56 protein-coding genes, 1 tRNA gene and 4 pseudogenes (2 of these 61 running past the window's edge) are annotated in these 53,663 nt (G+C 69.1%); 31 read left to right on the top strand and 30 right to left on the bottom strand.

The window, feature by feature from the left end; genetic code table 11:
* The 8 genes and pseudogenes from HNR51_RS20110 to dsbD form a co-directional block, all read right to left on the bottom strand.
* Positions 1-305, bottom strand: the start of a protein-coding gene (locus HNR51_RS20110) for an MBL fold metallo-hydrolase (RefSeq protein WP_108939590.1). It extends 607 nt beyond the left edge of the window; only the first 305 of its 912 coding nucleotides appear in the window; it begins with the start codon at positions 303-305; the stop codon falls past the left edge of the window.
* Positions 306-326: 21 nt separating this feature from the next.
* Positions 327-1,135: pseudogene (locus tag HNR51_RS20105) on the bottom strand (sulfite exporter TauE/SafE family protein).
* A complete protein-coding gene (locus HNR51_RS20100) occupies positions 1,132-1,578 on the bottom strand; it encodes a YeeE/YedE family protein (RefSeq protein ID WP_108939589.1) in 447 nt (148 codons plus the stop codon). Before HNR51_RS20100 ends, HNR51_RS20105 begins: the two are co-directional and overlap by 4 nt.
* Positions 1,579-1,581: 3 nt before the next feature.
* Entirely contained in the window at positions 1,582-2,007 is a 426-nt protein-coding gene (locus tag HNR51_RS20095; protein ID WP_108939588.1) for a YeeE/YedE family protein, read from the bottom strand.
* Between the two features lie 253 nt (positions 2,008-2,260).
* The gene (locus HNR51_RS20090) at positions 2,261-2,722 is read right to left on the bottom strand and encodes a DsrE family protein (protein WP_108939587.1); all 462 of its coding nucleotides are present in this window, start codon (positions 2,720-2,722) and stop codon (positions 2,261-2,263) included.
* Positions 2,709-3,557 (bottom strand): L,D-transpeptidase, encoded by an 849-nt coding sequence (locus tag HNR51_RS20085; protein WP_108939586.1) that lies wholly within the window; start codon positions 3,555-3,557, stop codon positions 2,709-2,711. Before HNR51_RS20085 ends, HNR51_RS20090 begins: the two co-directional genes overlap by 14 nt.
* Positions 3,557-4,192, bottom strand: coding sequence for a DsbA family protein (locus HNR51_RS20080; RefSeq protein WP_108939585.1), 636 nt, complete (start codon positions 4,190-4,192; stop codon positions 3,557-3,559). Before HNR51_RS20080 ends, HNR51_RS20085 begins: the two co-directional genes overlap by 1 nt.
* Before the next feature lie 40 nt (positions 4,193-4,232).
* Complete coding sequence (gene dsbD / locus HNR51_RS20075) at positions 4,233-5,981, bottom strand: protein-disulfide reductase DsbD (RefSeq protein ID WP_108939584.1); 1,749 nt, start codon at positions 5,979-5,981, stop codon at positions 4,233-4,235.
* 102 nt (positions 5,982-6,083) lie between these two features.
* Here dsbD and HNR51_RS20070 point away from each other — a divergent pair, with 102 nt between their 5' ends.
* Both HNR51_RS20070 and HNR51_RS20065 read left to right on the top strand, forming a co-directional pair.
* A complete protein-coding gene (locus HNR51_RS20070; protein ID WP_108939583.1) occupies positions 6,084-6,746 on the top strand; it encodes a response regulator in 663 nt (220 codons plus the stop codon).
* Positions 6,743-8,059 (top strand): ATP-binding protein, encoded by a 1,317-nt coding sequence (locus tag HNR51_RS20065; protein WP_108939582.1) that lies wholly within the window; start codon positions 6,743-6,745, stop codon positions 8,057-8,059. The genes HNR51_RS20070 and HNR51_RS20065 overlap by 4 nt, the downstream gene beginning before the upstream one ends.
* Positions 8,060-8,065: 6 nt before the next feature.
* On the opposite strand, the gene HNR51_RS20060 is transcribed toward HNR51_RS20065, so the two are convergent.
* Positions 8,066-8,389, bottom strand: coding sequence for an ArsR/SmtB family transcription factor (locus HNR51_RS20060; protein WP_108939581.1), 324 nt, complete (start codon positions 8,387-8,389; stop codon positions 8,066-8,068).
* Positions 8,390-9,461: 1,072 nt separating this feature from the next.
* Between HNR51_RS20060 and HNR51_RS20055 the strand changes: the two genes are divergently transcribed.
* Entirely contained in the window at positions 9,462-9,734 is a 273-nt protein-coding gene (locus tag HNR51_RS20055; protein ID WP_162940497.1) for a hypothetical protein, read from the top strand.
* A gap of 150 nt (positions 9,735-9,884) precedes the next feature.
* Here HNR51_RS20055 and HNR51_RS20050 read toward each other — a convergent pair whose 3' ends face one another.
* Together HNR51_RS20050 and HNR51_RS20045 are read right to left on the bottom strand one after the other, a co-directional pair.
* A complete protein-coding gene (locus HNR51_RS20050; protein WP_108939579.1) occupies positions 9,885-10,430 on the bottom strand; it encodes a hypothetical protein in 546 nt (181 codons plus the stop codon).
* 76 nt (positions 10,431-10,506) lie between these two features.
* Entirely contained in the window at positions 10,507-10,938 is a 432-nt protein-coding gene (locus tag HNR51_RS20045; protein WP_162940496.1) for a hypothetical protein, read from the bottom strand.
* A gap of 260 nt (positions 10,939-11,198) precedes the next feature.
* Here HNR51_RS20045 and HNR51_RS20040 point away from each other — a divergent pair, with 260 nt between their 5' ends.
* From HNR51_RS20040 to HNR51_RS19970, 15 genes are all read left to right on the top strand, one after another.
* Positions 11,199-11,408 (top strand): helix-turn-helix domain-containing protein, encoded by a 210-nt coding sequence (locus HNR51_RS20040; protein ID WP_162940495.1) that lies wholly within the window; start codon positions 11,199-11,201, stop codon positions 11,406-11,408.
* On the top strand, positions 11,401-11,586 hold the full coding sequence (locus HNR51_RS20035) for a hypothetical protein (RefSeq protein ID WP_108939577.1): 186 nt from the start codon (positions 11,401-11,403) through the stop codon (positions 11,584-11,586). Before HNR51_RS20040 ends, HNR51_RS20035 begins: the two co-directional genes overlap by 8 nt.
* Positions 11,579-12,019: a hypothetical protein gene (locus tag HNR51_RS20030; protein ID WP_108939576.1), complete on the top strand. Its 441-nt coding sequence runs from the start codon at positions 11,579-11,581 to the stop codon at positions 12,017-12,019. Before HNR51_RS20035 ends, HNR51_RS20030 begins: the two co-directional genes overlap by 8 nt.
* Positions 12,016-12,339 carry a hypothetical protein gene (locus tag HNR51_RS20025; RefSeq protein ID WP_108939575.1) on the top strand — a complete coding sequence of 108 codons (324 nt, stop codon included), beginning with the start codon at positions 12,016-12,018 and terminating at the stop codon, positions 12,337-12,339. The genes HNR51_RS20030 and HNR51_RS20025 overlap by 4 nt, the downstream gene beginning before the upstream one ends.
* Positions 12,336-12,587: a hypothetical protein gene (locus tag HNR51_RS20020; RefSeq protein WP_108939574.1), complete on the top strand. Its 252-nt coding sequence runs from the start codon at positions 12,336-12,338 to the stop codon at positions 12,585-12,587. Before HNR51_RS20025 ends, HNR51_RS20020 begins: the two co-directional genes overlap by 4 nt.
* A gap of 74 nt (positions 12,588-12,661) precedes the next feature.
* Positions 12,662-14,446 (top strand): ParB/RepB/Spo0J family partition protein, encoded by a 1,785-nt coding sequence (locus tag HNR51_RS20015; RefSeq protein ID WP_108939573.1) that lies wholly within the window; start codon positions 12,662-12,664, stop codon positions 14,444-14,446.
* Positions 14,447-14,523: 77 nt separating this feature from the next.
* Positions 14,524-15,402 carry a hypothetical protein gene (locus HNR51_RS20010; RefSeq protein ID WP_108939572.1) on the top strand — a complete coding sequence of 293 codons (879 nt, stop codon included), beginning with the start codon at positions 14,524-14,526 and terminating at the stop codon, positions 15,400-15,402.
* On the top strand, positions 15,402-15,653 hold the full coding sequence (locus HNR51_RS20005; protein ID WP_108939571.1) for a hypothetical protein: 252 nt from the start codon (positions 15,402-15,404) through the stop codon (positions 15,651-15,653). Before HNR51_RS20010 ends, HNR51_RS20005 begins: the two co-directional genes overlap by 1 nt.
* Positions 15,646-16,050 carry a hypothetical protein gene (locus HNR51_RS20000; protein ID WP_108939570.1) on the top strand — a complete coding sequence of 135 codons (405 nt, stop codon included), beginning with the start codon at positions 15,646-15,648 and terminating at the stop codon, positions 16,048-16,050. The genes HNR51_RS20005 and HNR51_RS20000 overlap by 8 nt, the downstream gene beginning before the upstream one ends.
* Positions 16,043-16,249: a hypothetical protein gene (locus HNR51_RS19995; protein WP_108939569.1), complete on the top strand. Its 207-nt coding sequence runs from the start codon at positions 16,043-16,045 to the stop codon at positions 16,247-16,249. The genes HNR51_RS20000 and HNR51_RS19995 overlap by 8 nt, the downstream gene beginning before the upstream one ends.
* A gap of 142 nt (positions 16,250-16,391) precedes the next feature.
* On the top strand, positions 16,392-16,805 hold the full coding sequence (locus HNR51_RS19990; protein ID WP_108939568.1) for a hypothetical protein: 414 nt from the start codon (positions 16,392-16,394) through the stop codon (positions 16,803-16,805).
* A 116-nt stretch (positions 16,806-16,921) separates the two neighbouring features.
* Positions 16,922-17,161: a hypothetical protein gene (locus tag HNR51_RS19985; RefSeq protein ID WP_108939567.1), complete on the top strand. Its 240-nt coding sequence runs from the start codon at positions 16,922-16,924 to the stop codon at positions 17,159-17,161.
* Between the two features lie 220 nt (positions 17,162-17,381).
* Entirely contained in the window at positions 17,382-17,801 is a 420-nt protein-coding gene (locus tag HNR51_RS19980) for a hypothetical protein (protein ID WP_162940494.1), read from the top strand.
* 12 nt (positions 17,802-17,813) lie between these two features.
* Positions 17,814-18,113, top strand: a complete 300-nt coding sequence (locus HNR51_RS19975; RefSeq protein ID WP_108939564.1) for a hypothetical protein — start codon at positions 17,814-17,816, stop codon at positions 18,111-18,113.
* On the top strand, positions 18,113-18,460 hold the full coding sequence (locus HNR51_RS19970) for a hypothetical protein (RefSeq protein WP_182556143.1): 348 nt from the start codon (positions 18,113-18,115) through the stop codon (positions 18,458-18,460). Before HNR51_RS19975 ends, HNR51_RS19970 begins: the two co-directional genes overlap by 1 nt.
* A gap of 58 nt (positions 18,461-18,518) precedes the next feature.
* On the opposite strand, the gene HNR51_RS19965 is transcribed toward HNR51_RS19970, so the two are convergent.
* From HNR51_RS19965 to HNR51_RS19955, 3 genes are all read right to left on the bottom strand, one after another.
* Positions 18,519-19,115 (bottom strand): metallophosphoesterase family protein, encoded by a 597-nt coding sequence (locus tag HNR51_RS19965; RefSeq protein ID WP_108939563.1) that lies wholly within the window; start codon positions 19,113-19,115, stop codon positions 18,519-18,521.
* A 310-nt stretch (positions 19,116-19,425) separates the two neighbouring features.
* The gene (locus HNR51_RS19960) at positions 19,426-19,704 is read right to left on the bottom strand and encodes a hypothetical protein (protein WP_108939562.1); all 279 of its coding nucleotides are present in this window, start codon (positions 19,702-19,704) and stop codon (positions 19,426-19,428) included.
* Between the two features lie 233 nt (positions 19,705-19,937).
* Positions 19,938-21,470, bottom strand: a complete 1,533-nt coding sequence (locus HNR51_RS19955) for a site-specific integrase (RefSeq protein ID WP_108939560.1) — start codon at positions 21,468-21,470, stop codon at positions 19,938-19,940.
* Positions 21,471-21,601: 131 nt separating this feature from the next.
* Here HNR51_RS19955 and HNR51_RS19950 point away from each other — a divergent pair.
* A tRNA-Gly gene (locus HNR51_RS19950) sits at positions 21,602-21,673 on the top strand.
* A 66-nt stretch (positions 21,674-21,739) separates the two neighbouring features.
* Here the strand turns inward: HNR51_RS19950 and HNR51_RS19945 are convergent.
* Positions 21,740-21,964, bottom strand: a complete 225-nt coding sequence (locus HNR51_RS19945; RefSeq protein WP_239681433.1) for a hypothetical protein — start codon at positions 21,962-21,964, stop codon at positions 21,740-21,742.
* Between the two features lie 1,051 nt (positions 21,965-23,015).
* On the opposite strand from HNR51_RS19945, the gene HNR51_RS19940 reads away from it, so the two are divergent.
* The 3 genes from HNR51_RS19940 to HNR51_RS19930 all read left to right on the top strand — a co-directional run bounded on the left by HNR51_RS19940 (position 23,016) and on the right by HNR51_RS19930 (position 24,060).
* Positions 23,016-23,234: a hypothetical protein gene (locus tag HNR51_RS19940; protein ID WP_063987173.1), complete on the top strand. Its 219-nt coding sequence runs from the start codon at positions 23,016-23,018 to the stop codon at positions 23,232-23,234.
* A complete protein-coding gene (locus tag HNR51_RS19935; protein ID WP_012453481.1) occupies positions 23,231-23,554 on the top strand; it encodes a hypothetical protein in 324 nt (107 codons plus the stop codon). The genes HNR51_RS19940 and HNR51_RS19935 overlap by 4 nt, the downstream gene beginning before the upstream one ends.
* Before the next feature lie 206 nt (positions 23,555-23,760).
* Complete coding sequence (locus HNR51_RS19930; protein WP_012453480.1) at positions 23,761-24,060, top strand: phage holin family protein; 300 nt, start codon at positions 23,761-23,763, stop codon at positions 24,058-24,060.
* 171 nt (positions 24,061-24,231) lie between these two features.
* On the opposite strand, the gene HNR51_RS19925 is transcribed toward HNR51_RS19930, so the two are convergent.
* The 3 genes and pseudogenes from HNR51_RS19925 to HNR51_RS26810 all read right to left on the bottom strand — a co-directional run.
* Entirely contained in the window at positions 24,232-25,683 is a 1,452-nt protein-coding gene (locus HNR51_RS19925) for a diguanylate cyclase domain-containing protein (RefSeq protein ID WP_182556142.1), read from the bottom strand.
* Between the two features lie 258 nt (positions 25,684-25,941).
* Positions 25,942-26,535 (bottom strand): phosphatase PAP2 family protein, encoded by a 594-nt coding sequence (locus tag HNR51_RS19920; protein ID WP_239681432.1) that lies wholly within the window; start codon positions 26,533-26,535, stop codon positions 25,942-25,944.
* A 154-nt stretch (positions 26,536-26,689) separates the two neighbouring features.
* A pseudogene (locus tag HNR51_RS26810) lies at positions 26,690-26,914 on the bottom strand (DUF4113 domain-containing protein); the annotation flags it as partial.
* A 192-nt stretch (positions 26,915-27,106) separates the two neighbouring features.
* Between HNR51_RS26810 and HNR51_RS19910 the strand changes: the two are divergent.
* On the top strand, positions 27,107-27,514 hold the full coding sequence (locus tag HNR51_RS19910) for a helix-turn-helix domain-containing protein (RefSeq protein ID WP_182556140.1): 408 nt from the start codon (positions 27,107-27,109) through the stop codon (positions 27,512-27,514).
* 181 nt (positions 27,515-27,695) lie between these two features.
* Here the strand turns inward: HNR51_RS19910 and HNR51_RS19905 are convergent, their stop codons facing one another.
* A complete protein-coding gene (locus HNR51_RS19905; RefSeq protein ID WP_239681431.1) occupies positions 27,696-27,863 on the bottom strand; it encodes a hypothetical protein in 168 nt (55 codons plus the stop codon).
* A gap of 271 nt (positions 27,864-28,134) precedes the next feature.
* The gene (locus HNR51_RS19900; RefSeq protein ID WP_182556139.1) at positions 28,135-28,416 is read right to left on the bottom strand and encodes a hypothetical protein; all 282 of its coding nucleotides are present in this window, start codon (positions 28,414-28,416) and stop codon (positions 28,135-28,137) included.
* Between the two features lie 323 nt (positions 28,417-28,739).
* On the opposite strand from HNR51_RS19900, the gene HNR51_RS19895 reads away from it, so the two are divergent.
* A complete protein-coding gene (locus HNR51_RS19895; RefSeq protein ID WP_182556138.1) occupies positions 28,740-30,224 on the top strand; it encodes a DUF2252 domain-containing protein in 1,485 nt (494 codons plus the stop codon).
* Positions 30,225-30,321: 97 nt separating this feature from the next.
* Positions 30,322-30,489: pseudogene (locus tag HNR51_RS19890) on the top strand (integrase core domain-containing protein); the annotation flags it as partial.
* Positions 30,490-30,823: 334 nt separating this feature from the next.
* Here HNR51_RS19890 and HNR51_RS27025 read toward each other — a convergent pair.
* Positions 30,824-31,036 (bottom strand): annotated as a pseudogene (locus HNR51_RS27025) (IS481 family transposase); the annotation flags it as partial.
* A 419-nt stretch (positions 31,037-31,455) separates the two neighbouring features.
* On the opposite strand from HNR51_RS27025, the gene HNR51_RS19885 reads away from it, so the two are divergent.
* Positions 31,456-33,711, top strand: coding sequence for a putative bifunctional diguanylate cyclase/phosphodiesterase (locus tag HNR51_RS19885; protein WP_239681430.1), 2,256 nt, complete (start codon positions 31,456-31,458; stop codon positions 33,709-33,711).
* Between the two features lie 6 nt (positions 33,712-33,717).
* Here the strand turns inward: HNR51_RS19885 and HNR51_RS19880 are convergent, their stop codons facing one another.
* Entirely contained in the window at positions 33,718-35,526 is a 1,809-nt protein-coding gene (locus HNR51_RS19880) for an acyl-CoA thioesterase (RefSeq protein ID WP_182556136.1), read from the bottom strand.
* Between the two features lie 666 nt (positions 35,527-36,192).
* Here HNR51_RS19880 and HNR51_RS19875 point away from each other — a divergent pair.
* The 3 genes from HNR51_RS19875 to HNR51_RS19865 are packed head-to-tail and all read left to right on the top strand — an operon-like array spanning position 36,193 to position 38,336.
* Positions 36,193-36,849 carry a DUF47 domain-containing protein gene (locus HNR51_RS19875; protein WP_063986925.1) on the top strand — a complete coding sequence of 219 codons (657 nt, stop codon included), beginning with the start codon at positions 36,193-36,195 and terminating at the stop codon, positions 36,847-36,849.
* Between the two features lie 5 nt (positions 36,850-36,854).
* Positions 36,855-37,862, top strand: a complete 1,008-nt coding sequence (locus tag HNR51_RS19870) for an inorganic phosphate transporter (RefSeq protein WP_182556206.1) — start codon at positions 36,855-36,857, stop codon at positions 37,860-37,862.
* A 9-nt stretch (positions 37,863-37,871) separates the two neighbouring features.
* Positions 37,872-38,336 carry an NUDIX hydrolase gene (locus tag HNR51_RS19865; protein WP_182556135.1) on the top strand — a complete coding sequence of 155 codons (465 nt, stop codon included), beginning with the start codon at positions 37,872-37,874 and terminating at the stop codon, positions 38,334-38,336.
* Between the two features lie 69 nt (positions 38,337-38,405).
* Here HNR51_RS19865 and HNR51_RS19860 read toward each other — a convergent pair whose 3' ends face one another.
* A complete protein-coding gene (locus HNR51_RS19860; protein ID WP_182556134.1) occupies positions 38,406-39,116 on the bottom strand; it encodes a L,D-transpeptidase in 711 nt (236 codons plus the stop codon).
* 575 nt (positions 39,117-39,691) lie between these two features.
* Positions 39,692-40,726 carry a GlxA family transcriptional regulator gene (locus HNR51_RS19855; RefSeq protein WP_182556133.1) on the bottom strand — a complete coding sequence of 345 codons (1,035 nt, stop codon included), beginning with the start codon at positions 40,724-40,726 and terminating at the stop codon, positions 39,692-39,694.
* Positions 40,727-40,776: 50 nt separating this feature from the next.
* Here HNR51_RS19855 and HNR51_RS19850 point away from each other — a divergent pair, with 50 nt between their 5' ends.
* Positions 40,777-41,481 (top strand): DJ-1/PfpI family protein, encoded by a 705-nt coding sequence (locus HNR51_RS19850; RefSeq protein WP_182556132.1) that lies wholly within the window; start codon positions 40,777-40,779, stop codon positions 41,479-41,481.
* A gap of 86 nt (positions 41,482-41,567) precedes the next feature.
* On the opposite strand, the gene HNR51_RS19845 is transcribed toward HNR51_RS19850, so the two are convergent.
* The 6 genes from HNR51_RS19845 to HNR51_RS19820 all read right to left on the bottom strand — a co-directional run bounded on the left by HNR51_RS19845 (position 41,568) and on the right by HNR51_RS19820 (position 49,170).
* Positions 41,568-43,136: a sodium:solute symporter family transporter gene (locus tag HNR51_RS19845; RefSeq protein WP_141950985.1), complete on the bottom strand. Its 1,569-nt coding sequence runs from the start codon at positions 43,134-43,136 to the stop codon at positions 41,568-41,570.
* A 10-nt stretch (positions 43,137-43,146) separates the two neighbouring features.
* Positions 43,147-43,443: a DUF485 domain-containing protein gene (locus tag HNR51_RS19840; protein WP_012453475.1), complete on the bottom strand. Its 297-nt coding sequence runs from the start codon at positions 43,441-43,443 to the stop codon at positions 43,147-43,149.
* Between the two features lie 142 nt (positions 43,444-43,585).
* On the bottom strand, positions 43,586-44,668 hold the full coding sequence (locus tag HNR51_RS19835) for a carbon-nitrogen hydrolase family protein (protein ID WP_182556131.1): 1,083 nt from the start codon (positions 44,666-44,668) through the stop codon (positions 43,586-43,588).
* Between the two features lie 103 nt (positions 44,669-44,771).
* Positions 44,772-45,668 (bottom strand): LysR family transcriptional regulator, encoded by an 897-nt coding sequence (locus tag HNR51_RS19830; RefSeq protein ID WP_182556130.1) that lies wholly within the window; start codon positions 45,666-45,668, stop codon positions 44,772-44,774.
* Between the two features lie 720 nt (positions 45,669-46,388).
* Positions 46,389-47,093 (bottom strand): FecR family protein, encoded by a 705-nt coding sequence (locus tag HNR51_RS19825; protein WP_182556129.1) that lies wholly within the window; start codon positions 47,091-47,093, stop codon positions 46,389-46,391.
* Between the two features lie 142 nt (positions 47,094-47,235).
* Entirely contained in the window at positions 47,236-49,170 is a 1,935-nt protein-coding gene (locus HNR51_RS19820; RefSeq protein ID WP_182556128.1) for a glycosyltransferase, read from the bottom strand.
* Positions 49,171-49,797: 627 nt separating this feature from the next.
* On the opposite strand from HNR51_RS19820, the gene HNR51_RS19815 reads away from it, so the two are divergent.
* On the top strand, positions 49,798-53,663 hold the 5' portion of the coding sequence (locus HNR51_RS19815; protein WP_182556127.1) for a beta strand repeat-containing protein. Its footprint extends 3,229 nt past the window's final position; 3,866 of the gene's 7,095 nt are visible here — the first part of the coding sequence; it begins with the start codon at positions 49,798-49,800; its stop codon lies off the right edge, out of view.

Genomic DNA, 53,663 nt, shown 5'->3' with positions numbered 1-53,663 from the left:
ATGGCGGTCGGGACGCCGGTCTTGTCGTGCAGGTAGCCGGCCGCCGAGAAGTGGTCGGCGTGCGGGTGGGTTTCGAGGATCCACTCCAGCTCGTAGCCCTCGCGCTCGATGTGGGCGAGCAAGGCATCGGCGGAGCGGGTCGCGGTCGCGCCGGACTTCGGGTCGAAGTCGAGCACCGGGTCGATGATGGCGCAGCGCTTCGTCCCGGGATCGGCGACGACGTACTGGATGCTGCCGGTCGGCTCGTCATGGAAGCCGGTCACGATGGGATGCCCGCGCAGGGCTTCGATGGTCTGGTTAGACATGAAACGCCTCCTTTTCCGGGTTCAGGTGTTGAATACGAGGAGCGGCAGGGCCCCGCGGGCGACGACGTAGAGGCCGACCAGGATGACGAGGCCGGCGAAGGTGACGGTCAGGGCGCGCTTGCGCCCGGAGAGCCGCTGGCTGAGGCGCGTGCCAGCGAGGCCGCCGAGCACCCCTCCCAGGATGAACAGCCCGGCCAACGGCCAGTCGATCAGGCCGGCGGCGGCGTAGCTCGCCGCGGTCGCCGCCCCGAAGGCGCTGACCGCGACCAGCGAGGTGCCGATGGCCATGGGCAGCGGCATCGACGTCGCCAGCATCAGGCCCGGCACGATGAGGAATCCCCCGCCGATGCCGAAGAAGCCGGAGAACAGGCCGACCGCGAAACCGATGCCGAGCAGCCAGGGCAGGAGCACCGGGGCACTGGCCTTGGTCAGGCGCACCTCGGGGTCGCCATCGCCGCGTCGCTTGCTCAGCATCAGGCCCCCGACCACCAGCATCACGACCCCGAACAGGGCCAGGAGGCTCCGCCCGTCGACCGCCTTCGCGGCGACCGAGCCGGCCAGCGCGCCGAGGACGCCGGCGACCGAGAACGCCGCCGCGCATCGCCATTTCACGTTCCCGACCCGCCATTGCGGGACGAGGTTGCCGGCCGCGCTGACCGACACCGCCAGGGCGCTGGTGCCGATCGCCACGTGTGGCAAGGACACGCCGACGACGTCGGCCAGGAGCGGGACGGCCAGGATTGAGCCCCCCCGCCGACGAAGCTGAGGATCACGCCGACGACCCCGCCCGAGCCGGCCGCAAGGCCGGATGTCAGCAGGCCGGGTGTCATGCGTCGGCTCCCTGGACCGCCGGCTTCGCGGCCGCCGAGGGCACGAGACGGAACAGCAGCATCCCGGCGACCATGGCGACGACGAAGGTCGCCGCTTGCGCCGGTGCGACCGTCAGCAGGGTGAGCGCCGGCCCGGGGCAAAGGCCGGCGAGGCCCCAGCCGATACCGAATACCGCGGCGCCGGCGATCAGGCGCGGGTCGAGGTCGTGCCGGTTCGGGATCTCAAGCCGGGCGGCGAGCAACGGCCGCCCACGGCGCCGCGCCACGAGATAGCCCGTCGTCGAGACCACGATGGCACCCGCCATCACGAAGGCGAGGCTCGGGTCCCAGCGCCCGGTCACGTCGAGGAAGGCGAGGACCTTGGCCGGGTCGGCCATGCCGGAGACGAGGAGGCCGAGGCCGAACAGGAGGCCGACGGCGAAGGCGGAGACGATCTTTGCCATGGCTCAGGCTCCGACGAGATGGCGCACGACGAGGACGGTCAGGATGGCGACGGCCATGAAGGTGCCGGTGGCGACCACAGAGCGGGGCGAGCCGCGGCCGATGCCGCAGACGCCGTGGCCGCTCGTGCAGCCGGCTCCGAGGCGCGATCCGAACCCGACCAGCAGGCCGGCGACGGCAAGCAGCGGGAACGGGGCATCCACCGTCACCGGAGGGAGGCCACCGCCCATGCCGGCGTAGGCGAGCGGCGCCAGGACCAAGCCGGCCAGGAAGGCGATCCGCCAGCCCGTCTCGCGTGAGGGCGGAGCGAGCAGCCCGCCAAGGATGCCGCTGATGCCGGCGATGCGTCCGTTGAGGAGCAGGAACAGGGCCGCGGAGGTGCCGATCAAGGCACCGCCGGCGAGGGCGCTGACAGGCGTGAAGCCGTCCATGGTGGTCGCTCCCAGGCGGTGGTCCGGGCAATGCCCGGCGGGCCGCAAGGGACGTCCTCCCCTGCCGAGCCATTACATTAGATGTCTCTTATTTAGAATCTGCTAATGTAATGGCAAGCGTCAAACCGACGGCCTAATTTGAGAAGCGCTGAGGGGGTGCGGTGGCGCACGGGCGCCTTCGCCTTTTGGCGGACGCCATCGATGGCGTGGCGTCGATGCCGACGGGAGGATTGTCTTCTCCCGTTCGACCAGCTCAGGGATGGATGTAGGCGAACCCCATGCCCTGCAGGCGAGCCAGTTCGGCGACACCGCTCGGCACGATGTCGTCCTTACCGACGCCGTAGAGCGTGTCGCGGTCGATCTTGCGTTCGCGCAGGGTGTTGCCGCAGACCAGGAACCGGACGCCCATTCCCTTGACTGCATCGATGCGAGCGGCGACTTCCTTGTCGTTCGCGGCAGACTGGAAGAGCGCGACCCCGTCGCCGTGGCTCACGACGCGGATCTCGACGTGGGCCTTGCCCACGGCCTCGACGTGATTGCGCAGATTGCCGAGCAGGCGCTTGAAGTAGGCGGCTCCGTCGGGGCCGCCGTCGTTATGGTAGACCACCTTCTGGTCGGCGTAGTACCCGGCCGGCGCCTCCGAGCCGGCATGGGCCGCCCCTAAGCCCAGGGTCGCAAGAACGACCGCGATCATCAGGCTCCTAAAGACCGTCATCGTCCGCCTCCCTCTCGTAGGCCGGAGGCTCGGGTGCTTCCGACGCGCCGCGCGATAGGTTGTCTAACCCCGCATGATCGCGGCCGTCGTCCGGGTTCGGTCCGGAGGATGCGCCGTTCCCGAGGCTGCCCGTCGTCTCCGGCGCTTTTGGCCGTGCGGCGTGGACGGTGCCTCGGGCCCCGAGCACCACCACCTTCGTGCCGGTGGGGACGCGCCGGTGCAGGTCGATCACGTCCTGGTTCAGCATGCGGATGCAACCCGAGGACACCGCCTCGCCGATGCTCGATGGTTCCGTCGTGCCGTGGATACGGTACAGCGTGTCCTTGCCGTCCTTGAACAGGTAGAGCGCCCTGGCGCCGAGCGGGTTCCTGTCGCCGCCCGGCATGCCGCCGGCCCAGCGCCCGTTCCGCTCCGGATCACGCCTGAGCATGTCAGGCGTCGGCGTCCATCGAGGCCAGGACGCCTTGCGGGCGACGGTCGCCTCGCCGGTGAACTCGAAGCCGGCCTTGCCCACCCCGACCGCGTAGCGCATCGCCTTGCCGCCCTCCATGACGAGGTAGAGGAAGCGCTTGTATGGATCGACGACGAGGGTGCCGGGCGGCTCCTTCGATGAGTAGTCGACCAACTGGCGGACGTTGCGAGCCTTGAGGTCGCGCGGGTCGACCGCCTCGACCGGGAAGGGTTCGTCCGTGACGGCAGCGTACCGGCGCAAGACCTCCGGGGCGATCTGCGGCCGGGCTTCCGCGACGGGGGCCGGAGCCCCCTGCGAGGTCGAGCAGGCGCCAAGCGCCGAGGCGAGCGCGATCAACGTCGTAAGGCGGAGGGGCCGCGGCATCACGAGCGGCCCTTGGCGCGCGCCTGCACCACCGCCTGTTTGAAGCCATCGTAATCGAGCGCCGCCGCGACCTTGAGCTGGCCGATCAGGAAGACCGGCGTGCCCTGGAGGCCCAGGGCGTCGGCCTGATCGAGGTTGCGCTGGAGCAGGGCCCCGATCTCGGCCTGGTGCGCCTTCCGATCCTCTTCCAGGCGGGCGACGTCGACGCCCGAGGCGGCCACCGCCTCCAGCATCCGCTCCTTGGGAAGCTTGCGACCTGGGATCGCCATGAGCGCGTGATGCACTTCGTCGTAGCGGCCCTGGTACTTCGCCGCGAGGGCGAGCTGGGCCCCGTAGACGGAGGCGTCGCCGAGGATCGGCCAGTCCTTGTGGACGAGGCGGATGCGCCCGTCCGCCTTCACCAGCCGGAGAAGGTCCGGCTCGGCCTTCTTGCAGAAGGGGCAGTTGTAATCGAGGAAGGCGACGATGGTCAGGTCGCCCTTCGGGTTGCCCGAGACCGGCACCTCCGGGTCGTTGAGGATGGCGTTGGGGTCGACGCCCTGGGCGAAGGCCTCCTCCATGGGGGGCGCCAGCGACAACAGGGCAGGCACGAGCGCGACGGCGGGCAGAAGGGCGAGCAGGGTCCTGCGGTCCATGGTGTTCTCCGTGAAAGTCGGTTTTCCGAAAGGGAGCGGCTCAGGCGCCGACGAGGGCGAGGCGGCGCTTCAGGTCATCGACCGTGAGCTCGCCTTCGGTGCGGGCCTCGCGGACCTCGCGGACCTCGCCGCCGTCGGGGCGCATCAGGATGAGGGTCGGCGGTCCGACGACCTCGAAGCGCTGCATCAGGGCACGGGTGGCATCGTCGTCGCGGGTGACGTCGGCGCGGATGACCGAGACGGCCTTCAGTCTCGCCCGGATGCCGGCATCGGCCAGGACCGTCCTCTCGTTCGTCTTGCAGACGGTGCACCAATCGGCTGCGAACTCGACGAGCACCGGCTTGCCCTCGGTACGGGCCGCCGCGAGGGCTGCCTCGAACGCCGGGACGGAGGAGACCGTTCGGCTCTCCTCGACGTGGACCGCCTGCACCCGGTTGAGGTCGGCGAGCGGCCGGAGCGGATCGGTCCCGCCGCTCGCGGCGCCGACGACGAGGGCGCAGCCGTAGGTCACGGCAACAACGCCGGCACACTTGCCAAGCCGGCCCGCGGCCCCCTTCGCGACGACGTCGAACGCCCCGAGGAATGCGCCGATGCCGATCGCCAGCGCGCCCCAGAGCACGAGGGTGACCTCAGGCGGCAAGAGCCGTGAGACCATGGTGATGGCCAACGCGAGGAAGACCACGCCGAAGGCCTGCTTGGCCGCGACCAGCCAAGGGCCTGACTTCGGCAAAATACCCGCCCCGAACACCCCGAATGCGATCAGCGGCAGGCCCATGCCGAGGCCGAGCGCGAACAGGGCGGCGGCGCCTCGCGCCACGTCGCCGGTCTGGGCGACGTAGAGCAGGGCGGCGGCGAGCGGCGGCGTCACGCAGGGCCCGACGATCAGGGCGGAGGTGAAGCCCATGACGGCGGCGGCGCCGAGCGCGCCGAACCTGCGCCCGCTCAGGCGAGACAGCCGGCCGGAGACGCCGGACGGCAGCGCCAGGTCGAAGACCCCGAACATTGACAGCGCCAGGGCGACGAAGGCCGCGGCGAGGAGCCCGAGCGAGACGGGAGTCTGAAGCGCGACCTGGAGGTTGCGTCCCGACCATGCCGCGGCGACACCGAGCGTCCCGTAGGCCAGCGCCATCGCGAGCACGTAGGTGCCGGAGAGGACGAAACCTCGTCCGGCCGAGAGCCGCTCCCCGGACCGGGCCAGCATGCCGGCCAGCACCGGGACCATCGGGAGCACGCAAGGGGTGAAGGCCAGGAGCAGGCCGAGCCCGAGGAAGGTCGCCAGGACGCCCGCGAGATGGCCCGAGAGCAGGCCCCTCTCGGACTCGGGCTGCGCGTCCGTTGCCGGCGTCGCGGCGGTCGCCTGCGGACCCGGCGCGGGCACCTCGATGACCTTGTTGATCGGCGGGTAGCAGATGCCCTTCTCGGCACAGCCCTGATAGGTGACGCGCACCTCGCGCACCCCCGCGAGAGCCGCGCCCGGCACGATGGCCTCCGTCGCGCCGTGATAGACTTCCGTCGGCCCGAAGTTGGGGTCGTCCTTGGTCTCGCCGGGCTGGGTGCTGACGGGAAGCTCCCGGCCGCTTCCGTCTGCGGCGGCGATCTTGTCGCGGTAGAGGTAGGTCTCAGGGGCGATGGTCCATCGCAGGCGCAGCGAGAGGTCAGGGTCACGGGCCGCATCGACGGTGAACGGCGTCGGCCGTGCACCAGGCTCCCGGCACTGTCCCGGCGACCACAGCGAGGAGCCGGTCCAGACCAGGGCGGCGAGGATGAGGTGGGTGAAAACGTTCGGCATGGGCGGGGTCCGGGCTCGGATCGGCCCGCCGCGGGTCGGAAACGCAGCTTAAGCCAGGCTTAAGCGGGGCCCGGAGGATGGGGGCCGTGAAGGGAGACACGCATGCGCATCCTCGTCGTCGAGGACGACACCATCCTGTCGGACGGGCTCCGGGCTGGCTTGGGCCTGGGCGGGGCGACGGTCGATTGCGTCGCGACCTGCGCCGACGCCGAGGCGGCGCTGGCGACGAGCGCGTTCTCGGCCATCGTGCTCGACCTGATGCTGCCCGACGGCTCCGGCCTCGACGTGCTGCGGGGGCTTCGCCGTCGGAACGACCGGACGCCGGTCGTCCTGCTGACGGCCCGGGACGCCGTGGCCGACCGGATCGCCGGGCTCGACGGTGGCGCCGACGACTACCTCGGCAAGCCCTTCGACCTCGACGAGCTCTCCGCCCGCATCCGCGCCGTTGTCCGGAGGGCCTCGGGTCGGGCAGCGGCGATCCTGGAGCACGGCTGCATCCGGCTCGATCCCGGTAGCCTCGCCGTCACCGTCGACGGTGTGCCGGTCGCCATCTCCCGGCGCGAGGTGATGGTTCTGGCGGCCCTCATGGAACGACCTGACGTGCTTCGGTCCAAAGCCGAGCTGGAGGAGCGGCTCTACGGCTGGCAGGAGGAGGTCGAGAGCAACGCGGTCGAGGTCCATGTGCACAACCTGCGCGCCAAGATCGGCAAGCACGCCATTGAGACGGTCCGAGGCCTCGGATACCGGATGAGGGCACCCGCATGAGGTCGCTCCGCGTCAGGCTTTTCGCCATCCTCGTGCTGGCCACCGGCCTGATCTGGCTCAGCGCGGTCGCCTGGATCTACCTCGGCTCGAAGCGCGAGGTGGAACAGGTCCTCGACAACCGCCTGCAGGAAGCTGCCCGCATGGTCAGCTCCCTGGTGGGCGCGGTCGGCGGCACGGACCCTAACGGGGGGGGCCGAACCTTCCCGGCCCCGACGGCCTACGAGCGGCAGCTTTCCTGCCAGATCTGGTCGCTCGACGGACGCATGGTCGCACGGTCGACCGGGGCCCCGGAGCGGCGTCTGACCGACGCACCGGCGGGCTTCTCGCAACGCGAGGTCGACGGCGAGACCTGGCGGGTGTTCACCGTGGAGGATGCCGAGAGGGGCGTGCGGGTCATGGTCGGTGACCGTCTCGGCCTACGCGAGCGCCTCGTCACCGACCTCATCATGGGCCTGGTCACGCCCGCCATCCTGATGGTGCCGTTGCTCGGCATGCTGATCTGGGCGAGCCTCGGGCGGGGCTTGCGTCCCTTGCGGCTGATGGCGCGGGACCTCGCAGGTCGCGACGCGGACGACATGAGCGCCATCGACGCGAGCCGCGCACCCGCTGAGGTGCGGCCCCTGGCCGACGCTCTCAACGGGCTATTCCTCAAGGTCGAATCCGCACGCCGGCACGAACGGGAGGTGACCGCCTTCGCCGCGCACGAGCTGCGAACACCGCTCGCTGGCCTCAAGGTCCAGGCCCAGGTCGCCATGGTTGCCACCGACCCGGACGTGGCGAAGGCGGCTTTGCGCCAGATCCTGGCAGCCGTCGACCGGACAACGCGCCTCGTCCGCCAGTTGCTCGACGCCGCCCGGCTCGACGCCGCGGGGGAAAGACCCTCCCTAGCGGAGGTCGACGTCGGCGCACTGGTAACGGAGACCGTGGAAGGTATGGGGACGCCCCCCGGGGTTCGAACCCAGATCGACCCGGGCTTGCGCGGCTATATCCTGCGGGCTGACCCGGAGGGCTTGCGCCTCGCCGTCCGGAATTTGCACGAGAACGCCGTGCAGCACATGGAGACCGGCACGGTGGCTTGGGGCGCGCGGCCGGATGGTGGGGGCATCGTCGTTCGCGACGAGGGACCGGGCATTCCGGAGGACGAGTTGCCCCACGTCACGACACGGTTCTTCCGGGGGCGCCACAAGAGCGCGACGGGTAGCGGCCTCGGCCTCGCCATCGCCGAGATGGCGTCCCGCCGAAGTGGCCTCAGCCTTCGCCTGCGCAACCGAACTGATCGCCCGGGGCTTGAGGCTGAGATCGCCGCGGGCTGAGACCGGTCAGCCAAGATCGGGGCAGAAGATGTCCTTGAGGGTCGCCAGCACCCGCGCGGCCCTGGGGTCCTCCAGCCGGTAGTGGATGGTCTGGCTCTCGCGCCGGAAGGCGACCAACCCGTCCTCGCGCAGCTTGGCGAGGTGCTGCGACAGGGCCGATTGGCTGAGCTCGACCTCCCCGGCGAGGCTAGTCACGTCCATCTCGCCGCGGGCGACCAGCAGGCACAGGATCAGCAACCGCTTCTCGCTGGCGAGGAGACGCAGCAGGCGGGCCGCGTCGGCCGCCTTGTCCTGCAGGCGCATCAGGTCGGTCGGCGTGACGGCGTCCATCGGTCGATGTTCCAGTATGTCAGAATTACCTTATTTAGGTAATTCTAATATGAAGTCACCAGCTGCGCGCACTTCCTTGTCACCCTTCTTCGGCTTCGCCCGGAAGGCCATCGCGGCTCACCGGTGCCGCCTTGCTACCGTTGTTCCCGAAGAGGCCAGACAGAGCCACCACGGGGGTGATTTGAGCCGGTAGTAACAAATAAGGACCGCCTTAGCGATGGCGGCCCTTATTTACTCTAAGTTGCCGCAGTGCGGAACTTTGGTGTTCGAAGTCAGATCACTGGCTCGACTATCAACAGCTACGCGTCAGCACGGGCAGCAGCGACAAGGCGCTGATGTTGGTGATCTTGTTCGCAGGGTTCACGGCACGCGCTGCATCCGCCCGACCAGTGAGGCCATGAGTACCTTTACGATGTCCGCTTCCCGCGTCGTAGCGGACGACGAAGGCCGCGGTGTGGAGGGGCCGCTATGGGTCAGAAGCTCGTACATCGATTGCAGAGGGGACCCAACTGGCTACCTCGGCCTGAACCAGTCCGGCGGTCTCTCGGCGCGCCTGGGATCGGCCGGCAAGGCGAGCACCGAGGTCGCCGCGCAGACCGTCCTGACGCTGGCCGTCGACGGTCGGCACGGTCGTCTACGGCGCCGGCAAGCCGGTGACCACGTTCACGACGACCGGCGGGCAGCCCTTCCTCGTCAATCAGGGCGACGTCGTCACCCTCGTGGCCCCCTCGACGTAGGACGCCGCCCTGGCCGATCAGATCGGCTACATCGCCCTCCAGTGAAGGCGGTCGCGCCGTCCTGGATCGACTTCCGGGACGGCCAAAATCGGTTTGAACTTTCGTTACAGTGTGCCACTGCGGCGTTATCCGGTGCGGAGGTAACGGGGCGGCAAGGCATGCATACGAACACTTCGCCCTGAGAGCGCTGTATTCGAGGGCGTACAAACGGGACCGGCAAAAGCGGCTATCACAGGGGCCAGGGACTTCGGTAACCACATCCCCACGAGGAGGCTGGACAGGGGACTCGGGATCCCGATCTCCTGAGCGTGCCGCTGCCCGAGGAGGTCACCCCGATGCCGTCTTACCATACCAATGCCAGCCAGGTGGCCGAGAGCTTCGACAGCGTCCTGACGACCGGCGCCCTGGGCCTGGGCAGCGTCCTTATCGCGCAGCGGCTGGAGCTCAACGCCGCCTACAACGAGGCCGCCTACATCCGTCGGCAGGCTGCGGTCGTCCGGGCCCGGCGCGTCGCGGCCGCCGTCGCCGCCGAGGTCCGTGCCGGTGACGACCGGCTCCGGGACGCGATCTTGCGGAAGGCAATCGCCGCCAAGCGCACGCGGGGCTAACTCGGGCGCAGCACGGGTCAGGATGTGTGCGGCGGGAAAGAGTCAACTGAAAACAAGCAAGTCAGACAGTTATCTACAGAATTTCTTGGGGCGCGAAAAAGCCCGCCCTGGTCGCCCGGGGCAGGCTTCGTGTTGCCGGCGATGGCGCGATCAGGCGGCCTTGGGCAGGTCCTCGACAATCAGGTCGTCGAGGACCTGCTTGAAATGGCGGTTCTTGAAATCGTCCGCGTCCATCTCCTGCTGCGCCTCGGCGGCCGCGGCTGCGGCGCGGGCCGCCTCGATGGCGCGGAACTCCGCAGGCGTCGGGGGCCGCGGCAGGGAGGGCAGCAGCCGCTCGCCGAGGAGATGCCGGCCGATGGTGGCGGGGTCGTTCTGCGACAACGCCACTTGTTGATCGACGGTCAGGGTGTCGAGGTATGCCCGCGCAGCGTCGTCGAGGACCCCGGCCGAGGCCTGGGGCTCGCCCGCCATATGGAGCATCGCGGCGCGGCCCCACTGCTCCGCCGGGGACGGCTCCTGCTCGACGGGCGCCGTCAGCTCGTGCGCGAGCTCGGCCTCGGCCTCGCCGACGGGATCGGGCGGCGTCAGAGCCGTGCGGACGAGGCGCGAGACGAACTTGCCGCCCTCCCAGACCGTGACCCAGGTGAAGCGCCCGGCGGCGGCGAGCGCCCGGACGATGGCTGCTAGAAGCTGCATTGAATTCTCCCTCCGTGGACTGACGCCTCGATAGTGCCGCGTGGCGACGCATACGACACGCGCCGCCCTCGGTACGTCACGCTAGCCCGAGGGCGACGGCCTCCTCGTACGTGACGGCACGCAGCCATACGCATCGGGCGGTCGCCCGCACGCAGGCAGCCACGTACTCCTCCCCGGCCCAGTCGTTGACCGACTCCGCCTCGTAGCCGTGGCCGGCAGGGACGGGGAACCGGTAGAGCGTCTCCGTCAGCCCGACGCGGGCGCAGCGCCGTCGCCACGCACGCCGGGCCGCCCCCGCGGGATCGATTCGGTCCTCGGCCGCCGCGGCGCTGATCTCCTCGACGGTGCTGTCCTCGCCGACGGCGTAGGCCCGCTGGGGGCTGCTGGACCGCGCCCCTGCGACCGCGACGACGGTCCCGGGGGCGAGCTCGTAGCGAGCCCGGTCGTCGCCGTCGGCCTTCTCCACAGGACAAAAGCGCGCACCCAGCGACAGGCTATCCTTAAACATGACGGCCTCGAAGGCCTGCTCCCAGGCGGGGAGAGCAAGGACTGCGGCCCCGATCCTTGAAGGATCGCGCATTCCGTCCTTCGATCGCCGACAAGCATTAATCGTGTAATCCTTCGAAGCTCGAAGCATCTGCCTTGGGAACGATTTGCACGCAGAAGGGCATCGTGCGTGCAAATTGTCCCCAATGCCGAATTGGACTTGACGATTCCAATTGAAGCTGGAACGCTATAAAGCGTCAATAGCTTCAGGGGGGGGCGTCGGTGACGGCGGAGGAAGTGCGGGCGCTGCTACGGCAGCGCGTGGATATGGAGGGGAGCGCGCTGGCGTGGTCGCGCCGCCATGGCGTCAGCACGGCCTACGTCCTGGATGCCCTGGCGGGGCGCCGCGGGCCGGGTCCGGCGATCCTGGAGGCGCTCGGCGTCGAGAAGGCCGACGCGACGTACCGGTTCAAGGAGGCGGCCCATGGCTAAGCCCTCCCACCCGGCCGCGTCCTACCGCGCCGCTCGCAAGGCCGCCGCGAAGGCGCTGGCCAAGGTCAACAAGGTCTCCGGCGCGCCGAGCCGCCAGGTCGCCCGCGACGTCGAGCGATTCGAGGCAATGCGCCGCGTCAGCCGCGCCGTCGCCCGCGGGGAGGCGTCCCATGGATAAGTGGACGAACGGGCTCCGGGACCTCGATCCCGTGCAGACGCGCAAGCGCCTCGCCGACCTGATTTTCGAATGCCACTACGTCGCGGACGGCCTGGAGATCGCGCAGGGCGAGGGCCTGCGGGACCACGTCACGATAACGAAGCTCCGATTGGAGAAGGTGGCCAAGGAGGAGATCACCCGGCTCAGCGGCATGCTCGCCGAGTACCGCAGCGGTCCGCCGGTCGCGGAGCCGCCCAAGGCCGCCGATCCCGCCCCGGCGCCCCCGCCGCGGGTCACGTCGCCCTACGACGCCTTCGCCGCCGCCCGCGCCCGGGCCGAGGCCAAGGCCGCGGCGGAGGCCGAACCGGCGCCCGCCTCCGCCGCCTCGACCCGGCCGCAGATGCCGATCCGCGGCGCGCGGCTTCCGCGCCTCACCCCGGGGAGGCCGGCATGACGCTGACGGAACGCCAAGCACGACAGCGGCTCGCCAAGGCCGTCGAGGCAGCCGGCTCGCAGCAGGCCATCGCCCGGCAGCTCCCCCTCACGCGTGGAGCGGCCCAGACGGCCGTCAGCAATGGCCTCCTCGGACGGCAGGCGATCCATCCCGCCGTGTTGGCCTACCTCGGCCTGCGCCGCGATCCCAAGACTGGCGCCATCCACGACGATGCCGCGCCGCGCTCGACCTTCAAGTTCCTCGCCGTCCAGGCCTCCGGCGAGGCCGGCGTGGCTGCGGCGGTCGCCCTCGTCGCCGCCACTCTCGGGAGGGATGCGTGAGCGACATCAACGCCATCCGCGAGGCCTACCGCCTCGGATACGAGCGCGGGACTTACGACAGCGGCGGAAGCCCCGTTGACGGCCCCCACTTCGCCTACGTCGAGGCCGCTGACCTGCAGCGCTGGCTCGGCGAGGAGCGGTGGCATGCCGAGCTCGCGCGGTTCCTCGGTCGCCCGCCGGCCGAGACGCCCGAGCCTGACGTCAGGGCCCGGTTCACCTCCGACGACCCCGACGAGATCCCGTTCTGAGAGCCTCCGTCGACGCGCCAGGCGACGGTGGCGCAGCCCTTCCATTCTCGCCCCCTCAATCGCAGGTGACCGCCATGCAGATCGCCCTGTCCTCCATCCGTCCCGGCCATCATCCCGACGCCCCGGCCGGCGTCGTCAACGTGCGCAAGACCGGGCGCGACGCCGGCCTCGACGCGCTCGCGGCGTCCATCGACGCCCTGGGTCTGATCCAGCCCCTCGTCGTCGTCCCGGGCGGCGACGGGTACCACTACGTCGTAGACGGCAACCGGCGACACGCCGCCCTCGAAGGCCTCGTCGCGGCCGGGCATCTCGCGTCGAACAGCGAGGTGCCGGTCACCGCGCGCGACGTCGACACCGCCCGGGAGGCCGGGCTCGCCGCCAACGTCAACCAGTCGCCGATGCACGAGGCCGACCAGGTCGAGGCCTACGCCGAGCTCCGGCGCGCCGGCATGAAGGAGAAGGACGTCGCGGCCCGGTTCGGGCAGCCGGTCGCGCAGGTGCGGAAGCTGCTGGCCCTGGGTGGCGTCAGTCCCGCGGTGCTCGACGCTTGGCGTTCGGGCAAGGTCCGGATCGAGGATGTTCGCACGTTCACGCTGGCCCCGTCCCATGCCGACCAGGATCGCGTGCTGGCAGCTGTCCTCAAGGACGGCCGCACTTGGTCGATCCGGGAGAAGCTCGGCGTCGACGGTTCCGTCGGGCACCTGCTCTCCTACGTCGGCGCCAAAGCCTACAAGGCCGCGGGCGGGACGGTCGTCGAGGACCTGTTCGGCGGCAGCGACGTCGTCAGCGACCGCGCGCTGCTAAAGCGCCTCGTCGACGAGCGTCTGGACGCCGAGTGCGAGCGCCGCGCCAAGGAGGGCTGGGGCTGGGTCGCGAAGGAAGCGGACATCGCGTACGAATGGAGCTGGAGCTGGCCGCGCCTGAAGGACGGCCAACGCGCGTTCTCGGCTGAGGAGCAGGCCCGGTACGACGAGCTCCAGGCCTATCTCGGTGCCGACGACGACAACGCGACCGACGAGGCCATCGCGGCCGCGCACGCCGAGATCGACGCCATCGAGGCCGCTGCCCGCATCCCCCTCGGTGCGGAGGATCGCGCCCGGTCCGGCCTGGTCGTCATGCTGGGCCGCGACGGCAAGATCGCCGTCCAGCAGTACGTCGTCCGCCCCAAGGACGCCCCGGCGAAGCCCGAGCCGGCTGCCGCGGCCGAGCCCGAGGGCAGCGGCCTTCCCAACGCCCTGGTCGAGAGGCTGTGCGATACCGCGACCGCGGCCGTCCAGGCCACGCTGGGCTCGTCACCGACCGCCGGCCTCGTCGCGCTTCTGGCCGGGGCCCTGACGGCGGACGCCTACGCGGCGCCCATGAAGCTCCGCCTCGAAGGTGTCGGCGGTGCGCAGGCCGCGCTGCGGGACAAGGAGGCCTTCGCGTCCCTGGTCGCCCGCCTGTCAGCCATGTCGGTCGACGAGCTCCTGGTCGTCGCGGCCGGCGTCGCCGCCCGGGGCGTCCAGACGCTCTACCGCGAGCACGGCTCCAAGCCACGGCCGCCGTCGGAGCGTCCGTCCGTCCAGGCGCTGATGGGACTGCCTGACCCGTCCGTCCTGCAGGCCGAGCTTCGCGAGCGGTTCGACGGCGAGGCGTTCTTCAAGAGCGCGCCCAAGGCGGTGGCGGTCGCCATCGTGGGCGAGGTCCTCGGCGAGGCCGAGGGGCGCCGCGCCGCCGGCATGAAGAAGGGCGACCTGGTGGCCTACGCGGTCGCCTCGGTCCTGCCGATGGGCTGGCTCCCGGTCGAGCTCCGGCACCCCGGCTACGACGGCCCGGGATCGGCGCGGCCCGCGGAGCAGTCTCTCGCCGCCGCGGCCTGACGGCTTCGTCGCGCGCCAGGCGGCAGTGGCGCACCCGATTCCTCCCCCTCCACCCCGGTTTCCCCAGGAGCGCCAACGTGCGCCAGCACCCCCAGATAATCCCGGCCGTCACGATTGCCCTCGACCGGGATGCTGAACTGCATTCGGACAAGGCACCCGTTGAGCGCGCTGTCGAGGTCATCGAATGCCTCGCAGGACGTGGCTTCGAGATCGTGCCGAAGCCTCTGCCGGGCTCGACCGCCCATGATCGCGTGGAGTTCGCGCGCCGCACCGGCTGCTGGGACGGCGTCAGCGACAAGGACTACATGGCCTGGGCGCGGTCGCTCGTGCCGGGCGCATTCGTCATCCGGACCGTCGAGGAGCTGACGACCGAGAACAAGGAGGCCTGGTCCGCTTCCGTCGAGGGGCTTTACCGCGGTCATCCGGTTCGCCTCGAACCCGGCCGGCTGGAGCCCACCGAGACGGAGAAGGCCGCCCGTTGGGCCGGGCGGTTAATCGGCGAGATCCTCGACGACGGCTGGGACCGCGAGGAGCAGGCGGGCATCGACGCGGCCGCGAAGGATGCCCTGGCGCGGCTCAAGCGCGACCGCGGCCGGATGGCGTTCGAGGACATCGACCGGAACCCGCCTGCCGCCGCAAGCCATGCCGACTACCTCATATCGACGTGGGTCCGCGGGCTGGGCGAGGCGGTCGAGTGGTGCGAGGCGCGGCTCCTGCCGCGCAGGCTCGTGCTGACCACCCGGCTGCGGCGTGTGCCGTCAGCCGACCAGATCACGGACCTCGGCTGCAGGCTCGACCTCGTCCGCGAGCTCCGGGGTGTCGTCGGCGTCGACCGCACCGGCTTCGACCGCCAGGACCTGTCGGTGGAGATCCGCTTCGACTTCTACATCAGCACCATCGGCGTCGAGTATACGCCGCTCGACCTGCCGGTCCGCCCGGCGAAGGCGGCCGCCTGATGCGCGCGCTCCTCGCCACCATAGCCGGAGGCCCCGGGCGGGTCTCCACCTCGGCGGCCGCGCTCGTCGCCGTCGGGGCCATCCTCGGCGGGCACTGGATGGCGCTGCTCGCCGCCCTCTGGACGGTCCTCCTCGCCGGGTCCGCGTTCGCCGTCGCGTTCATGGGCCTGGCCATCGGCGCCGCTATGGCCGGCGTCCTTGAATCCCCGCCGTCGCGCACGGCCGATCTCCGGGAGGCCAACCGTGGCTAAGGACACCAACATCGCCGACACCCTTTTCGACGGCGCGGCGACCTGGGCGACCCTTTCGCCCGAGCAGCAGGCACGCATCGGGGCGGTGGCCCTGGAACTCGCCGTCGCGGGTGCCATCGCCGAGTATCTCCCGGGACCGGCCGAGCGGGCTGGCGCCGAGGCCCAGCGTTTAGCGCTTAAGGCCCTGGAGTTCGTTGCCCTCAGCGTCGACGGCATAGGCCGGCAGTGGGTCGACGACGTGGGCGGAAAGCCGCGTATCCGCATCCCTTCCGTAATCGGCCGCGTCTGCGTGCCCTGCGGCTGCAGCCAGGAGGACCCCTGCCAGGAGGGCTGCGGCTGGCACGACGACGTGACGTGCACAGCCTGCGCCGGTTCCGGGGAGGTCGCCTATGGCTGACGCGACCGACCAGCCGACGATCTCGGACGAGCTCGGCGCCGTCTGGATAGCCGCCCGCTATGACGGCGGCGCCATGCCCGAGATCGCCTTCCGCGTCATCGACGCGACCCGGCCGGCGAAACGGCGCGCCCCGCCCCGGACGCCGACCGCCTTCGAGGACGCCTTATCCCGGGCTCGATCCCGGGGAACTCACCGCTGATAATCCGTTACATAGTATTTATCTCGCTTTACACCTAGAGAAAGCGAGATTTTTACTAACGAATGCTTGAATCAATCCATGGCCGCACGTATATGTCGGTCATGGGCAGGTACAGTCTCCCATGAGCAGCAGGAGCATCCTAATGAGCGCTTACACCGAGATCAGCCCCGCCGCCGTCTTCGCCGCCTTCGGGTGCGCCCGTGGCTCCTACCAGCGCGACCTTCTCAACGGCACCGAGGCTTGGTCCGGCTCGACGCTGACCGGCCGCGCCGCCCGCTACGGTGGCAAATACAGGACGAGCCGCGAGGAGCTCATCGCCCGCCTCGAAGCCCATCCCGAGCTCGCCGTCGAGGAGCGCCTCGCCCGCCGCCGAACCGTGGCCATCGTGACCCGCGAGGAGGCCGCGGCCGCCGGTGGCGCCTACGCCTTCATTGAGGCCGAGGCGGAGCGCCAGCGCGTCGAGCAGGAGCGCATCCAGGACGAGGCCCAGCGGATCGCCTTCCTGCAGCGCGTCGAGGAGTACCGCCTCGACATGGCCGCGCTGGCCGAGATCTGACGCCGCCGCCGGGGCACCGGCCTCTCGCGGGTCGCCTCACCGGGGCGCCCCGCCGGGGGCCGGACAGTCCACCCCCAGGGCCGGCAGAGCCGCCCGCTAGCCACAGGAGCATCCTCATGAACGCCCTCGTCACCACCACCGCCGCCGCCCCCGTCGACACGTCCAAGGCCCTGAACATCGCCTTCGACCGGCGCGACGCGGCCATCGTCCGCGCGCAGGACCTCACCTCTCAGGTCAAGGCGCGCCGCGCCGAGCTCGACGCCCTGGTGGCCGAGGCCCATGCCGCCGCCGACGCCGCCTGCGAGACGACGAAGGCGTGGGCCGAGGCGATGCGCGTTCACGCCCTCTCCGTCTAGAACGCCGCTTGGAAGCTGTGGTCGATGTACGACCCGCAGATGGACGATGCGGGCTGCGACGCGATCCTCGCCTTCGACCCGAACGCCGTCTGACCGAACCTCCGCCGGGGCACCCGCCCCGGCCTCTCGCGGGCCGCCTCATGGGGGCGTCCCGCCAGGGGCCGGATTCCTTCCCCCCTCGGGCCGGCAGAGCCGCCCGCCACCAACAGAAGCATCCTCGATGATTACTAAGATCCACGTCCTGAAGCGGGCCTTGGCCCGCCGCGAGCGCGAGGAGGTCTACGCCGCCTTCGCCCTGTCCCTGGCCGGCCAGAAGGCCATCCTGTTCCACGCCGAGCCCGTCGAGGTCATCGACCGCGCCTGGAAGCCGATCGCGGGAACGGGCCTGGAACTCGTCATCCGCGCCGCGACGTCGGACGATGCATACGACGCCTGGACGCGCCACGCCGAGGACGTCGGTGCCGTCGGCACGCATCGCGTCAAGCTGACGTACATGCAGCCCGCCACGGAGGAGCGGCTCGCCAGGGAGATGGAGAGCCTCAAGGACATCGACCTCGACAGGCTGGCCCTCATGGACGAGCTCGGCGACCTGTACGACGAGGATGTCGCTCTCGGTCTTGCTGTCCCCGGCGCTTTCTAAGGAGCCCCCACCATGATCGTCGCCAACATCCCGCAGCGCTACCGCATCCCCGCCGTCGAGGCCGTCCAGCACGCCCTTCGCGACGCCGTCACCGTCGAGGACGCCCGTGCCCGCGTCGCGTTCTTCGACCTGTCCACGGGCCGCCGCCGGCCCGCGTGGTACCGCGAGGAGTGCCCCGACGACGCCCACGGCGCCACGCTCGTCTCTGGCGCCGTCCTGGCCTGGGGCCGATTCGCGCCGTTCGAGCCGTGGGAGCTTTTCATCTGGCTCGACGCCGAGCGCGGCACGGTCCTTTGGAGGGAGAAGCTCTAATGTCGATGACGCCGCGCGACATGGTGGTCCTCGCGGGCCGGGCCCTGACGGGGACGGAGGACTGGGCCAAGCCGCTCGCCAGGGCGCTTGGGGCCCATCACCCGAACGGGCCCCGGGAGAGCATCGACCCGAGGTCGGTGTCCCGGTGGCGGACCGGTGTGATGGAAGTCCTGCCCTGGGCCCTGGAGGCGCTGCCGCTGATCCTCCGGGAACGCGCGGGCGTCCTCGACGAGGAGATTGCCCGCCTGGAGGAACGGGCCGACGAGATGTCGGAGGCGGCGATTGAGATCGAGCGCGAGCTTGAAGAACTGCAGGAACCGCCCGAACCGCCCGAACCGCGCCCATAGCCCCCGACGAGAACGGCCCCCGGTTCGCCGCCGGGGGCCCTTCTCGTTTCAGGCCTGTTCAGGCCTGCTTGGCCTTGCGCTGGCCGTCCTGGGCCTGCCCGAGGGCGACTTCCTCGGGCAGCGCCTCCGTCGCCTCCAGCCTCGCCAGGACCTCGGCGAACAGGGCCGGCCGGTACTGCCACCGGTCCACGCCGACGTCGCAGGACTGCCGGGTGTCCGGCAGGAGGCCATGCGTGTGGCCGTAGAAGTGGAGCGTGCCACGGAAGGCACCCGGCCAGGCCCGGAACGCGTAGTGGCAGAGGAACACGCGATGGTCGCCGATCTTCGTGTCGACGAAGCCCTCGTGCTGCGACGCCCAGGGCAGCGCGCGGCCGCGCGCTTCGTGGTTGCCGTGCACCAGCCGCTTGACGCCGTTGAGGCGGGAGAACACCCGTGCGGCATGCTCGGCGGTGCACTTGTAGGCGAAGTCGCCCAGGTGCCAGATCTCGTCCTTCGGGCCGACGGAGGCGTTCCACGCCTCAATCAGGTACTCGTCATGCTCGGCGACGGAGGCGAACGGGCGACCGCTCATACCCAGCACCTTCTGGTGCCCGAAGTGGTGGTCCGCGGTTAGGAACACGCGGGCGGGGGCGTTCGAAATCGTGGTCTTGGTCATGAAGGCAGCCTCCTCGAAAGGGGGGGCTGCGCGCGCGGCGTCACGCCCCCGGGGGTCTCGTCGGTTTGTCGGTGGGGGCTATTCGGCGTTTCACGGCGGACCTCGTCGCGGTTCGTGGGACCAGGGATCGCAGCTCCGGATTCCTCCGGTCAAGCGGGGTCGTGCGGCACGGTTAACGGAAAGCCTGGGCGGGGGTTTTTGTCACCTTCGTCCCCGGATGGCGGGGTGGAGACGAAGGTGCCACTTTCGGCCGCGGGAGGGCGGCGCCGGTAAAAATGTCATCCACCTGCTGGGGGGGGGGATGACATTTTTACGGAGCGGGCACGTCGCAGTCCGGAGGGCGTCGGCTCCCGAGGTCGGCGAACCTGGCACGGCACCAGGGGACGTATTGGTTCGGTCCCCGGCGACCCCACGCCTTCGGCCACCGGCACGCCACCAGCGCCAGCAGGACATCCTCCAGGCTCGTCCGGGGACCGAGGCGCGCGATCAGCCGCTCGGTGTCGTAGGAGCCCCGGCGCCGGGGGCGCCAGGGGCAGACGATGACGACCCGCCGGTACGGGAACGCCCCCAGGGTCCGCGGCGCCTCCATCCGTCCCTCCGTTGAACCGCCTCGCTCGTTCCCTATTTGTTCTCCATGGGGAGACGGTCAATGCCAAGCCTGGACGACATCGTGGCCGCGGCCGCCGGCGAGGAGCGGGACGCCCTCCGGCGAGCGATGGCGGAGGACATCGAGGCCCTCCGGTCCGGTGGGGGAGGGCCGGGATTCGTGCGGGCCGAGCGCCCGGCCGACCTGGCGAGGGCGCTCGGCCGGGATCGGCGGGCTCAGGCCCCGAGGCGTGCCCGTTCCTGATCGACCGCCTCCAGGATGGCCTTGACCCAGACCTGCATCCCCTCCGCCTTGAGTTCGAGGCGCTGCGAGTGGATGTAGTGCTTCAGGGTGATGGCGGAGGCGAGCTCGCGTTCCTCCTCGGCGCCGCCCTGCGCCTTCCGCCGCGCGTGGGCCAGGATGGCTGATCCCGCGCCGCCCAGCCGCTCCATGTCGAGGAAGGTCGGCAGCGTCCGCCGGACGTCGTGCGGGGTCCAGTGCCGGATGCCGTGGGCGGTCAGCAGGTCGTCCTCGGGCCGGAGCGTCACGCTGCCCTTCCGGGCCGCCTTGGTCTTTCCCTTCATGCGGTCTAGGAACTGCGTCATCCCGACGGCGGTCGTGCGCTTGCCCGGGACACGGCTCGGGAACAGGTAGACGCCCTCCCGGGGCGCGCCGATGCGGTCGAGCGCCGCCAGGGCCTCGGGCGGCACCGGCAGGGCGTGCGGCCGCGCGCGCTTCTTCTGGCCGTTGGCGTGCCCGGCCCCCTTCATCTCGGCGGCCGTCCAGGTCCAGATCCTCCAGCCGGGCCGCTCGGGCCAGTCCCGCGTCGTCGCCCGCAGCGTCCCGGTCAGGGCGGTGGCGCGCTGCCCGGTAAGGACGACGGCCCATAGCGCCGCGAGCATTCCGGGCCCGGTTTCCTTGGCGGTTCCCCCGAGCGCCTTGAACCTCTCGGCCAGGACGAGCGTCCGGGCGAGCTCCTCGATGGTGGGCGTATGATCGCGGGTTCCGGAAGCGTACTCGACGGTGAGCCGCTCCCGCCACCACGGGAACTCGACGTCTGCCAGGCCAGCCCGCGGGGCGTGGTGGCGCCAGGCCCAGTCGAGCGCGGCCTTGACCGCCTCGACGCTGTCGGCGGCCGCCGACAGCGTGTGGGCCTTCGTGACCCGGTCCCGCATCGCGACGAGGTCCTTGAGCTCGACCGCCGCGACGCGCCTCATGGCGAACCCGTCGTCCAGCGTCCGGCGCAGGTGGCGCTCGAACTGGACCCGCCACCTGTCCTTCAGGGTGGGGAGCTTCGTCTCCAGGAACAGGTCGACGAGGTCGCGCCACTCCCAAGGCCCGTACCGGCGCCGATCCTCGACGGACTGCTCGGGCGGGTCGTCGGGGTGGGGCTCGGTGAAGGCGACGTCCAGCGCGGTCTCCAGGTTGTGCCCCTTCGCGAACACCCCGGAGAAGCACATGAGCTCGACGTCGATCAGGCGCTTCGGCGTGCCCTTGAGATGCTCGGCCCGGACCTTGGCGGCGGCAACGCGCGCGGCGGCGACCGGCAGCGTGTCCATGTCGCCGAGCGTGGTCGATCCCGTCCGGCTCTTGAGGATGAACTTGCCGGAGCGGCGCCGGACCCGGAGGACGAGCCCCTGGCAGACGGTGTCGGCGAACTCCACGCCGGTCCCCTGCAGGGCGTCCTTGGCGACGAGCGCCTGCGCATGCTTGACGTGGCTCTGGGTGAGCCTCACCCGTTCCCGCGTGAACGTTTCCTTGCCTGCCATCGACGCGTCCGCCTCCGTACCACGGGCGTACCACGCTCGATATGGCGGGCCAGGGCAAGGCGTCAGTGTGCGTAGAGGCGGGAAAAAGCTATATGAATCAAGGCAAGGATTAATGGTCGACGTCGTCAGCCGCGGGTCACGAAAAGGGCCTTATCAGCTTCCCAAGCTGAATGTCGTCGGTTCGATCCCGATCGCCCGCTCCACCTAAACCGCTGAAGCGTCAGCCTCTTCAACGCTCTACCGCTGACCTCGCGTTCCCTATGGTCTGTTCAGGCGCCGTTCTTCACGCCTCGATGGGCGATGCGAAGCGTCGCCACCTTGCGTGATTTGCCGACTGCGCCGCGCGAGTAGCGCGCCGTAGTCGAAGCTTGTGTGTGAGCTGCTGCGGCTCGGGCATCGTCGAGATCGGCGCCCGCATCCTCGGCTTCCGTGATGGCACCGGCCCCCGCATCCATGTTCCAGACCGCATCCGGAATGCCGGCCGCACGTGCCACGACCCGCCACTCGCGACCGAAGGTGTCCCCGGCGGCGAGGCAGTAGGGATCAAGCGCAGGTCGTCACAGCCGAAAGGGCCAGCAAGTGCATAATAGTAGGCGGCACGGGCGAGATCGTCACGGCGCGGCGCGTTACGCTCGCGGCGCTTGGTATCGCTCCTGACCTGCGTCTCCGCGTGCAGGCGGTTTTCGGACCTCCTGAGCGACGGCAAGTTGTTGAGCATTGACTTGGACCTCCGTCGCCACGCCCCAAGCTCGTCACCCAGCGATGAAAGTCGAAATAGCCAAATCTGCCAGCTGGAGAAGTAAATTCCTGGCTTGAACCGGTCCTCAGCCTTGTGCCTTTCCCTGTGCGCCTAATTCGGACCGCAGTCGGCATGCTTTGGCCCGACGTCATGCCGCGGGTCCGAATTTAGCGCGAGGCACTCGTACCGTGGCAGGCTCCCACAGGCTGCCGGCCCTCGCAGGCCGTCTTCGGCTCGGCGTGGCCAAGGCGAGTGGTGGCCGCCGCGCTCGAAAGCACCAAGCCGACCGCAATAAGCAGGCGATAGAGAGGAAGACCGATCATCGTCGCGGCCAGGGCGGGGCGAAGTGGCGGGGTCAGCGCGGCTGTGGGGCGGGCACATGTATCGTGACCATCTGGCCGCGGATCGGATCAAAGACGGTGACGGTCATCGCGGGATTCCTGCGCCTGCCTGGGTTGGAGTGCCCAGCTAACGCTCGCATCCACGATGGTTTCCGCGCCCTGTTCGGACGCGGTTAGCCATCCGTTAAGGCTGATTCGCCAGGTCGTGCCGCTGCCTCACCAGGGCAGGAAGCGATCGAAAGTGGGCCGTCCCGCCAGCATGAAGGTGATGGCGCCGACGATCCCTGCGAGTGCTATAAAAACCTCTGCCCCGAACATGCTTTCCCCTCGGCCCGGCACGGGCGGGATGCGTCTAGAGCGGAGTTGAGGCGGGACCGCGACCCCGGGCGCGTCCTCATGGTCGCAGGGCGAGCGGCAGCGGCAAGAACCTCTCGCGCAGCTTAAGCCCTGCCCGTAGGCTGCGGGATGCTTCCTCCCCGCTGCGTCCACTACATCGGCTTCAAGGACGACCGCTACTGGAACGCCTTCCGGATCTGGGGCGGACCGGTGATGATCCATCGGCGCTGGGATCGCATCGCCAAGCACGACATTGGACCCGACGATGTGGCCATCTTCGCGGAAGGCGATGAGCACCAGCCGCTCGCGGACTACAACGCGACCGACATTGACGAGCGATGGCTATGACGAACATCATCCGCCCAAACTTCGGCGGTCGCGGTCGCGAAGCCGAGGCGCCCGCCTCGGCTGAGGCGCCGACTGAGCACCACCCGGTCCACGTTTATGGGACCGCCGCCGGCTACGTTGTGGCGTTGCTGGAGGATGCGGACGGGCCGGAGGGGCGAGCCTTCAAGGTGGTGGTCGGACTGGCTGCCGGGAACACGATCGAGGCCGTGGCGGTAATGCCGGCCACGGATGCAGGCCGTCTCGATGCGGACGCGGCAGCTATGGCTGTGCTGCGCGCGCTCGAGATCGTCGAGCAAAGCAGCCCGCTTGCCTCCGCATGAAAAGGCCCGTTAGGGCTGCACCTCAGCTCTCGTAGCGCCGCTCACCTCACACCAGCCACGGACCGTCAGTGCCTGATCCGGCAAAGCGTGATTTCCAATCCGTAGAGTGGCAAGGAGCCTGCAGTGCGGCCGAGGACAAACCCGTGAGCGAACAGGCGGCCCGAGATGGTCGGCGGGACGGAGATCCTCGTACGACGGCCGTCTTGATGCTCGGGGCGATCCGCGAGGCCAGCACTCATCTCGGCATGCTGCTCCGTCTGGCTCGAACGGAAATCCGCGGCAACCTGCGTGCGTTGGCAGCGCTTGTGGCGCTGTTCGGCGGGGCGCTCCTGCTGGTCCTTACCTCGCTGGTCCTTCTCCTGTTGGCCTTGAGGGACGCGCTGGCTGTGCTGATCGGCAGTGAGGCGTTGGCAGCTCTGATCGTTGCTCTGCCATTCGTCGTCATCGCAGCGATCCTGGTGCTCATGAGCCTCCAGAAGTTGAGCCTGCGGTCGCCAGAAGCTTGAGAGGTCCGCAGAGGTTGTTTAGCGGACCTTGACGCTGCGACTACGAGCAGACGTTCCGTTTTCGGACCTACCCAACCCATAAGCATCGCCCCAAAAACCGTCTCGGGAACGGACGGGTTTTTGAGTTATATTCGTAACGGTGTGACATCGCTCGTCACAGCGGTAACACGCTCAACCAACCTGCCGATCGTCCGTACCGACTTGGAAGGTTTGCGCCGTTCCCTTCCGTGTGCGCTTGGCGGCGTAAAGCGCAGCATCGGCCTGACGAAGGAGAACGTCGCGGTCCTGCGCGGCTGCGCTCGACCACGCGATGCCGATCGTTCCCGTTACGCGGGCGATGAGCCCCTGTCCGTCCACAACGATCTCAAGGTCGTGCAAGAGGCGCCGCACCTTCCGATCGAGTCCCACGCAATCAAGATCGGCAGACATCACAATTGCAAACTCGTCGCCCCCCAGCCGCGCCGGAACACACCCGTCGTTGCAGGAGGCGCGCAAGCGATCGGCGACACGGCGCAACACCGCGTCACCCGCGGCATGGCCGAGGACGTCGTTGACGCCCTTGAAGCCATCGAGGTCGATCAAAAGGACCGCCACGTCGCCGTCCGCGAGGCGCGCCTCCCGCAACCGTGCATCGAGCACACGGTGAAACTCGGCTCGGTTGGCCAATTGGGTCAGGTCGTCAGTGCAGGCTTGGTGGCGCAGTCGCTGCTCCAAGTCGTGTCGTTCCGTGATGTCCTGGATCAGACCGATGAGGGCAACGGGCTTGCCCTTAACCAACTCGATCTCGCAGGAGCATCGTACGCGCCGCGGGTTGCCTTTGGCGGTCACGAAGTCGGCGTCCATCTCAAAGGGCTCGCCTGTGTTCAGCGTGCGCATCACCGCGGCGACGAACCTGGTACGGTCGGGCTCAGGGAAGTAGTTCAAGACCTCGCTGTTCGGCACGCCGCTGCTGACAGGCCGTTCGTGGATGGCGAAGACGCCATCCGACCAAGCGGTCGACTGCTTCTCGATGTCGTACCGGTACGATCCCATGTCGGCCATGCGCTCGGCCTGCTTGAACTGGCGGCGTTCGCGCTCCAGCCGCTCGACGGCCAGACGACGCTCCTCAGCCGCTCCGGCAGCGCGAAGAGCGACGGCCCGAGCTTCGATCAAAGCCTCGGCGACGCAGGCCAACTCCTCCAAGACCTCCAAGTCGGTCGGCCTTGGCTCGCGCGGCTGCTCGTCGAGGACACAGAGCGTGCCGATCGTCACCCAGTCCCCATCGGCCTGCTGGATGCGAACCGGCACGCCCGCATAGTAGCGGATGTTCGGTGCGCCCGTGACAAACGGGCTTTCGGCGAAGCGAGGGTCGAGGCGAGCGTCCGCCACGGTGAGTGGAGCCTCGGTCTCGACCACGACAGGGCAAAACGCCTGAGCCCGCGGGGTCTGAGGTGCCAGAGGCCCGCAACGTGCCTTGAACCACTGTCGCTCCGGGGCGACCAGGGTGATTGAGGACATGCCGGTGCCAAGCATCCGTTGTGCGAGCTTTGCCAACACATCGAACTCGCGCTCGGGCGGCGTGTCGAGGAGGGCGATTTCAGCCAAGGCTTTTTGGCGGAGCGCCTCGCGCTTGTTGTTCGACACGTACCGCTCCGCCCTCACATGACCTCGCCGAGGCCAGAATGCGGTGCGCGCTTTACGACGCCTGGCTTAACCGCCCGTAGCGTGGCCGAGCATTCCATCGTCTCTGTGGAGCAGATCGGCGACCTCCGACCCTCCCGAGACGCTCGCCTCGCGTTCTTCGAACACCGGAGGGCGAACGACATCCGGGCCCGCATAGGGTCGAGAGCGGCGGCTCGCCTTCCTTGAACCCGATGTCGGCTCCTCACACGCGCTGGGCTCTCATGCGACCGAAGACTTCCTCATCCCAAGTCGTCGGCGTCGGTGCGTGAGCTTGTGGACGGCGGCCTCCGCGGCAATCCCTATGAGGGCACCCATCAGCACGTCGGCGGGGAAGTGCGCACCGCGCACAACCTGCGCGGTTGTGACCCCGGCAGCGGCGGCGTACGCGGGCCCCTTGATCTCCGGGTAGGCACGAGCCGTGGCACAGGCGACGGCAGCACTCAGGGCGGAATGACCCGAGGGGAAGGACTGCCACGGCCCAACGTTCGTCCCTGGCCGACCGCGCGCGTAGATCCCCTCATCCATGAGAACATTCGGGCGGGTCCGATGCACCGTCCGCTTCAGACTTGTCTTGACGAGGCTGGCCAGGAGGCCAGCCCGCAGCATGTGCCGACCTGCCTCGGCAAGCCGGCGATCATGCGTGATCGTACCCCAGGCCAAGGTGCCGACGGATAGGGCGAGCAGAGACTGCCAGCTTCCCACCTCGCTTGCCCGTGCCAACGCACGAACTGCGGCATGATCCTTGGCGCGAGCAAGCTTAAGCCCGGCTGCGACGTCGGCAGCCTCGATGCGGTTGGGTGGGCTGCCGGTCATGGCGTGAGGCGGTCGCGCAAGCATGGCTGTTAACGTAAAACGTCGGCAATCGTTCGCGGTGATAGCCACACGAATGGCCTGCAAACTCCTGCCCCCTTTTCGGACATTTGAGCCGCCGTCGCTCGAGGATCGTTTGGGGTCGAAAGCCGGCCCGTCACGCCTTGGCGACCGGTCGTTCCCCAGCCTGCGTCGTGTTGCGCGGCGTCCGCATCTCGAACTTCGTCATCCAGGCGCGTCGCGGCTGCGCGAGCCCGGCCCGCGCCGGGACGACGCTGCCACTGCCGAGGCGGGCGTTGCAGGCATCCATCGCCTTCATGAGCCGGCTGGTACGCTCGCGGTCGAGCCGACCGATCAGGGCGCGCGGTGAGGTGGCCAGGGGGCCGAATTCGTTGCGGCGTGGTTCATCGCGGAGGATTCGGACTGGACGTGACCGGCGCCGAGGAGCTGACGAGCGGCTCGCCGAGCTGCGGGAGCATCCCTGGTCACCGCAACCAAAATCCTCTCGCAGCAGTTGCTGGGAGCTTCCGGTCGGGTGCGTGCCCTGCCATTCTCCCATAGGGGGCCTGAAGCCATGGACACCTTAGGCGCAAAGCCGAAGCGGGCGACTGAGCAGGATCGCCTCGTCGGCGAGCGGATCGTGGCGCTCCGCAAAGCCAGGGGCCTGAGCCAGGCCGCGCTCGGAGCCGCCGTCGGCGTCACCTTCCAGCAGGTCCAGAAATACGAGAGGGGCACGAACCGGGTCGGCGCCGGACGCCTGCAGGAGATCGCCCGTCTGCTTAAGGTGCCGGTTTCCGCCTTCTTCGACGAGGGCAACGGGGCCGCTGGCGACATGCAGGCGGATGTGTTCGGTTTCCTGCGCATCCACGGTGCCATCGATCTGCTGCGCGCCTTCGCCACGATCGAGGACGACCAACTGCGCCGCGAGGTACTGGCGATCGTGCGCAGCGCCAGTCGCCTCGGCCGGGAGGAGAGATCCTGATCTGGCACCATCTACCCGCTTGGACAGGATGAGATCGCCCGGCAGGCAGCTGCAGCGTCCAGGGACGGCGATGACGCCCGCATGGCCGAGGTACGGAAGCGGATGCTGACGGCGGCGCGGAGCTTGAACCGAAAGACCCCGCCTCCGGCTGGCCCGTGCGGGGCTGAAACAACGCAGTGGGCTACTCGGCGGACACCCGCGGCGGCCCCTCATCGGATAGCCAGTCGGCCTCGATCGCCATCTCGGTTCGGTAGACGGACTTTCCGCGCTCATCCCGGACGATGCCCGTGAGCCGGCGCTCATTCCTGATGACGACCTCGAAGCGGCCGACGTCTGACAGGGTTTTCATCGCAGCAACCGCAGCGGCGCGGGGCCCATCGCGTTCCGTAGCAGCATGGGCGGATGAGGTGGAGAGCCTCGTCGAGCGTTATTCGAAAAGTCGAGAGGGGAATGGCCTCGCCGCGCTCCGGCTGGCGGTCTCGGATGCGCTCGTGGACGCCGTCGAGTGCCGGCAGAGGCTGGAGGCAGCCGAACGAGCCGCCTCCTCCCCAGACTTCATGCGACAAGCGCCGTCAGCGGCTTCCGAGAGGCCAAGTCGGGCTGCTTGTCGCCTTCGGGTGCTAGCCTGCCGCTTGGCCGAGGTTGCGGTCGTTGATCGCGGTGCCCATCACGATCTGACCGGACCGGCCGCCCTGGGTTCTGCCAACGGAGGCCTGTCCGCGGGCCGTACCGAACGACAGCGCTTCGACTCTCAGGCCGCGACGCATGTTTTCCGGAAGATCGGAATGGTCGTAGTAGCCGGCATCATGGGCCATCGCGTCCATGGCCTGGATCTCGTTGGCAGCCGCGCCAGTCCAGAGGATCGCACCCGTCCCGCCCTGGCGAATTTGGAAAACCGACATCGTCGCTTCCTCATTGCGTGTTCCAGGATGAGACGCACGACGAGATGTGTCGTTCCTTCAGCTTCTGGCATGCGACCAAAAGATGAGGCCGGCCATCGCAACGTCGGTCAGGTCGGCGCCGGCCCGCTGCCCCGGACCTCTCTCGTCCGCCACCAATCGCCGATCCACGGATGGCGATCGATGACCGGGCCGGAGACTGCTGAACTTTTATAGGCGCATGCAGGAGAACGCGGTCCGCTCGGTCGGTTTGCGGGGTGACGGCTTGAAGCCGTAAGCGGATCGACCGCGGCTCAGCGCGAACATACCTGGCGACGGAACGCACGATGGATCACGACGTCACCGTAACGGGCTCGAACGAGCAGGCCGCGCTCATTGAGGCTGCTGAAGAGGTCGTACTGGAGCCGCTGGCCGACTTCCCGCACATCGACCTGCGCACCGGAGTCGAGCCGTGGGATAAGCGCCGAGCCGCGGGCAAGACGCTTCGGCGCGACCTTCCCCACATCGACCATGCCACGCTGTGCGCCGATGCGGATCGACCCGACCCGGTATCGCTCATCGAGGGGGCGCACGCTGGCCGGCAGGAACACCTCATCCCGCTGCGGGTCGCCCGCATGGCTTCCTCACCGTTCGCCTTCCTGCGCGGGGCGGCGCAGGTCATGGCCTGGGATCTGGCGCGGGGACCTCGCGGACCAATCGATGTGGTGATGAACGGTGACGCCCACATATCGAACTTCGGCCTGTTCGGCTCACCGCAGGGCGACGTGGTCTTGGATCTCAACGATTTCGATGAGGTCACGGTCGGACCGTGGGAATGGGACCTGAAGCGGCTCTGCGCGAGCATCGAAGTTGCAGCGCGAGACGCTGCCGTGCCTGCGAGCGAACGGCGTCAGGCGGTCCAAAGCGCCGCCGCGGGCTATCAGCACACCATGGACGATCTCGCCCCGCGCGGATCTCTGGACGTTTGGCAGCAGGCCGCACGCGCCGATGACCTCGACTTCATCGGCATCGAGATTGATGCCGAGTCGCAGGCCGTGGTCCACCGGGCCGTCGGAAAGGCCAGACGCAAGAACAACAAGAGTCTCCTCGATCGAGTCGGCGAGCGGCGCACGGATGGTGGCTGGCGGTTCCGCGAGGAGCCCCCGATCCTCACCCGTGTCGATGAAGCGACCCGCCAGAGCGTCACGGCCGGACTGGAACGCTACGCCGAGACGCTGCCGCGCGAGCGCCGGTTCATGCTGAGCCGCTACCATGTTGTCGATGTCGCGCACCGGGTGGTCGGCGTCGGGAGCGTCGGCACGCGGGCCTACGTCGCCCTGTTGTGCGGAAATTCGGACCAGGATGCGCTCTTCCTCCAGGTCAAGGAAGCCGTGCGACCGGCAAGCGCACCGTATCTGCGCGGCATGCCCGAGCCCTACGCGAGCCACGAGGGCGAGCGCGTGATCTACGGGCAGCGCCTGCTCCAGGCGGTCGGGGACCCGCTGCTCGGCTGGACCAGCATCGATGGCCGCCCATTCTACGTGCGCCAGATGAAGAACATGAAGGGCGATATACCACTGAGCCGCATGGCAGGCCGCTCGCTGATGTACTTCTCGCACGCGTACGGTGCGCTGCTGGCGAAGGCACATGCCCGCACCGGAGATGCGGCGGCGATCGCGGGCTATTTTGGTCACGACGGGCGTGCTGACCTGCGTGAAGCCCTGGCCGATTGGGCGCAGGCCTATGGCGATCGGAATGCAGCGGACTATGAGTTGTTTCGCGCTGCGATAGCGGAAGGGCGCCTCACGGCAGCGGATGATCCGCACTTGTAACGGAGGAAGAGAGCAGCCGACAGTTCCCTCTCCCAGCGCGCTGAATACTGGGCCGATGCGCGTGCTTCGCCAGACGAGCAGGTAGGCTCGGGTGTCCTTGCGCGACGAATGCCTGAACGCGAACTGGTTTTTGTCGCTGGCTGACGCGAAAAGCAAGATCGAGACGTGGCGGCGGCAGTACAACGAGAGCCGTCCTCACACAGCCCTCGGGTGGCTGACGCCCCAGGAATTCGCCTTGGCGGCAGCCCAGCAGGCTGCCGAATGAGACCCGGAAGCTCACCTTTCGGCCGGACCAAAATCGGGGATCCTCAGGAGAGCGCCAGCTTCCGCAAGAACTGGGAAGGCTCCGACAGCATCATTGATGCGATCACCTTCCTGAAGCGCGCCTCGCTCCTTCTTGCCTACACCGGCATCGGGTACGACTACCAGCCATCGAGAAGCTCTACCCCCGGTTGGTCCGCCCGGCGAAGAGCTGGCACACCCAAGTCACAGCGAAGGTGGTCTGGCCGTGTGACGCCTTGATCGGCTCCGGCCTCAAGCGCATCCGCGAGGGGAAGATACCGGGCCAGTACCTCAGACGCCGTTCTTCACGCCTCGGTGGCTTCCTCCTCCGGCGTCAGGACGGTCGAGCGGGGCTCCTTCGACCCCGTGGCGGCATCGGCCGTCGTCTTCCGATCACGCCCCGTCTGGACGGTGGGCGGACTGATGCCGTAACGCTTGGCCGCCGCTCTCACGCTCTCTTGACGGAGCTGTCTCGTGCGACGGGCCGCCTCCCGCGTGTGCGCGCGGCCGGATCTCTGAGGCGGGGCCAGCTTCGGCCGCACCAGACACGGACGCCGTCCTGCGGGAAGGCGCCGGGCGAGGGGCGGCCGCTTGATCGCGCGTCATTCCAGCCACGGTGCCGTGCATGCGCGCCGCCGGCGGTCCTGCCTGAGGCCGTGGGATGCGAGAAGCACCGCGTCGACGAATCCGTTCGCGTCCCCAAAGGCCACAAATTGAGCGATTTGATCGCCTCAAATGCCAGACGATACGTTTACAGCAATTTAAACGCACGGGCTCATTCTGCGGTGCTGAACCGAGGCGAGCGTAGTTTCAAATAATAGCGGATTCATATCGGCCATCGATATGGATTTCTATGAAATGTGTGTGACGCGAGATGTTTATATCATTCCCGGTCGGCACCCATCGTGAGAGCGAAGCCCTCGACAACAACTTGAGGGCTCGCGTCCGTGTGGAGCAATTCGACGTCGCCCTCCGACTTGTTCCTTTTACGGTACTTGTCAGCCTCAGCGTCGTTCAAGTCATCGTCTACCTCTTCTGGGATCCCGCCAATCGCATCTATCTGGGCCTGCTGGAAGCGGCCATCCTGCCGCTGGCCATTGCCGTCCTCCAACAATGCTGGCAGTGGCGTTCGCGCCCCAAGCCGCGCGAACTGACCGGCACGTTCATCCGTCGCGCCGTTTTGGCCGCCTATGCCTATGGCTGCCTCCTCGCCTCGATTCCGATCATGCTGTTCGTCGGGGCCGACCCGGACGGACGCCTGCTCATCGCCGCCAGCTGCGCCGGCCTGATCGCGACAGGGATGAGCGCCGCCGTGCTGCCGCCTGTCGCCATCGGCTTCTCCGGCCTCATCATCGCCGGATCCTTCTTCGGGTTGGCCGCGACGGGAGAGCGCTTCTACATCTACGTCGCGACCCTGCTCGTGTTCTATGCAGCCTTCATCTGCTTCACCATTCTGCATCTCAGCCGTCTTCTGAAAATGCGTGTCGTCTCCCAGATCGACCTGGAGCGTCAGCAGGAATTCACGAATCTGCTTCTCAACGAGTTCGAGGAGAATGCGAGCGACTGGCTCTGGGAAACAAACGCCGAGCTTCGCCTTCAGCATGTTTCGCCACGGCTGGTGGAGGTCGCCCGCTCATCGGAGCGCCAGCTTCTCGGCTTGCCTCTCGAACAACTGCTGCTGCCCGCCGTCGCCGCGCCCGATGGGCATCCGAGCACCGTGCTCTGGAACTGCATCGCGGAGCGCCGCACCTTCCGCAACCTCATCCTCCCGCTCAACATCGCCGGCGAGCAACGCACCTGGGAATTGAGCGGAAAGCCGATCTTCACCAACGGCACCCGGTTCTCGGGCTATCGTGGCGTCGGGTCCGACGTGACGGAGAAACGGCAATCGGAGGAGCGCCTGTCCTATCTGGCGCTGCACGACACGCTGACGGACCTCCCGAACCGGGTTCAGTTTCAGCAGCTTCTGGAAGCCGCGCGCGAGCAGGCGGGAGCAAGCGGACGGTTTGCGGTGCTCGCGCTGGATCTCGACGAGTTCAAGAACGTGAATGACACGTTCGGGCATGCGGCGGGCGACGGATTGTTGCGGGCCTTCGCCGAACGTCTGCAGCGCTTCGCCTCCTCCGATGTGCATATCGCCCGTCTCGCAGGGGACGAGTTCGCTCTTCTCGCCAAAGGATCGGCGGCACGCGATCGCCACACGGTGGCGCTCCTGGCGAGCGATATCGTCGCGGCGGTCGCATCACCCTTCACCGTCAACGGCATTCGGGTGAGCATCGGCGTCAGTATCGGCATCGCCATGGCCCCGCAGGATGGCTGCCTCGAGATCATGCGCAGGGCCGACCTCGCACTGTACCGGACGAAGGGCGAAGGCCGGAACGGATACCGCTTCTACGAAGCCGAGATGGACGAGCGGATCGAGGCGCGACGGGCCCTGTCGACCGATCTGCGGGGGGCTCTCGACCGGAACGAGTTCCTCCTTCACTTCCAGCCCATCGTGTCGAGGGAGGGCCGCGTCCGAGGCTTCGAGGCTCTCGTGCGTTGGAAGCATCCGAAACGCGGCTTCGTCTCACCCGCCGAATTCATCCCGCTGGCCGAAGAGACGGGCGTCATCATCCCACTGGGAGAGTGGATCCTGCAGCAGGCCTGCGCGACCGCAGCGGGATGGCCCGGCGACATCAGCATCGCCGTCAACCTGTCACCGATCCAATTCCGTCACTCGGATCTGCCGCTTCTGGTCATCTCCGCGCTGCAGGAGAGCGGCTTGGATGCCTCGCGGCTGGAGATCGAAATCACGGAGTCGGTCTTCCTCGAGGCAACCCCTGCCATCAAGACGGCACTCGCCAAGCTTCGCGAACTGGGTGTGCGGCTTTCCCTCGACGATTTCGGGACCGGCTATTCCAGCCTGAGCTACCTCCGGCGACTGGCCTTCGATAAAATCAAGATCGACCAGAGTTTCGTCAGAGACCTGCCGCACGAGCAAAGCGGCGCAGCCATCGTCCGGGCGATCATCGATCTGGCCACAAGCCTCAAGATGACGGTGATCGCCGAAGGGGTCGAGACCGAGGCCCAGCGCCGGTGCCTCCTGAGCCTCGGCTGCCATGCGCTCCAAGGCTACCTCTTCAGCCGACCCGTACCGGCCGACGAGGCCAATGCCCTCGTGACCGGGCAAGGGCTTCGGCGGCAGACGATCCACGCCGCTTGAGGAAGCTTAGGCGCTGAGGCTGTTGGCCCCCAATGGGCCCGGCACGGCTGAGGCCGCGTGCGGAGAACTCTTGGGCCAATAGGGAAGAAAGCCCTCAATGATGGATCGCGGGATGTCCAGGGGACGATACTGGACTGAGTCGACGAACATCAGCGACTGCTCGCCTCGGCCGAGCAAGCCGTTGATTTCACTATGGATCTCATGCGCCAGCGTCACGAATTTCCGATTGTGGCTGGCGATGCGGACGCGAACCGATACAGGCTCGAACTCGACGGCCTCCCGCCGGAAATCATGCTGGAACGTTTTCGTCAGCACATAGAAGTCGGTCGACTTCAAATCGAAATCCGGCATACACGTGTTGAAGAACAATTCTCGCGCCTTGCCCACCCAGCGGACATAGTTCGCGAAGTAGACGTTTCCGACCGAGTTGGTGTCGTCGTAGGTCGGGATCAGGCTCAACACGAACCACTGCCCGTCGAAGCCGTGCGAGGCGATCGCCTCATCACGGGCGACGGTGATGACCACCGGCTTCGCAGCGGCCTCGTCTGTCGCTTGAGGCACGGAGGCTGCCGGCGCACCGCCCCAGCCGAGCAACTCCGTCACCATCGGGAGCGCACCGACGAGCCCGATCAGCGGCGCGATGGCCAGATAAGCCCAGTTCGGCTGGATGTAGCCGGTCAGGAAAACAAGGCAGGCCGCCAGTCCGATCATGTAGCTGAGGACGGGGTCGTAGCGCCGGGACGCTCCGAGCGTCTCGCAGACCAAGCAGGCCGCTCCTCCGACAAGGATCGTCGCGAAGGGCACCATCAGGTACATCAGCGACAGGTTGAGTTGAGTCGCAGCCACCGCAGCCGTGAAGGCTGCAAGCAGGATCCAGATCGGCGACGACACCAGCGACGACGGCACGAAGGCGAGAAGCGGTGAGTTGCTGCGCGTCGTGATGGCCGTCATGAGCCAGCGCGTCGCGCCGTAGAAGCTGTCGATCGTGGTCGCCGCCGCCACGACGGTCCAGATCAGAAAGGCAACCGTCACGCCTGCAACATGACTCCGCGCCGTCGCCTGCGCGACGGCGGCGTAGGCTCCGGGCAAGCCGTCGAACGACACGACCGGTTCACCGAGGCCCGCCGCGGAAGCGAGCAGAGCGTTGATCGTCAGCAGGCCGCCGAAGAGGATTGCACCGGTCGCATAGGCCACCCGGACGGAAGCGCCCTCGCGCCGGATCTCGACCGCGCGTTGCCACTGCTGCACGTCCATCCACGGACCGAGCAGAAAGCCGACCAGCGAGGGAAGCGCGAGGCCATAGAAGCGTTCGTCGAGCGACGACAGCGGAACGTCAGAACCATGGGATTCCGTCGCCAGTCCGGCGAGCAACACGAAGCCGGCACATACGCCCAAGATCAGCGCAACGCCATGCACGATCTTGATGCGACGAAGGGGGATCGCATGTCCGATCGAACAGGCCACGAGGACGAGCATGACCAAGCCAAGTACGGTGTCCCGCCCGAACAAGGGCATCCAAGCATATGCGGCAAAGCCGAAGATCGTGATTGCAACCGCTAGGAACTGACAAACGAGGAACAGGACGGCGTAAGGCCCCTGAATCGTCGTCGCGATCTTTTCCGGGCTTCGCCCCGGCGCGCCGAGGATCCAACCAAACAGGGCAAGGCCGATCGCATTCGGCAAAGCAAAGGCAAGAAATCCGATCCACCCATATGTCAGGGTGACATGGATCGCGTAGAAAAAGCCGAGACCCCAGAACCACGACAGGGCGATCGTTGGCGCCCAAGTTGCCGAGCGAAGGAACTGATACAGCATTTTGTTTTACGCGTCCGTGATTCGTGCCCAAGCCTAGCGAACCGGGACCGCTGCGGGAATATGAAAATGTCGGAAGAAGCGTCCCAGGAGGGCGCCCCTATCGCGGCGCTCGGCCGACCCGCGCCCCATCTTCTGGTGGTAAAGACACGCCTCAGCCCAGGTTAATCGAATAGAATTCGGCCCATTTCGGGCTGCACGATCTGATTTCTGTCGTCATGACGCCCCTACCGAGCGCTACGACAGTCTAAAGTGCAGCCCGATGAAGTGCTCACCGATTCTTCGAAAGAATGCGCGTCAAAGCAAAGATCGAGACGCACTGGCCTGATGCGGCAAGGCCTCACGGGCCGGTTGGCTGAGACCGCTGGGCTCGATCCAGCACTCTTCGGCGCGTAGGCGTTGAGGGCTGGTTTCGTCAGGTCAGCGGTCCGGCGCGGTGCGGACCCCACCCGCATCATGGACGCGTCGGGACACGGCGATTTGCGAACCGTCGTCGGCGACATCCACCGCTTGAATGCTTTCAAGGATCACCGCGCGAGACGGCGGCGCGTCGGCGGGAAAGGGCCGGGGGTGATCCTGTCGACAGCAATTTTGAACCCCACGGCTCGCCAGAAGTTAGCCGGCTCCTAGGTTGGGCCGCATGAGCGGCCAAACGGTGCAGGGTCGGGAATGCTGGGCTGGTTCCGTGCGCTGATGCCGAGAGAAGACCGCTTCTTCGACATGTTCGAGCGGCACTCTCGCACCCTGATCGTCGCCGCAGAGGCGTTGCAATCTGTCCTGCAAGGCGGCCCCGACGTTCCTCGCTATTGCCAAGTGGTTGTCGAGCAGGAACGCGAGGCTGATGAGATCACGGCCGAAGTCCTTCTCGCTGTCCGCCGCAGCTTCATCACCCCGTTCGATCGCGGCGACATCAAGGATTTGATTCAGTCGATGGACGACGCCATCGATCAGATGAACAAGACCGTCAAAGCCGTCCAGCTCTATGAGCTGCGCCGGTTCGAGCCTCTCATGCAGGAGATGGGCGGCACTGTGGTCGAGGCTGCCAAACTGACGGCAGAGTTGGTACCTCTCCTCAACGCCGTCGGCCCCCACGCAAGCCGCATCAATCAGATCACGGAGGCGATCACGCGGGTCGAGGGACGCTCGGATGAGATGCAGGAGCGGGGTCTGAAGGCGCTCTATCGAGCCCACCGCCGCGATGGAGGGGATGGTGATGCCATGTCCTACATCATCGGCGCCGAGATCTATGGTCATCTGGAGGATGTCGTCGACCGCTTTGAGGACGTCGCCAACGAGATCAGCGGCATCATGATCGAGAACGTGTGACGGGCATGGAAACGGCCACACTCGCTCTCCCTTACCTTGTTGCGCTGATTGCGATCGCGCTGCTCTTCGACTTCCTCAACGGCCTTCACGATGCAGCGAACTCCATCGCCACCATCGTATCGACCAGGGTTCTGCGACCGCAATATGCCGTCCTGTGGGCCGCCTTTTTCAATTTCATCGCGTTTCTTTTCTTCGGCCTCCATGTCGCTCAGACCCTCGGCACCGGCATCGTCGATGCCGGGATCGTCGACCCTCAGGTGATCTTCAGCGCGTTGATCGGCGCGATCGTCTGGAACATCGCCACTTGGATTTTCGGCATTCCGTCGAGCAGCTCGCACGCCCTCATCGGCGGCCTCGTCGGGGCCGGCGTGACGAAGGCCGGCCCCGGTGTCGTCGTGTGGACCGGCCTCAGCAAGACCGTCGCAGCCATTGTGCTGTCACCGCTGCTCGGGTTCCTGCTGGCGCTGCTGCTGGTGCTGGCGGTTTCCTGGGCCTGTGTTCGCGCCACGCCGTTCGGGGTCGACCGGACCTTTCGCCGGCTGCAATTCGTATCGGCCTCACTTTATTCGCTCGGGCACGGCGGCAACGATGCTCAGAAGACCATGGGCATCATCGCGGTCTTGCTCTACGCGCAGGGGCACCTGGGAAGCGACTTCCACGTTCCGCTCTGGGTCGTGTTGTCCTGTCAGTCCGCGATGGCGCTCGGCACTTTGTCGGGTGGCTGGCGCATCGTGCACACGATGGGCTCGCGCATCACCCGGTTGAACCCGATGCAGGGGTTCTGCGCCGAGTCCGGAGGCGCCATCACCCTGTTCCTGGCGACGTGGCTCGGGGTGCCCGTCTCGACAACCCACACCATCACGGGCGCGATCATCGGGGTCGGTGCGGCACGAAGGGCTTCCGCGGTGCGCTGGGGTATTGCCGGCAACATCGTCATCGCCTGGGTGGTCACCCTACCGGCAGCGGCAGGCATCGCCGCGGGTTGCTACGCGCTCACAGCCCTCCTGGTCTGATGAGTTGCGATGCCGAAAGCAAAGAAATCGCAGGCAAAACCGAAGACCAAGAAAGCTCCGCAGAAGCTTCGACAACAGGTTGCAGCACTGCCCGTGCGGCTTAGCGAAGGTGGACAAATCGAGGTGCTGCTGGTGACCTCGCGCGATAGCCGACGTTGGATCATCCCCAAAGGCTGGCCGATGAAAGGCAAGAAGCGCCATGAGGCCGCGGCGATCGAGGCGGAGGAAGAAGCGGGCGTCCTCGGCACGATCCAAGACAAGGCCCTGGGTCACTACAGATACAGCAAGCAGCAGGCCGACGGCCGAGAGATCGGCTGCCGAGTGGCTGTCTACGCGCTCAATGTCACGGAGGAACTGGCCGATTGGGCTGAGAAGGGCCAGCGCCAAATGCAATGGGTCCGGAGTGAGATCGCCGCAGACCTGGTTCAAGAACCGGAATTGTCTCTGCTACTCCGCAAAATCGGCCCTCCATGAGAACCGGCCTCGTGCCGGCTCGGACTGCGATCGGGTCGGAGCCGCGGGGCGTCGGAACCCACGCCTCTCCTAGGCGGGCAGGACCACCACCTTCGTCTTGACCGGGGTTCGCGCGTAGAGGTGGATCATATCCTGGCTGAGCAGGCCGACGCAGCCGCTCGTGATGCCGCTGCCGATCGATTCGGGCTCGCTGCTGGCGTAGATCGTGTAGAGCGTGTAGGCGCCGTTCTGGTAGAGATGCAGGGTCCGGGCGCCGAGCGGATTGTCGAGGCCGCCCGGCATCCCGCGGGCGTATTTGGCCGCTTCGGGCTGGCGCCGGATCATCTCCTTGGGCGGTGTCCAAGTGGCCCATTCGGACTTGCGGCCGACATAGGCATCGCCGCTCCACAGAAACCCGTCGCGTCCGACATTGGCGCCGTAGCGGGTGGCGGAACCGTCCCCCTCGATGCGGTAGACGTAGTAGTTGCGCGGATCGACGACGATCGTTCCGGGCGCTTCCTTGGTCTCGTAGCGCACCGTCCGGCGGTAGTATTTCGGATCGACCTTGCTGATGTCGACCGCCGGGATCGGAAACTTCTCGTCCGGCATCGGCCCGTAGACTTTCGTCGCCTCGGCCAGCATCGTGCCGTCGGCGGTCACGCAGCCGCCGAGTCCGAGCGCGCCCAAGCCGGCGGCCGAGCCGGCCAGAAACGTGCGGCGGCTGAGAACCCGCGCGCGAGCACTGGAAAGAACGGTCTCGTCGAAACCGCCGGCTCCGGCCTGCCTACCATCCATCGTCATGATCCCGGACTTCCCATACCCTGCCGTCCGACGAGCCCATGGCCGGCCGACAGACGACGCGTACGGCCAAGCTGAGAGTGCGGCGACTCGGTGCGCGTGGCAAGCCCACCTGGCAAGTCCACCTGGCAAGTCCACCCGGCAAGTGCCGCTGGCAAAGGCGGCATGTGCGGCGGCGGATATGTATGGGCCGAGGCCGGCGCATCGGGCATACCAGAGCCGGCCGCGCCTCGACCCTGCATCCTGCAGCGCCGCGTGCGGGCCGGTGAAACCCTCGGGGGCGACGCGATGGCGGGGCAGCAATCCGGAGGACCGGATCGGCGCAACGATGCCCTCTGGCTCCGGCTGACGATCGGCGGCATGCTCCTGTGCCTGCTGATCTACGGCTGTTGGCAGGCAGCCGCTTGGTTCGCGGCCTCGTTCCCGAGGGATTTTCGATAAGCGCGACCGGCCCGGCTGCGTTCGCGGTCCGGGTCCGCAGCGCCCGACCTTGGGCCCCTCAAGCCCCCGGGTATGCCCCGCGCGACAGCCGGACTCGGTCGAGCGGATCGAGGGAGGCCGGCGTCCCATCGCCGTCGTTACAGGCGAGGGAGGGTCCCGCGGGCCTGCGGATCGACACCGAAGCGGTGACGGTAGTCCTGCGGAGTGCTGGCGAGCAGGCGCAGGAAGCTTCGGCGCATGGTCTCCTCGGATCCGAACCCGCAGCGTTGCGCGATCCGCTTCACCGGCTGACGGGTTTCCGCCAGCATCTGGCGAGCCGCCTCGACCCGCAGGCGCTCGACGGCGCGGGCCGGCGTGACCCCGGTCTGCTCGGCGTAGCGCCGGCTGAAGCTGCGCTCGCTCATGCCCGCCTCCGCCGCGAGGGCCGGGAGCGACAGGTCGGCATCGAGATGCGCGCGCATCCAGTGATGCAGCGCCTCGAAACGGTCTCCGGCCGCCTGCAGCGACAGCGCCGCGCTGAACTGCGCCTGCCCGCCGGGGCGCTTGAGGAAGACGACGAGGTAGCGCGCGACCGCCAGCGCCGTCGCCCGGCCGAGATCCGCCTCGACGAGGGCCAGCGCGAGGTCGATGCCGGCGGTCACCCCCGCGGAGGTCCAGACCGGGCCGTCGCGCAGAAAAATCGGATCGGCCTCGACCCGCACCGACGGGAAGCGCCGGGCGAAGGCGTCGCAGAAGGACCAGTGAGTCACGGCCCGCCGGCCGTCGAGCCGGCCGGATGCGGCCAGGAGGAAGGCGCCGGTGCACACGGAAGCGACCCGCCGCGCCCGCTCCGCGCGCTGCCGCAGCCATCCGACCAGTTCGGGATCGCCGGCCGCCGCATCGACGCCGGGACCGCCGGCCACGACCAGGGTGTCGACCGCCTCGCTCGCGGACGTCGGCGGCGCCAGCGGCTCCGCCGCGAGGGCGAGACCGGCGGAGCTGGCGACGGCGCCGCCGCCCTTGGCGACGACGCGCAGCCGGTAGGGTGGCGCGCCGCCGAGCCGCGCGACGTGCTCATTGGCGGAGGCGAAGACCTGGAGCGGCCCGGTCACGTCGAGCACCTGCACGCCGGGGAAGGCGAGCACCTCCACGATCCGTGCCTGATCTGGCGGGATACGAGGGTCATTTGGCATTCGTGCCAGAACCTGCCGCGCTAGCCTCCGCTTGTCCACCGGAGGCTTCCATGATCCCGCCCGACACGCATCTGCAGATCGGCTCGCTCCTGTTCGAGGGCGTCGATCAGATCGATCTGACCGGCCCGTTCGAGGTGCTGTCGCGCATCCCCAACGCGACCTACCGCCTCTATGGCAAGACGACTGAGCCCGTCCGCGACGTGCGCGGCCTGCGGCTGAGCCCGGATGCAAGCCTCGCGGAGGCGCCGCAGCTCGACGTGCTGCACGTCCCCGGCGGCTTCGGCCAGGAGGCGCTGATGGAGGACGAGGCCGTGCTCGGCTGGCTCTGCGATCAGGCGGCCGGCGCGCGCAGCGTGTTCTCGGTCTGCACGGGGGCGCTTCTGTGCGGCGCCGCGGGCCTCCTCAGGGGCCGCCGCGCCACGACCCACTGGGCCTCATTCGATCTGCTGCCGTTCTTCGGCGCGATCCCCGTCGATCAGCGGGTCGTCGTCGACGGCAGCTGGGTGTTCGCCGCGGGTGTCACCGCGGGGATCGACGGCGCCCTGCGGCTGGCGGCGGAGCTGCGCGGCGTGGACGCGGCCCAGGCGATCCAGCTCTACATGGCCTACGCCCCCGAACCGCCCTTCGACAGCGGCACGCCGGAGCGGGCGCCCCCCGCCATCCTCGAACAGGCCCGCGCCGCGGTGGCAGCGATCACGGAGCGCCGGGCCGATACCGCCCGACGGGTCGCCGCCCGGCTCGGAATCGCACCGTGAGCGGTCCGCCGGAGGCCCGCCTTGAACGAAGCGGGACGGGGCGCCCTCCGACGCCCCGTCCCCCGGCACGATCCCCACGGCCCGGATCAGCGGCCTGCATAGGCCTCCCGCCGCGCACCGAACATGATGCGCCGACGCATCTCCCGGAACGTGCCCTCGGCGCCCGCCTCCACGGTCACGAGCGAGACGGCGATGGCGACGAGGAAGGAGAGCGGCATGCTGATGAGGGCCGGGTTCTTCATCGGGACGAACCACCATGCCTGCGAGACCTCGGCGAGGTTGCGCCCCAGCACGTCCACCTGGATCGTCGGCGAGAGGCTGATCAGCAGGAGCGAGGCGAAGGTCCCGACCAGGATGCTGGCGACGGCGCCCGCGGTCGTGAACCGCTTCCACGTGATCGCCAGCAGCAGGGCCGGGAAGTTGGCGGCGGCGGCGACGGCGAAGGCCAGCCCCGCCATGAAGGCGACGTTCTGCCCCTCGAAGACGATCCCGAGCACCACCGCCAGGACCGCGATGGCGACCGTGGCGATCCGGGCCACGGTGAGCTGCTCGCGCTCCGGCGCCGCGCCGTGGCGCACCACGTTGACCCAGAGGTCGTGGCAGACCGTGGCGACGCCCGAGAGGGTGAGCCCGGCGACGACCGCCAGCATGGTGGCGAAGGCGACGGCGCAGATGAAGCCGAAGAAGCCGTTGCCGCCGACGGTGAGGGCGAGCAGCGGGGCCGCCATGTTGCCGCCGCCCCCGGCCTTCGTCACGACCTCCGGCCCGACGAGGACCATCGCGCCGAAGCCGATGACGAAGACGAGGAGATGGAACGAGCCGATGATGCCGGTGGCGTAGAGGATCGACATCCGCGCCTCCTTCACGTCCGGCACGGTGAAGGCGCGCATCAGGATGTGCGGCAGGGCCGCCGTGCCGAACATCAGCCCGACGCCCAGCGAGATCGCGTCCCACCCGCTGCCCGCGACCTTGGAGCCCGGCTGGAGCACGCGCTCGCCGTACTTGTCGGCCGCCGCCGAGAATAGGGTGAGCGGGTTCATGTCGAAATGGGCGAGCACGAGGAGCGCCAGGACGAGCCCGCCGAGCGAGAGGAGCACCGCCTTGATCACCTGGACCCAGGTGGTGGCGAGCATGCCGCCGAACATCACGTAGGTGAGCATCGCGGTGCCGACCACGATGACGGAGGCGGTGTAGGGCAGGCCGAACAGCAGTTTGATCAGCGAGCCCGTCGCGACCATCTGGGCGATCAGGTAGAGCAGGATCACGGTCAGCGTGCCGATGGCGGCGGCCATCCGCACCGGGCGCTGCCGCAGGCGGTAGGCGACGACGTCGGCGAAGGTGAACTTGCCGAGATTGCGCAGCGGCTCGACGATCAGGAACGAGATGATCGGCCAGCCGACGAGGAAGCCGATGGAGTAGATCAGCCCGTCGAAGCCGTTCGACGTGATGATGCCGGCGATGCCGAGGAGCGCGGCAGCACTCAGGAAGTCGCCGGCGAGCGCCCAGCCGTTCTGCCAAGCGGTGATCTGGCCTCCGGCGGCGAAGAATTGCTCGGTGGTGCGCGTGCGCCGCGCGGCCCAGTAGGTGATGCCGAGCGTCAACGCCATGAAGACGAAGAAGAAGGTGACGGCGAGGGGATTGTTGGCGGCCTGCATGACGCGCTCCTCAGTTCATGAGCCGGCGCACGGCCGGGTCGTAGAAGCGGTTGGCCCAGACGACGTAGACGAGGCAGAGGACGAACGAGCCGACGATCACGCCCGCCCCGAGCAGGATGCAGAGCGACAGGCCCGGCGCCAGGATGGTGCCCATCGTCGGCTTGGCGAAGGCGAACATCGTCATGAAGCCGAAATACATCGCGATCATCACGAGGCTCAGCGCGACCGCGACGCGCGCGCGCGTTCGCGACAGCCGTGCGATCGCCTCGCCCTCCTCGTGAAGGGTGATTCTGTCGGGTGAAAGCATGCTGCACCTCCGTCCGTGGCGTGGGGTCTGGCGAACACCTCCCGGAGGCCGAAGCCTCCGAAACCGGCGGGGCATCGGCCCGGACGCCGGTGACCGGCCTCCGGATCGACGCGAAGAACATCAGGCGCCCGAGGGCACCGCCTCAGTGGCTTGCGCGGTGCGGCGGCTCGCTGCGATGCGCGGCGGCGTCGAGGCCGAACCCCTCGGCGCCCTCGCCCTCGGCGGCGGGACCCGCGGGCCGGACGGCCGCCTCGAAGCTGATCGGCTCCCGCGGCGCGCGGTCGACGGTGAGCCGGAAGATGTCGAACCGGTTGTAGTAGCCGACGACGTCGTGGAACTGCTTGGGCTCGACGCAGGCCGCCACGTCGATCTCGGCGTAGACGATGGTCTCGTCGCCCTGGTGCGGCGCCACGAGATGCGCGCCGGTGGGGTCGAGGACCATGGAGACGCCCGCGGGCGTCCGCTCGACGATGTCGGCGATGGCGGCGTCCCCGTCGCAGAGGATCGCCCGCGCGGCCCCGTCGAGCACGGCGGAGCAGACGATGTTGAACACCTTGGCTTCGAAAGCGTGCGCGCCGGCGCGGATCTCGATCGCCCGCGCGAGGTCGTAGGCGGCGCTCTCCCCCGGCGGCCGGGTCGGCCAGGCCGGCGGATAGGTCGAGATGTGGACCTGCTCGCCCTGCGCCATCAGCGCGTAGCGGGCCAGGGGGTTGGTGTTCTCGCCGCAGATCAGCATGCCGACCCGGCCGATCTCGGTGGGCGTCACCCGCAGGCCGCGGGCGTCGCCGTTGGCCCAGATCAGCTTCTCGTAGAAGGTCGGCACCAGCTTGCGGTGATGGTTGAGGATCGTCCCGTCGCGGCCGATCAGCACGTTGGCGTTCCACAGGCAGCCCACGCTCGCCTCGGTGCTCTCGCTGAAGCCGAGGGAGACGAGGACGCCGTGGCGCCGGGCGGCGTCGCGCACGAGGCCGATCTCCGGCCCGTCGAGGCGCACGGATTGCGCGGCCAGGCGCTTGAACAGGTCGTGGTTGTGGATCGGCGCGCGCAGGGCCGCCCAGAGGGGGAAGCCCGGCATGTAGCCCTCGGGGAAGACCACGAGGCCGGCGCCGGCACGGGCCGCCTCGCCGATCAGGGCGATCGCCTTCTCGGCGGAGGCGGCGCTGTCGAGGAAGACCGGGGCGACGTGGCAGGCGGCCGCCTTGAACTTCGGATACGGGACGGACATCGGCGCGGCTCCAGACTCGGGATGTCCGCATTTGCAACAGAGGGCGCCGACGGCGCGAAGGCGGAAAATCCGCAAGGCCCGTTGCAATCCTGCCGGGGCGTGCTCAGAATTGGTTCAAATACGCTGCCTCACGCGTGAACAGCTCGGTGAGGAAGCGGGTCACCGCACGGACCCGGCCGGCATGCTCGATGTCTTCGTGAACAGCGAGATAGAGTTCGCGCCGCACCACGATCTCCTCCGGCAGGACCGGGACGAGCGCCGGGTTGGTCTTGGCTGAAAAAAGCGGCAGCAGGGCCAGTCCGGCCCCCGCGGCGACGGCGGTCTGCTGCGCGGCCATGCTGGTGGACCGGAAGACTACGTTGCTCGGTCTCAGGACCTCGAGCAGCCAATGCACCGGCTCGATCGCCACCAAGTCGTCGACATAGTCCACGAAGTCATGGTCCTGGAGGTCGGCCCGCGTCTCCGGGCGGCCGCGCAGGGCGAGGTAGCGTTCCGAGGCGAACAGGGCGAGGCGGAACGCGCCGACCCGGCGCACCTTGAGGCGCGGACCCTGGGGCGGCACGAAGGAGACCGAGATGTCGGCCTCGCGCTTGGTCAGGTTGATCAGGTGCCGCTCGGTGACGAGTTCGACCACGATCCCCGGCATGGCGGCGGCGAATTCGGCGAACCGGGCCGACAGGTAGAACGCGGCGATGCCCTCCATGCTGGCGACCCGCACCCGCCCCGCCGGCTCCGCCCCGTCCGAGAGACCGAGGGCTTCCGGCACGGACAGCATCTTCTGCTCGATGATCTCCGCGATCACGAAGAGCTTGTGCCCGGCCTCGGTGAGCAGGAAGCCGTCGGAGCAGCGCTGGAACAGCTTCGTGTCGAGCCCCCGCTCCAGTTCGGCGATGCGGCGGCTGACCGTGGTGTTGTCGACCTTGAGCCGGCGCGCGGCCGGCATCAGCCGTCCATGACGGGCGAGTTCAAGGAAGAAGGTGAGATCGTTCCAATCGAACATGCGGTGTTCTGAGATGAAGCACGACAAGGGTCGCGTGCACGGGACAGGCGCGAAGGCATGACACCTCACTCCGTGAACGCTTTGCAAGCACGCGAGCATCCAGATCGCGCATCGCTTGCCCCCACTCTTCTTGGTGCGGCCTTGCCGATCAGCCGCGGGCAAGGTTCTCGCAAGGTTCTCGACTACCGCCGTGGCGCGCGCGGCACGGCCGGAGCTTGCGGCGGGCGCGGCAATCCGGAGCGGCATCCGAGGGCCGTACGGGCGCGCCGGGACATCCCCACCCGCCGAACGAGTCTCCGGCGCGCAACACTTCGTCTTTTCTTGCAAAACAGGGCGCCGGCCACTCCAAAACCGTCAAGGTTTGGCTATCAGCCTGATCCGGTCACCTCGTGATTGATCCGCCGCCATGCTGTCCGTCTCCCGCGCCGTCGTTTCGAAGCACCGTGAGATTTCCGCGCTGCTCGCGACCTATGCCATGTTCCTCAGCGGGGTCCTGATCCTCGCCTGGGCGGCATAGCCGCCCGCGACCGGCACACCCGCTCTGACGACCGAGAGCGTTGAACCGCCGCCAGGACGGCGCCCCGTCCTGATGCTCCGTGAGCGGGCCCGTTCCAGATTCTTCCGGCGCCTCGCCCCCGGCGTGACACCGAACCATGCGCGGACGCTGCCCTTGAGAGGGAGCGCGTCCGCGGACGGAGGCAACTCGGAGGGGGTGCGATCTCAGCGGCCGCACAGGGCGGCGAAGGCAGTCGGCTGGGGCACCCCGCCGCCCTCCGCGAAGCGGGTCGGCGTGCACAGGCCCGGATTGGCGCCGCAATAGCCGGCAAAGCTGAAGCGCGTCCCGGAGCCGCGCGGAGCGGAGCTCACGCCGCCCGCAGTGACGACGACGGCGCCGGGCTGATCGAGGGTCAGGCAGGCCTGGGGGCTGGCCTTGCGGGTGCAGACCCGGATCTCGCCCTCTTCGAGGGTGATGACGGACCGACCAGCCGTGGTCCAGACGTCGAACACCGTTCCGCGCACGCCGATCGTCGCCACCGGCGTCTTAATCTCGTAGGCCTTCTTGTCGAGGTCGCCGGTGACGAAGCGGTAGGTGCCCTTCAACAGGTTGAGCGCCACTTTCCCGGCCGGCCGCTCCTCCGAATAGACGTACTGGTTGAGCGCGATGCGCGCGTTCGGCCCGATCGAGAGATTGGTCTGATCGAGGAAGACGATCTTGGCGAGGCTGTCGGCGCCGGTCTGCACCGCCTCGTCCCGGAACACCGTGTCGCCCTGGGCCAGCAGGTTCCGCTGCGTCCCCTTCAGGCGGGAGACGTCGTTCTTCACCACCGTCGTCGCGCCGATCTGCTGGGCCGACGCCCCGGCCGGCAGGCCGAGCGCGAGGCCGCCGACGAAGCCGGCAAAACAGATCCGTCTGACGAGACTCATCGCGGCGGGGTCCATTGCAAAGTCGCGCCATGGTAGACGCGAAACCTGCGGCGGCAACGGTGTGGACAGCTTTTCCCGGTACTGTTGCAAATCGACGGCGGGCCTGCGCGCGGGAGCGGCAAGTGCTCGGCAAAAGCCGGCTCTATGGGAGCTCTCCGGTCTCCCGGTCTGAAGGACCGGGCCGGTAGAGGGCGCGCAGATCGGCGCCGAGCCGGTCCCTGAGGGCGGCGATCGCCTCCGGCGGCAGGGCTTCGATCCAGGCCCGGTAGCGGGCGTGATCGGGCCTTTCCCGCGCGTCCGCGGGCGGTGTCTCGCCCAGGGCCTGATACGCGGCCGCGTAGGCGGCGACGCCGTTGACCGTCGCGGAGAGGGTCCGGCCCATGGCCAGGCCGCTCGCCCGCGCGGCGAGCAGGAAGACGCGGTCGCCGATCTCGGCGAGCGGCCGGGGCGTCAGCGCCCAGTGGGCGAACAGGCGGAAGCCCGCCGGCAGGAAGAGGTAGCCGCTGGCATCGACGAAGCGATCCGGGTCCTCGTCGGCAAGCGGCATCACCGTCAGGTCGGGGCGCCGGAGCCGGCGGGTGGCCGTGACGATCCCGCAGCGCTCGAACCCGACGCGCAGGGCCGCCGTGAGGCAGTGCTCGATGTGGTCAGGGTCGTACCAGCCTGCGGCATCGAGGAAGCAGACCGCCGTATAGCCCTGCGCAGCCGCGAGCAGGCCGCCGGCCGCCCAGGCGGCGCGGTCCCCCGCCTCGCCCGTCCCGGCGCCGAGACGGATGTGCTGGGCGACGCGGGCGTCCAGCCCCTCTTGCAGCTCCTCCCGCGGCGGGCCTTCGGCGATCAGGATGTGGTCCGCCGCCACGGTCTGGGCCGCGACCGAGGCGATGCAGCGCCGCAGCGTCCCGGAATCCTCCGCGCGGTAGGCCGTCACCACGGCGATGCGCGGAGTCCGGTCCTTCAAGGTCTCGGTCCAGAGCGCGCCGCGCGCCCGCAGGCGGTCGTAGGCGTAATCGCGGTTGGCGCGCACCCGCTCGCGCGTCTCCGGATCGAGCTGCGGCCGCGACAGGATGATCGCGCAGGCAACGAGGGAGTCCATGTCGTGGCCGGCCCAATAGGCGTTGACCGCGAACTCATCGAGCAGCCCGAACTCGTAGATCCAGGGCTGGAGGAACAGGCCCGCCGCCGGCCGCGGGCGGCCGAACCCCTGCCGCGCGGCGGCGTAGCCTTGTGCCCACTCGCCGCGCTGCCGGCAGATCAGGGCCGCGGCGTGGTGGGCCTCGACCCGCTCCGGCACGGTCGCGGCCGCGCGGTCGAGCACCGTCAGGACCGCCTCCGTCGGCGCGCCCCGGCGCGCCATCAGCTTGCCGGCATTGAGCAGGCTCTCGAACACCTCCTGCGCCCAGAAGCCGAGCTCGGCCCGCCGGAGATAGGCGTCGATCGCCCGCTCATTCTGCCCGGCATCGCGCAGGCTTTGGGCGAGGTAGAAGGTGTAGCGGGCGCGCAGGAACGGATCGGCCTCGCCCGCCAGCGCCGCCTCGAGCAGGGCGGCGTCCCGGGCGAATTTCCCGGGCTCGCGCGAGCGCGCCCCGTCGCCGCCGTAGACGATGTGCAGTCCCGGCGCCACGCCGTGCGAGCGCGCCTCGGGCGGGACATCGAGGAACTCGTGCAGGACCGACCGGTACCGGAAGGCGAGGCGGTTCGAGAACAGTTGCGGCCGGCGGTACACGGTCGGCCCGTGATGGATGTCGAGGTCGTAGAGGTCGGCCGCCAACGCGGCCTTGAAGGCCGCCGGGTCGAAATCCGGCGCGAAGACGAGCCGGTCGTCCGCGTCGATCACCAGGGCGTAGTCGATTCCCGGATCCTGCCGCAGCAGGGCGAGCGCCGCGCTGCGGTTGTGGGCGAAGTCCCGCCACGGCTGCTCCACCACCGAGCCGCGGATCCCGTGGCGGGCGAGACAGGCCCGCACGACCTCCGGCGTTCCGTCCTCGGAGCCGGTATCGACGATCACGGCGGCGTCGATGAGGGGGCGGACGCTGTCGAGGCAGCGCGCCACGACATGCGCCTCGTCCCGGACAATCATGCATAGGCCGATCGTCGGCATCCGCCCCCTCCCGCCTCTCGTTCGATCGGGCGCACGCCGCCGTCCGCGGCGCGCCGGACATGCGCCCGGAGCCTGCCCGCATCGGCGCTGTCCGGGCCGGCGGACCACGGCCGGGCAAAGCCGGCAAGTCTTTTCCCGCCGCCCGCTCCCCCTTCCAGCCGTAAACAGCCGCACCCGCCCGCCACTCTGTTGCGACAATCCCACACATCGCAGCCTTTTGGCGAAACGCACCTGCGGAAGGCGGGCGCGGCCGGCAATGTTCGGCTTCATGGCGGCTCTGCGAAGCGGTATCCTTTTCACGCAGACCATGCGGCAGAACAACAAATTACAATCGCGCCGCCGGATCATCTGCCTCTGCAAAGGGTCTGTTCCGACCGGGAAGATGTCCTTGCAGCTGCGCGCAGATCCTATGCCGGAGATGCGCAATCGAGGGGCCCGCAGCGTCGGTGGAAGCACCGGCTATGCATGAGACGATTTGGAAAATAAGGCTCGAACCGGTCCTGCGATTGGACAACCGCCGGGGCAGGGCCGGATGATTCGGCGTGCGGGAAGGCTCGAAGCGCTCGAGGCGCGGCCTTGAAACAGGGTCGGGACGGGGTTGGGGGCATGGCTCAGCATAAGCGCGATGCGCTGCTTACGACCGTCTTCGTCGGGAGCGCCGTCCTCGCCGCGTTGCTGCAGGGCGCGCCGGCATGGTCCGCCGCTGGCGGCGCGGGCGGCCGCGCGTCGGACGGCACGCTCGGCAACGGCCGGCCCGGTGCCGACGCGCCCGCCGGCAGCGCCGACCCCGACGGCAATCTCGGGACGTCCGGTGCGGGCGGAGGCGGCGGCGGCGGCGGGCCGGGCTTTGCCGGCGGGGCCGGCGGCAGCGGCTACGCCTTCCCCGACGGAGACGGCCCGCTGGTCGCGAGCCCCGGCGGCGCGGGCGGCACCGCGGGCACGGACGGCGCGCCGACCGGCGGCGACGGCGGCGATGCGACGGCCTTTTCCACGAGCGGCGGGGGCGGCGGCGGCGGCGGCGCGAGCGGCAACGGCGTCGCGGGCCAAGCGCAGATCGACAATGCGGGGACGCTGACCGGCGGCGATGGCGGCCGGGGCGGGAACGCGGCGAACTCCGACACCGCGCAGCCCGGGAGCTTCCAGGGCGGCGGTGGCGGCGGGGCCGGCGGCGAGGGGGCGATCGTCACGGGCGGGGCGGGGACGAGCACCAACCGGGCCGGCGCCACCCTCCAGGGCGGTGCCGGCGGTGCGGGCGGCGAGGCGCATGCGGCCGGCGGGGGCGGCGAGGGTGGCATCGGCCTGCGCACCACCGGAACGGCGGCCTTCACCAATGCCGGCGCGATCCTGGGCGGCGGCGGCGGCGCGGGCGGCGCGACGACGCGCGCCGAATCCGGCACCGCCGGAGCCGGCGGCGCGGGCGGCCTCGGCGTCCTCCTGACCGTCCCGAGCCTGTTCACCAACGCGGCGGACGGCACGGTCGCGGGCGGGGCCGGCGGCACCGGCGGCGTCTCCAACTTCGTCGGCCCGTCCGCGCCGGCGATGCTCGGCGCGGCCGGCGAAGGCGGCGCGGGGCTCTCCGGAGCGGCCGGCGCGAGCCTGTCCAATGCCGGCAGCATCACCGGCGGCACCGGCGGGGTCGGCGCCCAGGGGGCGCGCGGCTTCGTGGAGATCACCGGGCCCTCGGGCGCGCCGGTCGCCACCGGCGGCACCGGAGGGACGGGGGGCACCGGCGGGCGCGGCGGACTCGGTGTGGGGCTCACCGGCGCGGCCGGCTTCAGCAACACCGGCATCCTGGCCGGCGGCGCAGGCGGCACCGGCGGCTTCGGCGGTTTGCCCAGCAGCCTCTTCGAAGGGCCGCCCGGCGTGGTCGATACCTCCGGTGGCGGTGCCGGCGGTGCCGGCGGCACGGGCGGAACCGGCCTGCTCCTGCGCGGCGGAAGCGCCCTCGGCAATGCCGGGACGGTGCTGGGTGGCGAGGGAGGGCAGGGCGGCGAAGGCGGCCTGCGCGGCTTCGGCGACGAGAGCCGGGGCGGGGCCGGCGGCCGGGGCGGGCAGGGCGGCATCGGGGCGCAGATCGGCACGGACGGCTTCACCAATTCCGGGCTGATCGCCGGCGGCCGGGGCGGCGCGGGCGGGGCCGGCGGCACGCTCGGAGAAGGCGGATCCGGCGCGAGCGACTTCGACGGCATCGCCGGGGCGGGCGGCACCGGCGGCACCGGCCTCCTGCTCGAAGGCGCGACCCGCTTCACCAACGACGCGGCCGGCCGCATCGCGGGTGGAACCGGCGGCACCGGCACCGGCGCCGGCGGGATCGGCCTCCTCGCCCCCGGCGGCGGCACCCTGATCAATGCGGGGACCATCACCGGCGGGGCGGGTGCCACCGGGGCCAGCGGCGCCACGGGCAGCGGGGGCGTCCTGGAGGCAGGCTTGGGCGGGACGGCGATCGTCGGCGCCGGCCTCGACATCCTCAATTCGGGCACGATCACCGTCGGCACCGGTGCCACCGGCCCCGCCGCGACGGAGACCGGCCGCGCCATCCGTTTCACCGGCGGGCTCAACAGCCTCACCCTGACCGCGACCTCGCAGATCGAGGGGACGGTTGCCGCCTTCAGCGCCGCCGACCGGCTCATCCTCGGCGGCGGGGCCGACGGGAGCTTCTCCGCCGCGGCGATCGGCGCGCAGTACCAGACTTTCGGCGTGTTCCAGAAGGTCGATGCCGGCACCTGGACGCTCACCGGATCGACGCCGGCCGTAACTCCGTGGCAGGTGCTGGGCGGCACGCTCGCGGTCAGCGCGGATGCCAATCTCGGCGCGCCGTCGGGCGGCGTCCTGCTGAACGGCGGCACGCTGCGGGCCACCGCCGCCCTCGCGACGGGCCGCACCATCACCCTGGGCGAGGCCGGCGGCACGATCCAGACGGATCCGGGCGTGGCGATGGCCGCCAATGGGCCGCTCGTCGGCGCGGGCGGCCTGACGAAGACGGGGCTCGGCACCCTGACCCTGACCGGCGCCAACAGCTATACTGGCGCGACGGTGATCGCGGCGGGCACCCTGGCGCTGGCGGGCACCGGCTCCATCGGCACATCGAGCCGCATCGCCCTGGCGAGCGGCGCCACCTTCGACCTCGCGGGACGCGCCGACAACGTCACCTTCATCCGAAGCCTCGGCGACACCGCCGTGGGCCAGGCCGGCACGGTGGCGCTCGGCGCCAACCGCCTGATCCTCACGGACGCGTCCGGCACGTTTTCCGGCCGCATCACGGGCGAGGGCGGCCTGACGCTCTCCGGCGGCAGCCAGACGCTGACCGGGGTGAGCAGCTTTGGCGGAACGACGACCGTGGCCGGCGGCACGCTGACGCTCGGGGCGGGCGGCGCGCTCGCCTCCGCGGTGACGACGCAGGCCGGGGCGACCTTCGCCAATGCCGGGACGGTCGGCGGCGGCCTGGGCAATGCCGGTTCCACGATCAACGACGGCACGCTCACCGGGCCGGTCTCCAACACCGGAAGCTTCATCAACCGCGGCACGGCGGGGGAGCTGACCAGCACCGCGGGCACGGTGACGAATACCGGCACGCTGAACGGTGCGGTGATCGTCACCGGCGGCAGCCTCGCGCTCGGTCCGGGCAGCTTCGTCAACGGACCGCTCACGAACCGCGCCACGGTCACGGCCCAGGGCCGCATCGCGGGGCCGGTCACCAACGAGGCCGGAGCGAGCTTCACCCTGACCGGGGCGCTCGCCGACCTCGCCAGCCTAAGCAATGCCGGCACCGTGAGCCTCTCGGGCAATGATCTCGGCGTCGGCAACCTCGCGGCCCTGCCGGTACAGGGCGGCGTGATCCAGAACGCCGCCGCCACCGCGGCGACCCTGACGTTGGGCTCCGGCAGCACCGCCGGGATCGTGCTGCAGGACGGGGCGGGCGGCGGCGCGCTTTCCCTGGCGAAGGTCGGAGCCGGCACACTGACGCTCTCGGGCACCAACACCTATACCGGCGGCACCGCACTGAACGGCGGCGTCCTCGCGGTTTCCAACGATGCCGATCTGGGGGCGGCAACGGGAAGCCTGAGCTTCGGCGGCGGCGCGCTTGCGACCAATGCGAATTTCACCACGAGCCGTGCGGTCACCCTCGGCGCATCAGGCGGCACGCTGACGCCGAATTCGAACGCGAGCCTCACCCTGACGGGCGCGGTAAGCGGCCCCGGCGGCCTCACCGTGGGCGGCACCGGCCGCGTGGTCCTGACCGGCGCCAACAGCTACGGCGGCGGCACCACGGTGAATGCCGGCGCCACCCTGCAGGTCGGCGACGGCGGCACGGCGGGCTCGATCCCCGGCGGCGTGGTGGCCAACGGCACGCTCACGCTCAACCGCTCGGACCGGCTCGACATCGCCGGAATCATCTCGGGCTCGGGCACCCTGAACCAGTCCGGCGCAGGGATCACGACGCTCACCGGAAGCAACGGCCCGGCGGCCGCCTT

Origin of the sequence: Methylorubrum thiocyanatum (assembly GCA_014138645.1) — a bacterium.
Lineage (GTDB): Bacteria > Pseudomonadota > Alphaproteobacteria > Rhizobiales > Beijerinckiaceae > Methylobacterium > Methylobacterium thiocyanatum.
This window is presented reverse-complemented; position numbering and strand designations above follow the sequence as displayed.

Excerpts from the sequence above, each read along its gene's own strand:
- HNR51_RS19875 (WP_063986925.1), top strand. The coding sequence starts at position 36,193 with ATGCTGGGCTGGTTCCGTGCGCTGATGCCGAGAGAAGACCGCTTCTTC.
- HNR51_RS19865 (WP_182556135.1), top strand. The coding sequence starts at position 37,872 with ATGCCGAAAGCAAAGAAATCGCAGGCAAAACCGAAGACCAAGAAAGCT.
- HNR51_RS19830 (WP_182556130.1), bottom strand. The coding sequence starts at position 45,668 with ATGTTCGATTGGAACGATCTCACCTTCTTCCTTGAACTCGCCCGTCAT.
- HNR51_RS20085 (WP_108939586.1), bottom strand. The coding sequence starts at position 3,557 with ATGCCGCGGCCCCTCCGCCTTACGACGTTGATCGCGCTCGCCTCGGCG.
- HNR51_RS20060 (WP_108939581.1), bottom strand. The coding sequence starts at position 8,389 with ATGGACGCCGTCACGCCGACCGACCTGATGCGCCTGCAGGACAAGGCG.
- HNR51_RS19965 (WP_108939563.1), bottom strand. The coding sequence starts at position 19,115 with ATGACCAAGACCACGATTTCGAACGCCCCCGCCCGCGTGTTCCTAACC.
- HNR51_RS20045 (WP_162940496.1), bottom strand. The coding sequence starts at position 10,938 with ATGTTTAAGGATAGCCTGTCGCTGGGTGCGCGCTTTTGTCCTGTGGAG.
- HNR51_RS19825 (WP_182556129.1), bottom strand. The coding sequence starts at position 47,093 with ATGAGTCTCGTCAGACGGATCTGTTTTGCCGGCTTCGTCGGCGGCCTC.
- HNR51_RS20050 (WP_108939579.1), bottom strand. The coding sequence starts at position 10,430 with ATGCAGCTTCTAGCAGCCATCGTCCGGGCGCTCGCCGCCGCCGGGCGC.
- HNR51_RS20080 (WP_108939585.1), bottom strand. The coding sequence starts at position 4,192 with ATGGACCGCAGGACCCTGCTCGCCCTTCTGCCCGCCGTCGCGCTCGTG.
- HNR51_RS20065 (WP_108939582.1), top strand. The coding sequence starts at position 6,743 with ATGAGGTCGCTCCGCGTCAGGCTTTTCGCCATCCTCGTGCTGGCCACC.
- HNR51_RS19970 (WP_182556143.1), top strand. The coding sequence starts at position 18,113 with ATGTCGATGACGCCGCGCGACATGGTGGTCCTCGCGGGCCGGGCCCTG.
- HNR51_RS19895 (WP_182556138.1), top strand. The coding sequence starts at position 28,740 with ATGGATCACGACGTCACCGTAACGGGCTCGAACGAGCAGGCCGCGCTC.
- HNR51_RS20030 (WP_108939576.1), top strand. The coding sequence starts at position 11,579 with ATGGATAAGTGGACGAACGGGCTCCGGGACCTCGATCCCGTGCAGACG.
- HNR51_RS20055 (WP_162940497.1), top strand. The coding sequence starts at position 9,462 with ATGCCGTCTTACCATACCAATGCCAGCCAGGTGGCCGAGAGCTTCGAC.
- HNR51_RS20025 (WP_108939575.1), top strand. The coding sequence starts at position 12,016 with ATGACGCTGACGGAACGCCAAGCACGACAGCGGCTCGCCAAGGCCGTC.
- HNR51_RS19845 (WP_141950985.1), bottom strand. The coding sequence starts at position 43,136 with ATGCAGGCCGCCAACAATCCCCTCGCCGTCACCTTCTTCTTCGTCTTC.
- HNR51_RS19850 (WP_182556132.1), top strand. The coding sequence starts at position 40,777 with ATGATCCCGCCCGACACGCATCTGCAGATCGGCTCGCTCCTGTTCGAG.
- HNR51_RS19870 (WP_182556206.1), top strand. The coding sequence starts at position 36,855 with ATGGAAACGGCCACACTCGCTCTCCCTTACCTTGTTGCGCTGATTGCG.
- HNR51_RS19900 (WP_182556139.1), bottom strand. The coding sequence starts at position 28,416 with ATGTCGGTTTTCCAAATTCGCCAGGGCGGGACGGGTGCGATCCTCTGG.
- HNR51_RS20015 (WP_108939573.1), top strand. The coding sequence starts at position 12,662 with ATGCAGATCGCCCTGTCCTCCATCCGTCCCGGCCATCATCCCGACGCC.
- HNR51_RS19960 (WP_108939562.1), bottom strand. The coding sequence starts at position 19,704 with ATGGAGGCGCCGCGGACCCTGGGGGCGTTCCCGTACCGGCGGGTCGTC.
- HNR51_RS19835 (WP_182556131.1), bottom strand. The coding sequence starts at position 44,668 with ATGTCCGTCCCGTATCCGAAGTTCAAGGCGGCCGCCTGCCACGTCGCC.
- HNR51_RS20100 (WP_108939589.1), bottom strand. The coding sequence starts at position 1,578 with ATGGCAAAGATCGTCTCCGCCTTCGCCGTCGGCCTCCTGTTCGGCCTC.
- HNR51_RS19975 (WP_108939564.1), top strand. The coding sequence starts at position 17,814 with ATGATCGTCGCCAACATCCCGCAGCGCTACCGCATCCCCGCCGTCGAG.
- HNR51_RS20095 (WP_108939588.1), bottom strand. The coding sequence starts at position 2,007 with ATGGACGGCTTCACGCCTGTCAGCGCCCTCGCCGGCGGTGCCTTGATC.
- HNR51_RS20005 (WP_108939571.1), top strand. The coding sequence starts at position 15,402 with ATGCGCGCGCTCCTCGCCACCATAGCCGGAGGCCCCGGGCGGGTCTCC.
- HNR51_RS19955 (WP_108939560.1), bottom strand. The coding sequence starts at position 21,470 with ATGGCAGGCAAGGAAACGTTCACGCGGGAACGGGTGAGGCTCACCCAG.
- HNR51_RS19860 (WP_182556134.1), bottom strand. The coding sequence starts at position 39,116 with ATGACGATGGATGGTAGGCAGGCCGGAGCCGGCGGTTTCGACGAGACC.
- HNR51_RS19905 (WP_239681431.1), bottom strand. The coding sequence starts at position 27,863 with ATGAAAACCCTGTCAGACGTCGGCCGCTTCGAGGTCGTCATCAGGAAT.
- HNR51_RS19940 (WP_063987173.1), top strand. The coding sequence starts at position 23,016 with ATGCTTCCTCCCCGCTGCGTCCACTACATCGGCTTCAAGGACGACCGC.
- dsbD (WP_108939584.1), bottom strand. The coding sequence starts at position 5,981 with ATGCCGAACGTTTTCACCCACCTCATCCTCGCCGCCCTGGTCTGGACC.
- HNR51_RS19820 (WP_182556128.1), bottom strand. The coding sequence starts at position 49,170 with ATGATTGTCCGGGACGAGGCGCATGTCGTGGCGCGCTGCCTCGACAGC.
- HNR51_RS20035 (WP_108939577.1), top strand. The coding sequence starts at position 11,401 with ATGGCTAAGCCCTCCCACCCGGCCGCGTCCTACCGCGCCGCTCGCAAG.
- HNR51_RS19840 (WP_012453475.1), bottom strand. The coding sequence starts at position 43,443 with ATGCTTTCACCCGACAGAATCACCCTTCACGAGGAGGGCGAGGCGATC.
- HNR51_RS19935 (WP_012453481.1), top strand. The coding sequence starts at position 23,231 with ATGACGAACATCATCCGCCCAAACTTCGGCGGTCGCGGTCGCGAAGCC.
- HNR51_RS19995 (WP_108939569.1), top strand. The coding sequence starts at position 16,043 with ATGGCTGACGCGACCGACCAGCCGACGATCTCGGACGAGCTCGGCGCC.
- HNR51_RS19910 (WP_182556140.1), top strand. The coding sequence starts at position 27,107 with ATGGACACCTTAGGCGCAAAGCCGAAGCGGGCGACTGAGCAGGATCGC.
- HNR51_RS19980 (WP_162940494.1), top strand. The coding sequence starts at position 17,382 with ATGATTACTAAGATCCACGTCCTGAAGCGGGCCTTGGCCCGCCGCGAG.
- HNR51_RS19930 (WP_012453480.1), top strand. The coding sequence starts at position 23,761 with ATGCTCGGGGCGATCCGCGAGGCCAGCACTCATCTCGGCATGCTGCTC.
- HNR51_RS19985 (WP_108939567.1), top strand. The coding sequence starts at position 16,922 with ATGAACGCCCTCGTCACCACCACCGCCGCCGCCCCCGTCGACACGTCC.
- HNR51_RS19920 (WP_239681432.1), bottom strand. The coding sequence starts at position 26,535 with ATGACCGGCAGCCCACCCAACCGCATCGAGGCTGCCGACGTCGCAGCC.
- HNR51_RS19855 (WP_182556133.1), bottom strand. The coding sequence starts at position 40,726 with ATGCCAAATGACCCTCGTATCCCGCCAGATCAGGCACGGATCGTGGAG.
- HNR51_RS20070 (WP_108939583.1), top strand. The coding sequence starts at position 6,084 with ATGCGCATCCTCGTCGTCGAGGACGACACCATCCTGTCGGACGGGCTC.
- HNR51_RS20090 (WP_108939587.1), bottom strand. The coding sequence starts at position 2,722 with ATGACGGTCTTTAGGAGCCTGATGATCGCGGTCGTTCTTGCGACCCTG.
- HNR51_RS19880 (WP_182556136.1), bottom strand. The coding sequence starts at position 35,526 with ATGCTGTATCAGTTCCTTCGCTCGGCAACTTGGGCGCCAACGATCGCC.
- HNR51_RS19990 (WP_108939568.1), top strand. The coding sequence starts at position 16,392 with ATGAGCGCTTACACCGAGATCAGCCCCGCCGCCGTCTTCGCCGCCTTC.